Annotated in this window: 38 protein-coding genes and 1 other RNA gene (2 of these 39 cut by a window edge); 12 read left to right on the top strand and 27 right to left on the bottom strand. The window is 35.9% G+C overall.

The window, feature by feature from the left end; all coding sequences use genetic code 11:
• Positions 1-560, top strand: the 3' end of a protein-coding gene (gene lpdA, locus C1A40_RS12335; RefSeq protein ID WP_102996150.1) for a dihydrolipoyl dehydrogenase. The gene continues 832 nt to the left of window position 1, outside the view; the window shows 560 of its 1,392 coding nt (coding positions 833-1,392); the start codon falls outside the window, past its left edge; it ends in the stop codon at positions 558-560.
• A gap of 142 nt (positions 561-702) precedes the next feature.
• On the opposite strand, the gene aroQ is transcribed toward lpdA, so the two are convergent.
• A complete protein-coding gene (gene aroQ / locus C1A40_RS12330; RefSeq protein WP_102996149.1) occupies positions 703-1,116 on the bottom strand; it encodes a type II 3-dehydroquinate dehydratase in 414 nt (137 codons plus the stop codon).
• Positions 1,117-1,751: 635 nt separating this feature from the next.
• On the opposite strand from aroQ, the gene C1A40_RS12325 reads away from it, so the two are divergent.
• A complete protein-coding gene (locus tag C1A40_RS12325) occupies positions 1,752-2,042 on the top strand; it encodes a DUF4372 domain-containing protein (RefSeq protein WP_102996148.1) in 291 nt (96 codons plus the stop codon).
• Positions 2,043-2,063: 21 nt separating this feature from the next.
• Here the strand turns inward: C1A40_RS12325 and C1A40_RS12320 are convergent.
• Positions 2,064-3,193, bottom strand: a protein-coding gene (locus tag C1A40_RS12320) for an IS3 family transposase (RefSeq protein ID WP_102997209.1) whose coding sequence is annotated in 2 segments (ribosomal slippage) — positions 2,064-2,989 and positions 2,989-3,193 — 1,131 coding nt in all. Because the reading frame shifts where the segments join, the coding sequence is not laid out codon by codon here.
• Between the two features lie 190 nt (positions 3,194-3,383).
• Between C1A40_RS12320 and C1A40_RS12315 the strand changes: the two genes are divergently transcribed.
• The 3 genes from C1A40_RS12315 (at position 3,384) to C1A40_RS12305 (ending at position 6,424) form a co-directional block, all read left to right on the top strand.
• A complete protein-coding gene (locus tag C1A40_RS12315) occupies positions 3,384-3,980 on the top strand; it encodes a transposase (protein ID WP_241910406.1) in 597 nt (198 codons plus the stop codon).
• Between the two features lie 91 nt (positions 3,981-4,071).
• Positions 4,072-5,244, top strand: coding sequence for an IS4 family transposase (locus C1A40_RS12310; RefSeq protein WP_199287778.1), 1,173 nt, complete (start codon positions 4,072-4,074; stop codon positions 5,242-5,244).
• A gap of 283 nt (positions 5,245-5,527) precedes the next feature.
• Positions 5,528-6,424 (top strand): site-specific tyrosine recombinase, encoded by an 897-nt coding sequence (locus C1A40_RS12305; RefSeq protein WP_102996147.1) that lies wholly within the window; start codon positions 5,528-5,530, stop codon positions 6,422-6,424.
• Positions 6,425-6,565: 141 nt separating this feature from the next.
• Here the strand turns inward: C1A40_RS12305 and rny are convergent, their stop codons facing one another.
• From rny to C1A40_RS12285, 4 genes are all read right to left on the bottom strand, one after another.
• Positions 6,566-8,140 carry a ribonuclease Y gene (gene rny / locus C1A40_RS12300; RefSeq protein ID WP_102996146.1) on the bottom strand — a complete coding sequence of 525 codons (1,575 nt, stop codon included), beginning with the start codon at positions 8,138-8,140 and terminating at the stop codon, positions 6,566-6,568.
• A 58-nt stretch (positions 8,141-8,198) separates the two neighbouring features.
• Positions 8,199-8,307: non-coding RNA, 6S RNA (gene ssrS, locus C1A40_RS12295), on the bottom strand.
• Positions 8,308-8,369: 62 nt separating this feature from the next.
• Positions 8,370-8,657, bottom strand: a complete 288-nt coding sequence (locus C1A40_RS12290; RefSeq protein ID WP_102996145.1) for a cell division protein ZapA — start codon at positions 8,655-8,657, stop codon at positions 8,370-8,372.
• Positions 8,658-8,672: 15 nt separating this feature from the next.
• Complete coding sequence (locus C1A40_RS12285; RefSeq protein ID WP_102996144.1) at positions 8,673-8,963, bottom strand: hypothetical protein; 291 nt, start codon at positions 8,961-8,963, stop codon at positions 8,673-8,675.
• A 179-nt stretch (positions 8,964-9,142) separates the two neighbouring features.
• Here C1A40_RS12285 and C1A40_RS12280 point away from each other — a divergent pair, with 179 nt between their 5' ends.
• Positions 9,143-10,828, top strand: coding sequence for a M23 family metallopeptidase (locus C1A40_RS12280; RefSeq protein ID WP_102996143.1), 1,686 nt, complete (start codon positions 9,143-9,145; stop codon positions 10,826-10,828).
• Between the two features lie 14 nt (positions 10,829-10,842).
• Positions 10,843-13,302: a TonB-dependent receptor gene (locus C1A40_RS12275; RefSeq protein WP_102996142.1), complete on the top strand. Its 2,460-nt coding sequence runs from the start codon at positions 10,843-10,845 to the stop codon at positions 13,300-13,302.
• On the opposite strand, the gene C1A40_RS12270 is transcribed toward C1A40_RS12275, so the two are convergent.
• Positions 13,299-14,444 (bottom strand): cysteine desulfurase family protein, encoded by a 1,146-nt coding sequence (locus C1A40_RS12270; RefSeq protein ID WP_102996141.1) that lies wholly within the window; start codon positions 14,442-14,444, stop codon positions 13,299-13,301. The genes C1A40_RS12275 and C1A40_RS12270 overlap by 4 nt on opposite strands.
• A gap of 108 nt (positions 14,445-14,552) precedes the next feature.
• On the opposite strand from C1A40_RS12270, the gene C1A40_RS12265 reads away from it, so the two are divergent.
• The gene (locus C1A40_RS12265; protein ID WP_102996140.1) at positions 14,553-15,467 is read left to right on the top strand and encodes a hypothetical protein; all 915 of its coding nucleotides are present in this window, start codon (positions 14,553-14,555) and stop codon (positions 15,465-15,467) included.
• On the opposite strand, the gene C1A40_RS12260 is transcribed toward C1A40_RS12265, so the two are convergent.
• Positions 15,464-16,024 (bottom strand): Smr/MutS family protein, encoded by a 561-nt coding sequence (locus C1A40_RS12260; protein WP_102996139.1) that lies wholly within the window; start codon positions 16,022-16,024, stop codon positions 15,464-15,466. The two genes, C1A40_RS12265 and C1A40_RS12260, sit on opposite strands and share 4 nt — an antisense overlap.
• Complete coding sequence (locus C1A40_RS12255; RefSeq protein WP_102996138.1) at positions 16,021-16,218, bottom strand: hypothetical protein; 198 nt, start codon at positions 16,216-16,218, stop codon at positions 16,021-16,023. Before C1A40_RS12255 ends, C1A40_RS12260 begins: the two co-directional genes overlap by 4 nt.
• A 169-nt stretch (positions 16,219-16,387) precedes the next feature.
• On the opposite strand from C1A40_RS12255, the gene C1A40_RS12250 reads away from it, so the two are divergent.
• Together C1A40_RS12250 and C1A40_RS12245 are read left to right on the top strand one after the other, a co-directional pair.
• The gene (locus tag C1A40_RS12250; protein WP_102996137.1) at positions 16,388-16,669 is read left to right on the top strand and encodes a DUF2752 domain-containing protein; all 282 of its coding nucleotides are present in this window, start codon (positions 16,388-16,390) and stop codon (positions 16,667-16,669) included.
• 9 nt (positions 16,670-16,678) lie between these two features.
• Positions 16,679-17,011, top strand: a complete 333-nt coding sequence (locus C1A40_RS12245; RefSeq protein WP_102996136.1) for a CCC motif membrane protein — start codon at positions 16,679-16,681, stop codon at positions 17,009-17,011.
• Between the two features lie 242 nt (positions 17,012-17,253).
• Here the strand turns inward: C1A40_RS12245 and C1A40_RS12240 are convergent, their stop codons facing one another.
• The 18 genes from C1A40_RS12240 to tssD all read right to left on the bottom strand — a co-directional run bounded on the left by C1A40_RS12240 (position 17,254) and on the right by tssD (position 54,562).
• The gene (locus tag C1A40_RS12240; protein WP_102996135.1) at positions 17,254-18,234 is read right to left on the bottom strand and encodes a PorP/SprF family type IX secretion system membrane protein; all 981 of its coding nucleotides are present in this window, start codon (positions 18,232-18,234) and stop codon (positions 17,254-17,256) included.
• A gap of 35 nt (positions 18,235-18,269) precedes the next feature.
• On the bottom strand, positions 18,270-32,273 hold the full coding sequence (locus tag C1A40_RS12235) for a T9SS type B sorting domain-containing protein (protein ID WP_158651354.1): 14,004 nt from the start codon (positions 32,271-32,273) through the stop codon (positions 18,270-18,272).
• Between the two features lie 613 nt (positions 32,274-32,886).
• Positions 32,887-35,760: a PorP/SprF family type IX secretion system membrane protein gene (locus tag C1A40_RS12230; protein ID WP_102996133.1), complete on the bottom strand. Its 2,874-nt coding sequence runs from the start codon at positions 35,758-35,760 to the stop codon at positions 32,887-32,889.
• A 1-nt stretch (position 35,761) separates the two neighbouring features.
• Positions 35,762-37,231 carry a T9SS type B sorting domain-containing protein gene (locus tag C1A40_RS12225; RefSeq protein WP_102997207.1) on the bottom strand — a complete coding sequence of 490 codons (1,470 nt, stop codon included), beginning with the start codon at positions 37,229-37,231 and terminating at the stop codon, positions 35,762-35,764.
• A 220-nt stretch (positions 37,232-37,451) separates the two neighbouring features.
• Positions 37,452-38,768 (bottom strand): hypothetical protein, encoded by a 1,317-nt coding sequence (locus tag C1A40_RS12220; RefSeq protein ID WP_102996132.1) that lies wholly within the window; start codon positions 38,766-38,768, stop codon positions 37,452-37,454.
• A 360-nt stretch (positions 38,769-39,128) separates the two neighbouring features.
• Positions 39,129-39,575, bottom strand: coding sequence for a hypothetical protein (locus C1A40_RS12215; RefSeq protein ID WP_102996131.1), 447 nt, complete (start codon positions 39,573-39,575; stop codon positions 39,129-39,131).
• A gap of 148 nt (positions 39,576-39,723) precedes the next feature.
• Complete coding sequence (locus tag C1A40_RS12210) at positions 39,724-42,873, bottom strand: cytochrome c biogenesis protein (RefSeq protein WP_241910405.1); 3,150 nt, start codon at positions 42,871-42,873, stop codon at positions 39,724-39,726.
• A 93-nt stretch (positions 42,874-42,966) separates the two neighbouring features.
• The gene (gene nrfA / locus C1A40_RS12205) at positions 42,967-44,463 is read right to left on the bottom strand and encodes an ammonia-forming cytochrome c nitrite reductase (RefSeq protein ID WP_102996130.1); all 1,497 of its coding nucleotides are present in this window, start codon (positions 44,461-44,463) and stop codon (positions 42,967-42,969) included.
• Between the two features lie 14 nt (positions 44,464-44,477).
• A complete protein-coding gene (gene nrfH, locus C1A40_RS12200) occupies positions 44,478-45,074 on the bottom strand; it encodes a cytochrome c nitrite reductase small subunit (RefSeq protein WP_241910404.1) in 597 nt (198 codons plus the stop codon).
• Between the two features lie 255 nt (positions 45,075-45,329).
• Positions 45,330-47,156, bottom strand: coding sequence for a type VI secretion system Vgr family protein (locus tag C1A40_RS12195; RefSeq protein WP_102996128.1), 1,827 nt, complete (start codon positions 47,154-47,156; stop codon positions 45,330-45,332).
• 36 nt (positions 47,157-47,192) lie between these two features.
• Entirely contained in the window at positions 47,193-47,702 is a 510-nt protein-coding gene (gene tssO / locus C1A40_RS12190; protein WP_158651353.1) for a type VI secretion system TssO, read from the bottom strand.
• 37 nt (positions 47,703-47,739) lie between these two features.
• Positions 47,740-48,888, bottom strand: a complete 1,149-nt coding sequence (locus tag C1A40_RS12185) for a hypothetical protein (protein ID WP_102996126.1) — start codon at positions 48,886-48,888, stop codon at positions 47,740-47,742.
• Positions 48,889-49,878 carry a PKD domain-containing protein gene (locus tag C1A40_RS12180; RefSeq protein ID WP_102996125.1) on the bottom strand — a complete coding sequence of 330 codons (990 nt, stop codon included), beginning with the start codon at positions 49,876-49,878 and terminating at the stop codon, positions 48,889-48,891.
• 12 nt (positions 49,879-49,890) lie between these two features.
• A complete protein-coding gene (locus C1A40_RS12175; RefSeq protein WP_102996124.1) occupies positions 49,891-51,720 on the bottom strand; it encodes a type VI secretion system baseplate subunit TssF in 1,830 nt (609 codons plus the stop codon).
• A gap of 9 nt (positions 51,721-51,729) precedes the next feature.
• The gene (locus tag C1A40_RS12170; RefSeq protein ID WP_102996123.1) at positions 51,730-52,161 is read right to left on the bottom strand and encodes a GPW/gp25 family protein; all 432 of its coding nucleotides are present in this window, start codon (positions 52,159-52,161) and stop codon (positions 51,730-51,732) included.
• Between the two features lie 50 nt (positions 52,162-52,211).
• Positions 52,212-53,564, bottom strand: coding sequence for a DUF5458 family protein (locus C1A40_RS12165; protein ID WP_102996122.1), 1,353 nt, complete (start codon positions 53,562-53,564; stop codon positions 52,212-52,214).
• A 10-nt stretch (positions 53,565-53,574) separates the two neighbouring features.
• The gene (locus C1A40_RS12160) at positions 53,575-54,027 is read right to left on the bottom strand and encodes a hypothetical protein (RefSeq protein WP_102996121.1); all 453 of its coding nucleotides are present in this window, start codon (positions 54,025-54,027) and stop codon (positions 53,575-53,577) included.
• A 145-nt stretch (positions 54,028-54,172) separates the two neighbouring features.
• Positions 54,173-54,562 (bottom strand): type VI secretion system tube protein TssD, encoded by a 390-nt coding sequence (tssD, locus tag C1A40_RS12155; protein WP_067146305.1) that lies wholly within the window; start codon positions 54,560-54,562, stop codon positions 54,173-54,175.
• A 279-nt stretch (positions 54,563-54,841) separates the two neighbouring features.
• Here tssD and C1A40_RS12150 point away from each other — a divergent pair, with 279 nt between their 5' ends.
• Together C1A40_RS12150 and C1A40_RS12145 are read left to right on the top strand one after the other, a co-directional pair.
• The gene (locus C1A40_RS12150; RefSeq protein ID WP_102996120.1) at positions 54,842-57,316 is read left to right on the top strand and encodes an AAA family ATPase; all 2,475 of its coding nucleotides are present in this window, start codon (positions 54,842-54,844) and stop codon (positions 57,314-57,316) included.
• 64 nt (positions 57,317-57,380) lie between these two features.
• Positions 57,381-57,671: the beginning of a carboxypeptidase regulatory-like domain-containing protein gene (locus tag C1A40_RS12145; RefSeq protein ID WP_102996119.1), read on the top strand. It continues 2,820 nt past the right edge of the window; 291 of the gene's 3,111 nt are visible here — the first part of the coding sequence; the start codon lies at positions 57,381-57,383; its stop codon lies off the right edge, out of view.

Below are 57,671 nucleotides of genomic sequence, written 5' to 3'. Positions count from 1 at the left end.
GTTTAGAAGATGTTGGCATTGTTGTAGATAGAGATAAAATTTTAGTTAACGATTTCTACCAAACTAATATTCCAGGATATTACGCTATTGGTGATGTGGTTCCAGGACAAGCTTTAGCACACGTTGCTTCTGCAGAAGGCATTACTTGTGTTGAAAAATTAGCTGGTTTACATACCGAGCCTATCGACTACGGAAATATTCCAGGTTGTACTTACGCCTCTCCTGAGATTGCATCAGTAGGTTTAACTGAAGCTAAAGCCATTGAAGAAGGTTATGATATTAAAGTTGGAAAATTCCCTTTCTCTGCTTCTGGAAAAGCTAGTGCTTCTGGAAATAAAGAAGGTTTTGTTAAAGTAATTTTCGATGCTAAATACGGCGAATGGTTAGGATGCCATATGATTGGTGCTGGTGTTACCGACATGATTGCTGAAGCGGTATTAGGTAGAAAACTAGAAACTACAGGTCATGAAGTATTAAAAACAGTTCACCCTCACCCAACAATGAGTGAAGCGGTAATGGAAGCTGTTGCTGATGCTTACGATGAAGTTATACATTTATAAGAAGAGCCCCTCCTAGCCTCCCCAAAAGGGAGGAACTTTTACTCGGAAGGGATTAAAAATATAAAATGCGATTCAAAATTTGAATCGCATTTTTTTATGTTTTAATTTTAATTACTCCAGATTGGCTGGTTAAGAGAAGCTTTTAAAAACTTTGTATAGCTAACTCATAACTTTGCATACCAAAGCCAAGAATAACACCTTTTGCATTGGGAGAGATATACGATTGATGCCTAAATTCTTCTCGACTAAAAGTATTAGAGATATGAACTTCTACCACAGGCGTTTCAATACCTTTAATAGCGTCACCAATACCTATAGATGTGTGGGTGTACGCACCTGCATTCAACACAACACCATCAAAACTAAAACCAACTTCATGCAATTTGTTAATCAGTTCGCCTTCTACATTTGACTGATAATAACTTAATTCAATACTTGGATATTTACTCTTTAGCGTTTCAAAATAGTCCTGAAAAGTTAAACTTCCATATATCTCAGGCTCTCTTTTTCCTAAAAGATTGAGGTTTGGCCCGTTGATGATCATTATTTTTTTCATTGATTTACTTTATATTGAAGGTAAAAATACAAAAGTTATACTTGACATTCGTTTACCATTTAAAAACGAAAAAAATAAAATGCTTTTCTCTAATTAAAAAAATTCAAAGTTTAAAGCGTATATAATTAAGATTCTTGATAAACACTTAAGTAATATCTTTTTAGATTTTACAACAATGGAGCTCCTATTTAAATCTTAGATAAATATGACTTCAACAATTATTTTGTTTTGCTCTCGACCTATTTAACTGTATATTTAACGCATAATCTTATAAACTGATCTTCTAATCACGATTTTGAATTCATAAGGTTACAATCTAATACAAAAGTATTTTAGAATAGGTGCAATACAACATCGTGAAATTCTCATTTTTTATCTTTGTTCTAACTTTAGCCATCTTACTTATGGTCAAATATTTAATATCCAAAACTTTATCATAGAAAAAGATACGGTTGCCTTTTCTGGAGGTATTGAATTGAATGGTAGTTTAATAAAAAAACACTAAGAACATTTTCACATTACATAGTTATTCCTATTTGGAATCATTAGTGTCCGATAAAAGATTTTAAAAGCGGGATTTCCAAGATAGGATTTCCCGCTTATTTTGTATCTTGAAGTTATCACACATCCAAGATATGAATAAAAGTAAAAACTTTAGCGGACAACCCATAATCAAACAGGTATTAAATTTCATTTTGCCCAAAGATGTTCATCGGACAGCCAAAAAGCACAACAGCGATCGCTATACCAAAAAGTTTACCACCTATGAGCATTTGGCCACTATGGTATTTACCGTGATCAGTGGCTGTAGCTCACTTCGTGAGGTTTCCAGTATTATGCTTGCCTGCGAGGGAAAGATCAACCATCTAGGACTCACGGACTTTCCAAAACGCAGTACCTTGTCAGATGCTAACTGGACTACCTAATAAATTTGGTACTATTTTATACTAAGCAGCTTTGTTAATAAATCCTTTTAATTGTAATTCTTTTTCAAGAGGCGTCATGTATCCTAAACTAGAATGTAATCTTTGAGTGTTATACCAGTTTAAATATTGATCAATAGATTTGTATAATTGATTATAAGACGTATACTTAAATCTGTTAATCCACTCATATTTAATGGTTTTAAAAAAACTTTCAGCTACAGCATTATCCCAGCAATTTCCCTTTCTACTCATGCTTTGTATCACTTTTTGATTAAAAAAGAACATATTTGTGATTCTGTTGGATGCATATTGCACACCCCTGTCCGAATGAAAAATACACTGCTGGTTTATCACTCTGTTTCTTCTAGCATCAACCCAGGCCTTTAAAACCGTATTCTCAGTAGTCATATCTTCACTTAAAGACCAGCCTATTATTTTTCTATCAGCCAAATCCATTATCGTGGTTAAATAGTTCCATTGTTGATTAACTCTTATATACGTAATGTCAGAGACTAATTTGTAGCCTAAAGAAAAACTGGTAAAATCCCTGTCTAATTCATTTTTAGCTGTTTTTAGAGAATGATTTGAATCCGTAGTTACCACAAATTTCTTATTCAATACACTTCTTAGTCCCATTTCTTTCATAAGTAACCCCACATATGAACGGGAATAAAAAAGCTTTTCTCGTTCAAGTTGTTTTTGAATTCGATAGCTACCATAAATCTGTTTACTATTGTCAAATATAGCTTCGATTCTGTCTTTTAAAAATGATTTAGAGGAATTAACCTTTAAGGTGTCTTTGGTTTTAAGCCAATGGTAATAAGCATTTTTACTAACCTTCATGCATTTGCACTTCTTTTCGACAGGATAAGTATTTTTGTTTGATAAAATGAAGTTATACCTTATCTGTCGCTCTTGGAAAAGATGCTCACCGCCTTTTTTAAGATGTCACGTTCCATTTTAACATCTCTTAATTCCTTTTTTAATGCTATAAGTTCTTGATGTTCTTTGGATTTAGGTTCATTTTTAGAAAAATCTCCTCCTTTTAAATCATACTCTTGTTTCCATCTATTAATAACACTTGTATGAACTCCATATTCTTCACTCAGTTGTTTTGTTGGTATACCAGATTTGGATAAATCTAATATCATCGATTTAAACTCGTTGTCATATTTTTTCCCATAATTCAAATATAGTTTATACTCTATATAAAACCGTCACAACAAAGGTAGACACTTCACTAACAGGAGAAGAAGCTCTGAAGTATTTGCCGATATTTATCATTTACTCTACAAACGTTACCATCGCTTTTTATCGGACAGCAGACCCTTAGAACCTGCAGTGAAGAACCTTAAAATCGTTGATTCCTCGACCATCCCCCTATTTAGTGACATTCTTAAAGGTGTAGGAAGGAACCCGCTCAACGGCAAAAAGAAAGGAGGTATCAAGATGCATACTATGATAAACGCCATGGAAGACGTTCCTTGTCTGATTAAGTTTTCAAGCGCGGCCACGCACGACCACGCTTTTTCCCTGAGGAGAATCGCTTTTTGGCACGAAAAGCACCAAAAAGTCTATGAGTTCATCACCAATAATTATGATCTTGACGCAGACAAAATAGCCGACATCTATAAAAATAGGTGGCAGATTGAGACGATGTTCAAGCGGCTTAAACAGAACTTTCCGCTAAAGTATTTTTTGGGAGACAATCAAAATGCCATCGAAATACAAATCTGGGTCAGTTTGATAATCCAGCTCATTATGCTTGTGATCCAAAGAAAAGCCCAAAGAAACTGGGCTTATTCCAATATGATGTCCGTCATACGATACCATTTGATGACATATATCGATTTGTTCAAATTCCTGAAAAACCCAGAAGCTAATTGGGAAGAGATTACAACCAAAAACATTGGGCAATTAAGCCTTTTTGACCCATAAGGAGGTTCTGTTTTCAAAATAAAGAGTGCGATCAATAAAAAAGGCCAACACCAAAGCTTTTTTAGCTAATTCTGTTTTTTATCGGACAACAATAATGACAAATATAACATTGTTCTCTCAGATAATCTCCAAATTAGACCGTTCTAGTTTTTCTAAACTTTTAAAAGCCAAGGGAATAGATAAACATCAAAAAGGATTTAATAGTTGGACACATTTAGTCTCCATGTTGTTTTGTCAATTTGCAAAAAGTCAATCCGTCCGAGATATAAGTAATGGACTTCGCTCTGCCACAGGAAACCTTAATCATTTAGGCATACAGAAAGCACCTTCTAAATCAACGATAAGCTATCAAAACAAACATCGAGACTGGACGCTTTATCGAGATTACTACTATGTTCTTTTAAAAAGTTTTGGACAGCACCCTCACTTAAAACGTGTTAAATTCAAAATTAAATCCAAGATATTTCTATTAGATTCTACAACGATAAGTCTATGTTTAAGTCTCTTTGATTGGGCAAAATACAAAACCCACAAAGGAGCTGTAAAAATGCACACCTTGCTTGATTATGATGGTAATTTACCGCACTATGTAAATATTAGCGATGGTAAAACAGCAGATAATAAAGGAGCTTACGATATTCCTTTGATTAGCCGTTCGGTTATTGTCGCAGATCGATTTTATAATGATTTTTCGTTACTTAACGTTTGGGACAGCAACCAAGTGTTTTTTGTAATTAGGCACAAAGAAAACATCCAATTTAAGAGTATTAAAGAAAAAGAATTGCCAGAAAATAGACATCATCATGTTTTAAAAGATGAAATCATTGAGCTAACAGGGGCTAAATCAAAAACAAAATACCCAAAGAAGCTACGTAGAATAGCTGTATGGGACGATAAAAATAACCAGGAAATAGAACTTATTACCAACCAAATGTCTTGGACAGCAAACACAATTAGCCAACTCTACAAAGCTAGATGGGATATTGAGATATTCTTTAGAGACATCAAACAACAGCTACATATTAAATCGTTTATAGGAACTTCTGAAAATGCCGTAATGATACAAATATGGACGGCTCTTATTACTATACTCATCCTAAAAGCCTTAAAAGCAAATCCAAAATATAATTGGTACTTGTCCAATTTAGTAGCTTTTATAAGACTTAACCTTTTTGTCAAAGTGGATTTGCAAAAATGGATTGATAGCCCTTTTAACGAGCAGCCTCCCCCCAAACAAAATTATACACAAGGGGTTCTTTTTTGAAAAAGATAAAAAACATGGCTAATTACCAGTAAAATCGTTGACTTTTGATTAGATCAAAAATGTTTAGGACAGGATTGGTTGTAGATAAGTAAATTAGCCATAAATAAAGTTGTTTTTTCTTGTTAAAAAAACATTTTTTTATGATTTTTTTTGCATTACAACCCTAAAATTTTCATTTTATGGAGATTAACCATCTATTATTTTTTTAATATTAAGCTTTCGCTGTTTCGTCCAAAACTACATTATAACAAATTCACCTAACTTTTAACTATTTTTACCAACTATGACGTGGCAACAAGCACTTAAAGATTATCAGTTATATCTCACCATCGAGCGCGGGTTATCGAAAAACTCTATAGACAACTACGCCTTAGATGTAAAGAAACTCATGACTTATTTAGATGCAAATGCACTGTCTATATCTCCAATCACGATAAATTCTGATACCATACAACAATTTATATACGAATCAGCAAAACACATTAATGAGCGTTCACAATCACGATTAATTTCAGGTTTACGCAGCTTTTTCAGTTATTTAATTTTTGAAGATTATATCAAAATCAATCCCTTAGAGCTTATTGAAAGTCCGAAAATAGGGAGAAAACTTCCAGATACCTTATCCGAAGATGAAATTGACGCTATTATAAAAGCCATTGATTTAAGTAAACCTGAAGGGGAACGCAATCGCGCTATGCTAGAAACTTTATACGGTTGTGGTTTAAGGGTAAGTGAATTAATCAACTTAAAACTATCCGATTTGTTTTTTGAAGAAGGTTTCATCAAGGTGACAGGTAAAGGCGACAAACAACGGTTTGTTCCAATTGTTGCTATCACTCAAAAGTATATAAATATATATAGAAAAGAAATTAGAACCCACTTAAACATTCAGGCAGGCTTTGAAGACACTCTGTTTTTAAACCGCCGAGGCAAGCAATTAACACGAGCCATGGTTTTTACCATTATAAAGCAATTGGTTGAAAAAATTGGACTAAAAAAAACGGTTTCACCGCATACCTTTAGACATTCATTTGCCACCCATCTATTGCAAAACAACGCCAATTTAAGATCGATTCAATTGATGTTGGGACATGAGAGCATTACCACTACCGAAATTTATGTGCATTTAGACAGAAGTCATTTAACCGAAGTGGTTGAAAAATACCATCCCAGGAAATAGTTAATTGTTAATTGTTAATTGTTAATTGTTAATTGTTAATTGTTAATTGTTAATTGTTAATTGTTAATTGTTAATTTAAAAACAAAAAAACCAGCACATGCTGGTTTTTTTGTTTTTAAGTGAGGCTTTATCACCTAAAGCTTACTTGGCAATATTAACTGCTCTGGTTTCTCTAATAACAGTTACTTTTACTTGTCCTGGGTAAGTCATATCGGTTTGAACTTTTTGCGAAATACTAAATGACAATTCAGAAGCCTTTTGATCGTCTACTTTTTCACTTTCAACAATAACACGTAGTTCTCTACCCGCTTGAATCGCGTATGCTTTTTTAACGCCTGAGAATCCGAATGCAATATCTTCTAAATCTTTTAAACGTTGAATATAACTGTCTAAAACCTGGCGTCTTGCTCCTGGTCTTGCTCCTGAAATGGCATCACAAACTTGAATAATTGGTGCCAATAATGATTTCATTTCAATTTCATCGTGGTGTGCCCCAATAGCGTTACACACTTCATCTTTCTCATTAAACTTCTCAGCCCATTGCATACCTAAAATAGCGTGAGGTGTTTCCATATCTGCTTCTGCATCTGGCACTTTTCCGATATCGTGGAGTAATCCAGCGCGTTTCGCTAATTTCGGATTTAAACCAAGTTCGGCAGCCATTACACCACAAAGTTTGGCAACTTCACGGGAGTGTTGTAATAAATTTTGTCCGTAAGAAGAACGGTATTTCATTCTACCTACCATTTTAATAAGTTCGGGATGCAGGTTGTGAATTCCTAAATCTATTACGGTACGTTTACCAACTTCAATAATTTCTTGTTCAATTTGTTTCTGTGTTTTCTTAACCACTTCTTCAATACGTGCTGGGTGGATTCTGCCATCGGTCACAAGCTTATGAAGAGACAAACGAGCTACTTCTCGTCTTACAGAATCAAAACAAGATAAAATAATTGCTTCAGGTGTATCATCTACAATAATTTCTACCCCCGTAGCAGCTTCAATGGCTCTAATATTACGCCCTTCACGACCAATAATACGTCCTTTTACATCGTCTGATTCTATATTAAATACAGACACACAGTTATCTACAGCTTCCTCGGTACCAATACGCTGAATGGTATTGATTATTATTTTCTTAGCATCTTGTTCGGCCGTTAATTTTGCTTCTTCTAAAGCATTTTGAACGAAAGCCATGGCATCATTTTTAGCTTCACCTTTTAAAGATTCTACCAACTGTGCTTTAGCTTCTTCCGCAGAAAGACTAGAAATCACCTCTAGTTGTTGTACTTGACTTTTATGTAAACGATCGACTTCTTCCTGCTTTTTCTCAACAACATCTAGCCTGTGGTGGTAATCTTTTATTTTATTTTCAAGACTTTCGTTAAGTTTCTTAGATTTGGAAAGTTCACTAGACACTTGAGATTCCTTATCTCTAGTACGTTTTTCGGCTTCAGCCATTTTCTTATCACGTGATAAGATTACTTTCTCATGCTCTGACTTGAGCTCTATAAATTTTTCTTTCGCCTGAAGTATTTTATCTTTTTTAAGGTTTTCACCTTCACTTTTCGCTTCTTTAAGTATTAAAGCGGCATTTTTTTTCGCTTCTTTTACTAGTTTAGAAGCATTTTTTTTCTCTAGTGTCTTTGCTATTATAAAGCCTATTGCAAGCCCTAAAACGACACCTCCTACTACAAATATAATTGAGTTATACATCGTTGATTAGTTAATTTTAATATATAAAAAAAGCCTACACCAGCATAAGATTTTGTATAAACTCCTTAAAAACAAGTTTAGGGCTAACAAGCTGATCAAGGGTCTGCAATAAATGCAGCATGCTTTTACAACTTAAACTCACCCTTTTTAAAGAATTAACGTTGAGTTTATCAAAAAAAATAACCAATGTAGGCAGTAACTTTTGTTTATTTTAAAGAACGTTTAGAGTCTATACATAAGATTCTAACAAGCTGTCTAAAGCTTTTAGCTTCTCTTCAACATGTTCAGACACATTTGCTTTATCCATAGATTTCTGTTCCACTTGATTTGCAAATTGCAAAGCACACATGGCTAAAACATCTTGCTTATCTCGAACAGAATAACTTTGCTCAAATTGTTTTATCATGTTTTCAATGCTTTTAGCGGCTTTTCGTAAACCTTCCTCTTGACTTGCATCAATCGTTAAAGGATATACTCGATTTGCTATAGACAGCTTTATTTTAAGCTTTTCAGACATTGAATTTAACTAGCTTTAATCAGATAATTGAGCAATACAATGATCTATATCTCGAATTAAGGCATTTATTTTAAGCTTGGTTTCTCTTTTATTATCGTCACTACCAAGTATTGAATTTGCCATTTTTAAAGCTTCATATTTTTCTTCCCAATTTGAATTTTTTCCTTTTTGGATTAAAATTTCTTGCTTTGAAGCTTCCAATTCTTCCAATAATTTCAAATTATCAAGCTTTAAAAGCTCCAGTTTATGTAGTAATTTATCAATTTTGCCTTCTAACGAATTTACAATATCTTCAATATTACTCATTTACAATTTTCAATACTTACATTACAAAGTTAACATACCTGAGGTTAAATAACAATTGTTTTCTCATAAAATTTTAAAAAGCCAATTTTACGATAGCCTAGATAAACATTGACTTGATTTTTGTTTTATTCTTTGCTTTTTAATGGCATGATTGATATTTTAGCCGGAATACTTTATCTATGCGAATCATACTATTTTTAGTTTTTTTTATTTCATTTCTCTCTCAAGGCCAATCGAATTATCCTCAGGATTATTTTAGTGCCCCTTTAGATATCCCTATTGTCCTTTCTGGAACTTTTGCCGAATTACGTTCAAACCATTTCCATTCTGGTATGGACATCAAGACTCAAAACCGCACAGGATTACATGTTCTGGCTTCCGCCAATGGCTACGTAAGTCGGATTAAAGTATCGCATTGGGGTTACGGAAAAGCTTTATACATTACCCACCCAAATGGTTATACCACGGTTTATGGTCATCTTTCAAAATTTGCTCCCGAAATAGAGGCTTATATCAAAAAACGTCAATATGAACAGGAGTCATATGAAATTGAAGATTTTCCTAAGGCCGGTGTTTTAAATGTAACACAAGGCAGCCTAATAGCTTACAGTGGGAATACCGGGGGCTCAGGAGGTCCACATTTGCATTTTGAAATTCGCGATAAAGAAGAACGCCCCATGAACCCCATGCTTTTTGGAATTGATTCACCAGATTCCAAAAACCCAGTGATCAAGTCCATTTATGTTTTCCCATTAGACGATACATCTTTTATTAATGGTAAAAATAGCAAACAAAAATTATTATTAGCACCCCTAAAAGGTGGCGATTATACCACCGAAAACATTGACGCTATAGGGCATATTGGTTTTGGAATTGAAACCATAGACCGTTTGGATCTGGCCCCTAACTCAAATGGCGTTTACAACATCCAATCGTTTGTAAATGGCACACAAAACTATGAACTTGATTTTAAACGTTTTTCATTTAGTGAAACCAAATACATCAATCAGCTCATCGATTACGAAACCTATACCACGTCTAAAAAACGCATTCAAAAATTATTTAAGATTAATAATCCGCTTAGTATTATTAAGCCTCTTGTTAACGATGGTATCGTAAAAGTTCAGGACCAAATGAGCATGGTTTATAAAATTCGCGTTTCCGATTTTAAAAGCAATTCATCTTGGGTAACCATACATATTAACGGTAAAACGGACAGTCTTGCTCAAGCAGAAGCGCCTATAGTAACGCCTTATTTTATAAATGCGAATCAAACAACCAATTTAAAAGAAGGACGGGTTTCAGTCGATTTTTATAAAGACACGTTTTACGAAGACTTTTATATGGATTTTGAAGTTAAAAATGATACCGTTAAACTTCATGAAGACACTAAAGCCACCAAAAAGAATTTTAAAATCACATTTGATGTTAGTCATTATAAAGAAGCAGACAGAAGTAAGTTATACATCGCTCAACTTATTGGACACAACCAGAAACCCAGCTATACCTCAACAAAACATGAAGGTAACTTTTTAGTTGGAAACGCTAAAAACCTAGGTATTTATACTATTGCATCAGATACTGTTGCCCCTACTATAAAGCCTGTTAATTTTAAAAATGAGCAATGGATTAGCAACCATAGTGAATTAAAAATTAAAATTTCGGATGATGCTTCTGGCATTTCAAAATACCGAGCTACCATTAATGGCAAATGGATTTTAATGGAATATGAATATAAAAACAACACGTTAACTTACCATTTTAGTGATGATATCATTTCTGAAACTAAAAACAATTTAAAGCTTATTGTAACCGATAATGTGGGAAATAATTCTACTTTTGAAGCGTTATTTTACAGAAAATAAACCAACACATACCTTTGAAAGCTAAAACTTTACTAACCTCCATCCTATTTTTCGTCTTAATCTATGTTAGTGCTGCCCAAACAGCTACTATTAAAGGTGTTATTCTAGATGATCAAAATTTACCTGTGGAAAAGGTGAATATCAAATATCTTAACCAAGGAACCGTAAGCAATGAAAACGGATTTTACACACTTACTATTCCTGCTAATCGGGACATCAAAGTTGTATTTACGCATGTTGCCTTTAAAAATATTGAAAGTGTTTTCAATTTGAAAAATGGTGAAACTTACGAGTTTAATCCGATTATGAATGCTTCCGTAGAGCAAATTGCAACGGTTATCATTAATAGCGGAGAAAGAAAGGCCGTTGAAGGGATTACCACTTTAGATCCTGAAGCCATTAGAAAAATTCCTGGAGCTAATGCCGGTGTAGAAAACTTATTGCTAACCCTACCAGGTGTTAGTAACAATAATGAGTTAAGTACGCAATACTCGGTTCGTGGTGGTAATTTTGATGAAAATTTAGTGTATGTTAATGATATTGAAGTCTATCGTCCTTTTTTAATCCGTTCGGGACAACAAGAAGGCTTAAGCTTTGTAAACACCAATATGGTAAAGAATGTTGATTTCTCTGCTGGTGGTTTTCAGGCCAAGTATGGCGACAAATTATCATCGGTTCTTGACATTACCTATAAAACACCTTATCAATTTGAAGCAAATGCCGATGTGAGTTTGCTAGGCGCTAGTGTTTCTGTTGAAAACATGAGTAAGGACTCCAAGTTTTCTGCCATTGTAGGCGCTAGGTACCGCGATAATAGTTTATTGGTAAATGCTAAAGAAACCGAAACTAATTTCAGACCTGCTTTTGGTGATATTCAAGGGTTTTTTACCTATAAATTTTCAGATAAATTTCATTTGAGTTTTCTTGGAAACGCTTCCTTAAACAAATATAGTTACGAACCACAAACACGACAAACCAACTTTGGTACCTTAGCCGACCCCATGGCTTTATTAGTCTTTTATGAAGGGCAGGAAAAAGATCAATACCAAACCTTATTTGGCGCTTTTAAGGGCAGTTATCTTGCAAACGACGATTTAACTTTACATCTTATCGCCTCCATGTATAATACCCAGGAGCAGGAACACTTTGATATTTTAGCGCAGTACCGATTGGGTGTCGTTAATGCCAATATAGGTGATGAAAACTTAGGTGAAGTAGAGTATAGTGAAGGCATTGGCGGACAATTAACCCATGGAAGAAACGATTTGGACGCGCTTATAACCAATATTGAACATAAAGGAAACTTTAAGCTTGAAGACCATCGTTTCGATTGGTCGTTGAAATACACCAATGAAGATATTCGCGACCGCTTGGTTGAGTGGGAAGTTATTGATTCTACAGGATTTTCAATTCGCCCACCTAAAACACCCTCTAACCAGCAACCTTACGAACCATATACAGGGCCGTTAGAACCTTTTCAAAACGTTAGAGCCTTTAATCACACTCAAATTAACAGAATTCAAGCCTATGCCCAATGGAGTAAGCGTGATAATATAGGATCTAGCGACGTGTGGTACAATGCTGGTGTTCGTATGCACAATTGGACGGTTAGCGGCGATGGCATTGCCTCATCCAATCAAACAGTTTTTAGTCCGAGGGGCCAGTTTTCCATAAAACCAGATTGGAAAAAAGACATGCTTTTTAGAGTAGCCACAGGTTTGTATTATCAACCTCCCTTCTACCGAGAGCTTCGTGATATGAATGGAGAGGTACAACCCGATGTAAAAGCTCAAAAATCAATTCATTTGGTTATAGGAAATGATTACAGTTTTAAAATGTGGAATCGCCCTTTTAAACTGACTTCCGAAGTTTATTATAAAAAACTTACCGATGTCAACCCGTATACCCTTGAAAATGTCCGCATCAGATACCGCGCAAACAACAGTGCTGAAGCTTATGCCTATGGTTTGGATATGCGCTTAAACGGGGAGTTTGTTCCTGGAACGGAGTCTTGGTTCAGCTTCGGATTTTTAAAAACAGAAGAAAATATTAACAACCGTGGCTACATTGCTAGACCTACCGATCAGCGTTTAAAATTTGCTGCCTTATTTCAAGACTATGTACCTAATGTACCAAGCTTGAAAATGTATTTAAATTTGGTATATAACACTGGACTTCCTGGTGGTTCACCAAGTTACGCCGATCCTTACGAATACCAATTACGCTTACCTGATTATAAACGAGCAGATTTAGGGGTACAATACGTCCTTGTAGACCGTAATAAACAATTTGAAAAAGGATGGCGAAAAGCTTTCAAAGAATTGTCTTTTGGTATAGAAATCTTTAACATTTTCGATGTACAGAACTCCATAACCAATACCTGGGTTAGAGATGTTAACAGTAAACGACAAATTGCCATCCCTAATTATTTAACACCACGCGTGTTTAATGTTAGAACAACCATGAAATTTTAAACGTTCACTAAGTCCTTTAAAACATTCACGACGTAATCTACTTCTTCTTTAGTATTAAATACACTTAAAGAAAAGCGTAGTGATGGTTTTTGCAGGTCTTCATCATTTAATATTGCTTCTAAGACATGGGATTTTTTAGAGCTTCCACTTTGGCAAGCACTACCTCGAGAACAGGCTACACCTTTTAAATCCAGTTGAAACAAAATCATAGCCGCTTTATCTTCTGGCATTGGCAAACGCACACTCAATAAGGTAGGACTACTTTTTTCTAAATCCTTGGAATGTCCATTAAAGGCGATATTTGGAATTTCGCTGGTTAGTTTTTCTATGAAATACCCCTTCAAAGCTTTTAGAAATTGAAATTCTGTTTCAAAATTATCATGAGCCAGAATTAACGCGGTTTCTAAACCTACGATACTGGGTACATTTTCTGTTCCCGCTCGAAGGCCACGCTCCTGCTCTCCGCCTACAATAAGAGGTTGTATTCCTGAGTTTTTCCTAATAAAAGCGAATCCTAAACCTTTAGGGCCATGAAATTTATGAGCAGAAGCTGTTAGAAAATCTATGGCAATAGCCTCTAAGTCCAATTTATAATGCCCAATAGATTGAACCGCATCGGTATGTAATAAAGCTTGGTGCGCTTTACACAGTTCTGAAACACGTTTTAAATCTAGAATATTTCCAATTTCATTATTAATATGCATCAAACTCACTAAGGATTTAGCGTCCGTTTGGAGTAAGGCCTCTAAATGATTAAAATCAACTTCACCGTTGGCATCCAAATTCACATAGCTCACTTTAATAGCCTTATCTAATTCAAGTTGTTGAACGGTATTTAAAACGGCATGATGCTCTATACGAGACGTAATTATATGATTTACGCCCAAATCCTTAACGGCGCTTTTTAAAATAAAGTTGTTGGCTTCGGTACCACCGGAAGTAAAAATAATTTCACCAGCCGATACATTTAGGCATTTGGCTACGGTTTTTCTCGATTTTTCCACTAAAGATTTTGATAAGCGGCCAAAGCTGTGTGATGAAGATGGATTACCAAATTGACTTTTCATAACTTCAGCTATTCGCTTAATAACATCATCTCTAAGAGGCGTTGTTGCTGCATTATCAAAATAAACCTGTACCATCTCGCTTGTAAAATTATGTTCTAAGTTCAAAAGTAATTCAAATAAAATTATTATCAATATGATGCGTTATAATTTACAATTCCATTATTTTTGCCTAAAATAATTCCCATGCGTAAACTGTATTTTGTCTTAATTTTGTTGAGTTTAGTGTTTAATTTATCTTGTGATGATGGTGATATTATTACTATTGAATTGGATTTTGAAGACACATTTAGCAGTTGTGGAATAAACAATCTCGTATTTTTTAAAACTAAAAATGATCCTTCAGAATCCTTGTCTCTAAAACTAACCGGAGTTACTTTAGATGATATACTCAGCGTTGAAGCCGATGGTGTTTTTGAAAAGTCGTATACCATCAGTTCTACAAATCCTTTTAATTATAGAACGTATAGCAACACCACCTTACCAAGTGATTTGTTTTGTAGTGATGTACCAAATTCTGAAATAAATATTACAAAAGACATTCAAAGTACCAGTGGCATAGCCGATGTTAAAACCGTTTTAACGGAAGCTGATGATGATGGTATCTCTTCTATATTTGAAGACCTAGATGGAGATGATGATTTTACCAATGACGATACTGATAATGATGGAATTCCAAATTATCTAGATGCTGACGATGATGGTGATAATATTTTAACCAAAGATGAAAACCCAGATCCTAATGGTGATGGCGATCCGAGTGATGCGCAAGATACCGACGGCGATGGCATTCCTGATTATTTAGATGATGATGATGATGGTGATGGTGTAAAAACACGTGACGAAGAAAACCACACCACAGATAATAACCCTGCTAACGACAAAACTATGGATGACCTAGCCGATTACCTAAACCCACTGGTTGCCACAGTCGTTCCTGCTACAGGTTATAGAGGTCATGTTTACTTGCAATATTACAAGGTAACGGTCATTCTTAGAAATATTGATATTGATATTTTATCAGCTGATGAACTTGATTTTGGTGAATTAGAAGACAGCGCTTTAACCAAAACCATCATAGGGGAACCCGTGTTTAACTAATCGGCTGAAACATTTTGGTAAATATAAACTTCGGTGGCTCCTAGACCGTATTTCTGGTAATTAGCATCGTAAAATTTAACATTGTTGTAGCGTCCGAACAAATACTCCAATTCTGTTTTAAGCACCCCCTCACCCACGCCGTGGATAAACACTATTTTTTGAATACGTTTTGAAATAGCGAAATCTAGTTTATGTCTGGCGGTATCTAATTGCAAGGTCAGCATATCATGATTAGTCATCCCTCGGCTAGATTTTATCAATTGATGAATGTGTAAATCAACCTCCATAGTTGGCTCGTACCGGTCTTTTGCACGCTTTTTAGCCTGATGCTTGCGCTTAGGTTGTTCCTTTTCCGAAATGACTGAATGGATAGTCGTTTTGGAAAATAAACCCGTTAAAGCGGCTTCTTTTTGGCTTTTAACCAGTTCATTACTCTGGAATTCTAACAAAAAGCCATCTTCGGTTTCTATAGTGATGGTTTGTGCTTTAATTTGTGTTATAGTTCCAGAAATATCCTCATCCAAAACCAAAACATGGTCACCTATTTTAAAACTCATAAGGCATTGTGATCTTGGTTATCCAAATCTTCATTTTCACTTTTACTTGGTACCGTTTTAGCTACTCTATAAATACCAAGCATAAGCACCACAATACCTCCAATTAATACATATTGGTTTTGATTGGCGTTGGCCTTTGCGTAAATCGCTATAAAAGCGCCTATAACAATGAGTATATAATTTAGGTATTTCATGATCTTTAAGATGATTCCTTCCTATGCAAATTACGGCAAAATTTAGAACTCCTTTTAAAATTATTCAAAATAAAATCCATTAAGTAGAAATAGTTGTAGGTAATTATCAAGCTATATTTGGTATGTTTTATTATTTTCGTTTCATCAAAATCAGATTGTTTTACCTTCTATGGAAGAATACATGCTACCTTGTTTAAATAAAAAGTATTTAGGATTTGAATGCTTGGGTTGTGGTATTCAAAGGGCGCTTGCACTGCTTTTACAAGGTGAATTTATAGCAGCTTTTAAAATGTACCCCGCTATATACACTTTGTTGCTTCTTTTTGGGCTTATTGCCATTCATGCCGTAAAAAACATCAAATTTGGAAATAAAATCATTACGGTTTTAGCCATCATTAATGGTTTGATAATCGTTACCAGTTTTATTATAAAAACCTTTTTAACCAATTAATAATTATTTATGGAACAACAAAAACTCCCCAATTCAACCCTTATTTTAGTATTTGGAATACTATCGATCCCTTTTTGCTGCTGTTACGGCATTATTAGTATAACCCTTGGCATTGTAGCCATCGTATTAGCTAGCAAAGCATCAAAATTATATGCCGAAAACCCTGAGCTTTACACTGGATATCAAAATGTTAAAGTTGGAAAGATATTAGCAATCATTGGTATTGTACTAGGGGTGTTATATATCGCTTTTATTGTAACGTTGATATCTATGTTTGGATGGGAAACTTTACAAGACCAAGAATTGCTACAAGAAAGAATTCAAGATCTTGTGCAACCATAAGTTTTTATTTCATCCTCATAAAAAAGTTGGTGACTCAACATTCATTTAAAATGAAATAGAGTCACCAACTTTTATTTTTTATCTATTTAAAAATGGCTTGCTCCTCTTGAGTAAAGCTCTTTATAATAAATAACACCTTGATTTACCCCTCAAATGCTCTGTAATCAAAATTAATACTGAATAAGATAATGAGTCGTAAATATCTGCTTTTTTGTTTTTAGTGCCACATAGAAGCTTTAGAATTAATAATGAATCGGGCTTTGTGTACACGGACAGTTACTAATACCTTGCAAGAAGTTTAAACCTATAGTTACTAAGTGCGTTCCGGAGTTGTATGCGCCAATATCATTTGTAGTTACTTGATAGGCATATCCAAAGTAAAACATCCCTTTTTGAAAACCTGCCATGGGTCCGATACTAAGCGGATTTAAAAACTGATCGTTTAAGAAGCGGTACGACACACCACCCCAAATGTAATCTTCTTTTCTGTTATAGGCTCTAACTTTAAAGTTCACATCGGTACTAGATCGTTTATCCGAGCTAAACATTTGGTAAAACACAGAAGGTTCATATTCTATCCTCCCGTATTTTCTTCCTAAAGTAATCCCTGAATAGATCTGATAATTAAGTAATAAGTTAGGCTCTAAAGTACGGATGGCTTCATCGATATCTTTGGGTAAAATGTTGTTAGCATTAAAACTTAAAAAATACCCTTTATTTCTATAAAGCAATCCTACATCGAAGTTATGATTAGTAGTTCGGCGATCGTCGGAAACAAAGGCATCCAATATCGGATTTTCATAACCGCCATCAAAATTATTCACATTTAGCTTAAAACTATTCATATTATACGATAAACCAAAGGACAAATATTGCTTTGAATAATAATCCAATATAATATGGTGTGCAAAAGAAATTTTTAAACCCGACTGGAGTGTATTTCCATTTCTATCGTTATACAAAGTTAACCCTACTCCCGTTCTATCGGCAATTCTAATATCCCCATAAAACGCCTGGTTATCTGGCGCATTTTCAATTCCTACCCACTGGGTTAAACCATTAAATCTAAGCTTAACATTATCACCAATACCGGCATAGGTTGGAGATATCACGAAATTATTATCTGCTAAATACTGTGTAAATACAGGTAAATTTAACTCTTGGCCATAGCTTTTAACTACGACCATGAGTACTAGATATATAATAAATTTTCTTATTTGCATAATTTTAATTTCAGCGGTTATTGCTTCTAAATATTCTACCTATAAAGCGTAAAGTGTCCTACAAAATCTCTATCGTAAATAGGGTCATTAAGGTTAATAACATACCAGTAATCTCCAGTAGGTAACTCTTTACCTTCATAATTACCATCCCATTTCTCATTTACTTTTAATTCGGCTAGTTTACGACCGTAACGATCGAAAACTTGCACGGTTAGATCTTTGTATTGTGTTGCACAACCTGGACCCCATCCGTCTAAATTACCATCGTTGTTAGGTGTGAAGTAATTAGGTATACATACATCAATAAATTCGAAATAGCGTGTTGCTGAAGCCTCACAACCGTATACATCACGTACAGTAACCGTATAGTCACCAGACTCGTAGATTAAGAATTTATCGGTACTACTAAAAGGACCACCGTTTAATGAGTACTCATAAGGTTCAACACCTCCTGTTGCCGTAACAACAATTTGATTTAAATCACCATCATCTAGGAGCACTTCCAACTGTGTTATATGATCGACATCGAATAATCTGGTTTGCTTAATACAACCATTTGCATGTCTAACATCAACAAATTGATCGAAACCACCAGGAACATCGATAAAAATATTACTAGCTTGGAAAGGACCTCCATTAAGTGAGTATTCAACTAAACTTAAATCTTGAACACTATCATCTACGGTAACAATCACGCGGTTGGTAGACGTATTATTTAAACAATCGTATTCAACAATCACTGTTGGATCTAAGTGAACAGACTCTGGGAAATCAATCTCCCATTCCGAATCACAGCCTTGAGCATCCACCACATAAACTGTATGATTTCCTCCGGTAAGTCCTGTGAAATCAAATTGTGTTTGTGTTAAAGTTCCTGTTACATAGTTTCCATTAATATCATCTAAGGTTACGCTATATGGCGCTGTACCTCCAGTTATATTAACACTAAACGCACCACTTAAATCTCCCGAACAAATTTCAGGAATAATAGAGGTTGGAATTTCAGTAAGAATAACCGGTGTAGGCTCGCCAATACTAAAGTCGATTACCTCGAAACAACCTGCTTCATCTTGAACAACCACTTGGTAGTTTCCTTTAGATAGGTTTTCAAATAGTCCAGTTTCAAAGAATTGATTTAACTGTGGTGAAATCGCATATTTAATCACACCAGTACCACCAGTTCCCACAATTTCGATACTACCATCGTTACCGCCAGCACATCCAACATCTGAAATCGCATAAGGCGCTGTTAACGGAGCACTTGGCTCACTAATAGTAACTGGTACCGATGTTACCTCACAGTCTACACCGCTAGTAACATAAACTTGGTAATCGCCCGCAACAAGTTCGGTAAATACACCAGGACTATCTTGTACAACAGGTGTGATATCGTTTCCAGAGGTATCTTGTAATGTATAGGTGTAGTTTCCTAAACCACCTTGAGCTTTAGCAACAATAACTCCTGTATTATCACCATAACAATTAATGTCGGCATTAGTCGCATCAATAGCTACAGTTAATGGTACTAACGGATCAATTTTCACTTCATTTGAAAGTCCAGTAGCACAACCATTAGCATCTCTAATATAGTACTGGTATGTTCCTGGATCTACTTGGATATCTACTGTTGAAGTAAAAGGAACTACCGTTGCAAAAGTATCATCAACACTATAAACATAAGGCGCTGTACCGCCAGTGGCAGATAACCTTAGCGTTGTTGAATTAGGCGCACATGTTTGAGTATTGGTAATCACTAAATTACTTTGAATGGTTGTTGGCTGAATAATCGTAATATCTGCTGAAGTCGCCGTACAGTTCCAACCATCTTTAACCGTTACATTATATATACCTGCAGTTAAGCCTGTAAAGCTTGTTCCGGTTTGCGGACCCGTTTGACTTGCTGTAGGACCAACTCTATTCAATACGTAAGTATAATTTGAACCTTGTCCGCCAGTAGTACTTGTAACGTTTATAATTCCTGTAGCATCACCATAACATAGTAAAGCTGAAGCAAGATCTAGTTCTGCCGTTATGGCTATTGGCGTAGGATCAACAAGCGTTACTAGAGTTGTAGCAACACAACCACTAGAATCTCTAACATTTACATTATAATCACCTGCATCTAAGCCAGTAAAATTAAATGTAGAACCAAAGGCCGTTGCCGTACCTCCTACTTTTTCTAATTGATATTCGTAACCACCTGGCCAACCACCAGTCGCACTTGCATAAATGGCACCATTAGCTAAATCACATGTAATTTCTGTATGTGTTTCTAATGCTGTCAATGCTGCTGTTGGACCTGTAATCGTGAAGGCTTTACTGACTTCACATTCTGGTCGGTTAGTTAAAGTAGCTGTAATCGTATAAGTTCCAGCTTCCAATCCTGAAAGTGTTTCAGGACCAGCGCTCGCCACGTTACCCGTAGATACAGGGTTTCCTAAAGCATCAACAATACTGTAAGTAAATGCTCCCGCCTCATCGGTTGGTGTAGGTACACGATCAATAAAAGTAACATTTACAGCTCCATCGCTTCCACCGAAACAAGTCAAATCAACTACATTATCAATAGTTAAATCGAATGTATTTGGATCACTTACATAGTGGAACTTTCTCAAGAAACAATTAGTGTCTAAATTTTGAACCGTCACTAAGTAGTTTGCTATATCTAAGCCGATAAACAGTCCCGTAGTATTAGTAGCTGAATAACCACCTGGAGTTGGTGTACCATCACCTTCAACCTGTTCTACTGTATATTCTAAGTTAGGTGTTCCACCAGTTGCCGTAACAGCCACTTGAATTTCTTCTAGTGAGGTACACGTAATGGCATCATTCACCGTAATGGTTAAATCTTCTATAGAAATAAAAGGATTGATTGTGGTTGAAACAGTCCCTAAACATCCTTTGTCATCGTAAACATTGATGTCATAAGCACCTCCTAATAAATCCGTTTCGGTATAAACATTTCTAGGAGAACGTTGCACTACCATGCTGTTTCTAACAAACTCATAAATTGCATAGTTTCCAGAACCACCTGTAATTGCTGCTTCATCAATTGTTATGGTAGCATATTCTGATGTATTAGTATCAGAAATACATGTATACCCTACAACGTTAACTGTTGGAACATTAATTTCATCTGGCTGAGTAACAGTAACACTTTGTGTTGCAACACAGTTTCTTCCTGAAGTTACAGTAACGGTATAAGTTCCTGCTTCTAATTCTGAGAATATATTTGAAGACTGTGCAGCTACTAGCATTGGACCTACAGTGATTTCATACATGTAAATAGGGTTATCATTCCCTGCAGCTAAATTTACAGTTATCGTACCATCTTTACCGCCGTTACAACTTGTAGGTGTTACTACTGGAGCATCTAAAGTTACAGCTGTTGGTGCCTCTAAAGTAATAGTAGCATCATTTGTACAATTTGTTACAGTATCAATTATTCTAACGGTATACAATGTTGAAGCCGATAAACCTGTAAATACACTTGATGCTTGCGGTGTACCACCATTTAAGCTATACATATAATTTCCTGAACCACCAGATCCTGTAACTGCAATTGCACCATCGTTATTAGCACAAGATGGTAATACTGTCACTTCTGGTAATACGTCTAAAGCAGGATGTACTGTAATTGATGTAGGACTTGTAGCCTCGCAACCATTGCCATCTTTAATCGTTACAAAATAATTGCCAGGTATTAACCCTGTGAATGTTGGGTTATTTTGATAGGAAGCACCTCCATTAATACTGTACTCTAAAGTACCAACGCCAGTGCCTGTAGCTGTAAACTCAAAACCTGAAGTTGTTCCTGTACAAACTGCATCGGATGGCACTGATACTGTAGGTAATGGATCTGTAGCTATTTGTACATCAATTTGAGTCGTACAACCGTTTAGGTCTTTTGCCCAAACATCCCAATCTGTATTTATAGCTGGGTCTAAAACAGCACTAGCTCTAGTATTATAATCAGTATCCACTGGCATAACACCGTCCTCTACAAAGGCATAATTATAATTTGGTGTTCCTGCTGTAGCTTTTACAGTTACTTGTGCTCCAAAATTACAATTTGCATTAATATTTGATATTTCAGCTAATACTAAAGCAGTTGGTTCCGCAATAGTAACATTGGCAGTAGCCGTACAGCCTGTATTTGTATCTACTACTTCTAAAGTATATGAACCTGCTGCTAAACCTGAAACAGTTACTTGGTCGGTAGTTGGAGTCATGCTTGATACCGTTCCAGTGCCTAATGTTAAGGTTGCCGTGTAAGCACCCGAATGGTTCCCAACTGTAAATACCGCTTCACCATTAGTTCCATTGAAACACGATACATCGTTAGAGCCAGAAAGTGCTAGGTTAATATTAACCGCAGGGTCAACTGTAAAGGTTTCGATGTAGTTACAGCCATTGGCATCAACTACTTCAAATGTGTAGGTATCTGGAGCTAAACCTGTAAATGTATAATCCGCTGGCACATCCACCCCACCAGCAACAGCTGTTGGGTAAATAATATTATAATCGAATGGCGCAATAGCACTTGCATTTGGTGTTAATGTCACATCTGAAGTTAATTCTCCTGTGTTACAGGTTACGGTTGTTGCCACGAAATCTAAATCTGTTGGTGGAGTTATTGCTGGTACTACAACATCAATTTGGGTAAGCATATCACAACCATTAGCATCTCTTACCCAAGCCGTAACTGTTCCAGGGATATTTGTTTCAAAAATATTGTCTGATGAATAATTAACTCCACCATCAAAACTAAAAGTATATGGTGCTGTTCCTCCCGAGCCAGTAAAAGTAACTGTGGCACCTTGGGTTACATTACCAACACCACAAGAAAGTGCTTGTGTTAATACGCCTGAGCCACCTACTGGTGTTGGCTCTGTAATAGTAACAGTTTCTGATAAAGAAACACAGTTTTTACTATCGCGTACATATACATTATAAGTTCCTTCTTTCAATCCTGGAAACTGGTTATTATTTCCTTGATAAACAATGCCTCCACCAGAACCATCGTCTATACCAAATTCAAACGGTGCTACGCCTGCGGTTGCTGTAACAACAATACTACCATCCGAACCTCCATGACAACTTACATGGGTGTGGGTTTCCTCTAGTGTTGGCTCTACTGCATCAACGACAACAACTGTTTGCGATGTCGCTTGACACGCATTTGGTGGTGCTTGCGCATCGGTTACTCTAAATATGTAAGAGCCTACTCCTGCCGAGTATGGGTTGCTTGCAGGCATATAACTTAAACCGCCGTTCGTACTTACTTCATATACATAAGTACTAGAAGTGTCACCACCAGTTGCTGTTAATGTAATTTCAGCATTTGGTGTTCCTGTACAATCTATCTCTTTAGTAATAGTTGCATCTAATAATAATGGTGGGTTTACCACATAAGTCGTTGTTGCGACACAACCATTCCCATCTTTAATGAAGAAATCATAAGTTCCTGCTGCAGAAATAGAGAAACTAGAAGTTGTTGTATAAGCACCTGCTACCCCACCTGTTCCCATACTGAATGTTAAAGGTGTGATGGTACCAGTAGTATACATTGATAAATCTACTACTATAGGTGTTGATCCGTCAAAACATTGTAATGGAATCGTTGAATCAAAAGTTGGTTCAGGATCTTTAACTACAGTAACATCGGCTTCCTTAATACAACCATAAGCATCTTTTACATAAACCGTATAATCTCCTGCTGCACGCTCGTAAGTAGTTGCAGCATCCCATCCTGTAGTAGAAGCCACTGGAGCAGGATCTGATTCTGGTAAAACCATATATTCATAAGGCCCAGTACCATCTTTAGCTATGCCCGAAATTAAACCTAGCTCATTACAGTTTTCGTTTCTTGTTGAAGACGCTGTAATATTAAGTAAGATAGCAGATTCGGTGATATTAAACGGCACGGTCACTACGCTACATCCTGCATTAGGTGCACCTGCAGCCTCCTCTACAACAACAATATAGTTCCCAACATCTAAAGGTCCAGCATTTGTAACTGATAATGAAGCACCTGCAGGGACAACATCTGATACTAAAGGACCTATATCATCTAAAGATAAAGCATCTTTAATTTGATAGGTCACCGGTGTATCTATACCATATGCACTTGTAATTTCGAAACTCACACTTCCATCTGCATTACCTGTACAAGTGATGTTGTTTGGAGCTAGGTTATCAATTGCCAACGTTGAATCTGTAGGTGTAGGAGCATCAGCAGACTCATAATAGTAACAACCAGTCAGAGAATCATAAACTACGAAAGTATAAGTTATCCCTGAAATTAAGCCTGTGAACTGAGCTGAAGCAGGAATACCTGTTCCTTGTATCCAATCAGCTGACCCTCCGACAACACCATCCCAAGTCATTCCTGGTCCTGTGTAAATTGCAAAATAGAAAGGTCCTGTACCTGTGATTGTTGTAGCGGTTCCAATACCAACATCTATAGTCGCACCGGCAGCACAACTACTCGCTACGGCATCAATAGTTATATCTAAATCGTCTGGCGGAGAAGCCACTAGAACGTCTTGAGTTAAAATTGAACAACCATTATCATCTGTAATTATAATTTCATATAATCCAAAATCAACAACTTCGAAAACTTGAGTTGATCCATCTTGACCTGGAATAGAATTATCGTAACCGTTACCCCTTACATGATAGGTATATAGACCTGTACCCCCGGTTACCGCATCAATAATTACCTCGCCCAAAGAAACCGTTGTTCCTGTTCCGTCAACCGTACATCTAACAGGCGTGGTATCATGAGTTAATACGAGTGGATCTGGTTGATTTATCGTAATAGTTTCTGTATCGGTACATCCTTTAGCATCAGTAATAGTAACAACATAATCACCTGCTGCTAAACCTGAAGTTTGGGTACCATAACCTGTTCCTGTTGTTGTATTTTCAACATTAAAAACAAATGGTGCTTCACCTAACGATGGATCATGAACGATATCGATAGCTGCAGTTTCTTCACCATTACAATTTATAAATTGTGTTTGAGTGACACTTGTAATATCCGGATTAATCGCTGGATTAACCGTAATCTCAGCAGTTTCAACTTCACAGCCATTAGCATCTATAAACTTAAATTGGTAGGTCCCATCCACACTTATTGAATATGGTGACGTCGCAGTAATATTATTATACGTTCCACCGTTAAATGCCACTTGATATGCATAAGCCGTACTAGTATTTCCTCCAGATACTGATAATTCAATTGTAGCTTCTTGTGGTGTACTACACGTTAAATCTTTGGTTAAAATGGCAGAACCAGTAAGTGGTTCGTAAATATTTATATCGCCACTATCTGCTGTACATCCGTTAGCATCTTTTACTCTAACGCTATATGTTCCAGGGGTATTTATAGTAAACGTAGGGCTTGATTGATAACTTATACCACCATCTATACTATACGTTAATGGAGCAACCCCTGTTCCTGTTGCATCAAAGGTAAATCCACTTGTTGCCGTACATTGATTTGGTGCTAAACCAGGAATAATCACCGTTGGTAATGGATCGGCAGTTAAGGTTACTTTAGTAAATACGGTACAACCATTGTTATCCTCAACATATACATCCCAAACTAATTCGGTTCCCGAATTGGTATCAACAATCACTACGTCACTCGAACCAAAGGTTGTTGGCGCCGTAGATCCACTAATTACTGCTGCATAACCGTAATTTGGTGTTCCTCCAGATGCTACTACAGTTATTTGTGAAGAATCTTCATTACAAAATACATTGGTTCCTGTAGCCGAATCTAAACTTAATGCTGTTGGTTCTACAATAGTAACCGTATCGTTACTTAAACATCCTGTTATTTCATCTTCCACTTCAATATTATAAGTACCTGCGACTAAACCATTAAGAGGGATGCTAGATGCCGATTGTCCGGTTATAGCAGGACCACTATTCACTGTATAACTATATGTTCCTGAAAAACCAGAAACCTCTAATTCTATAGCTCCAGTGGCATCTCCTTGGCATAATACATCACTTTGTTTTCTTGCAATAAGAGCAATAGGAGTTACTGCACCTATCGTATAAGATTCTATATATGAACAACCATTAGCATCAGTTACTTTAAAAACATAAGTTCCTGCCGCTAATCCTGTAAAGTTCCCATCGGTATTAGAAGTCACTGCTGAAGTTGGGTCGGTAATCTCATACGTTAATGTGCCTACACCTCCTGTAGAAGTCACGGTAACATCAGTCGCTGGTGCGTTACAAGTTACGGCGCTTGAAGCAAAATCTAAATCGGTTGGAGAATCTAAGGGGTCGATAGTTAGTGAACCAGTAGCTGTACAACCATTAGCATCTTGAACAGAATAGTTTATACTTTGTACCGAACCGTTATCATAAACATTTAATGTGCGCGTGCTACTAAAATTCGTGCCATCAAAACTATATTGATAAGGTGAAGTACCCGTAGTTGGTTCATCTATAGTAACCACTGCGGCTTGCTCGACATTTGAAGCATCACAACTTAAATTTGTTGCATTCGCAGAAACTACTAAAGCTGATGGTTCGGTTAAAGTTTCGCTACCTGTAAACTCACAACCTAAAGCATCTCTTACAGTATAATTATAAGTACCATCTCCTAATCCTGTATAGGTTGTAGTAGATGTAAATATACTACTATTAAAACTATAGGTAAACGGCGCTTCTCCTCCAGAGACTTTAATTTCTACAGAACCATTAGTTTCTCCGTTACATGCTGGATTAATAGTATTGGTTGAAATTGTTGGAATTAGTTTATCATTTACAAGTATTTCGGTAGATAAAGCGGTACAACCGTTAGCGTCGGTAACTTGGAATTGGTAAGTTCCTGCTGTAGTTGTAGTATAATTATAAGTTGTTCCCGAAGTTGCAATAGTTCCTAAATCAGCATAAGCGGCACCATCAATAGAAACGGCATAAGTATAAGGTGCATATCCGTTAGAAATGGTTCCTGAAATTTGAGCTTCAGGCAATGCAGAACAATCTAAACCTTTATCCAATTGTGCTGTAATTTGTACTTGAGGTGCTATGGTTTCAGCTGGTAAAGTAAACTCACAACCGTTGGCATCTCTTACGGTTATAACATAAGAACCTGGAGTTAGGTTATTAAAAATATGGTTTCCATCGAAAGGAGTTGGCGTTCCTGAATTTCTTTGAATACTGAATTGGTATGGTGCTAAACCAGTAGAAGCATCAACTTGAACTTCTAAAGTTGCCCCAGTTGTTGTGGCATCGTAGCAATAATCTACATTAATAAGACTTGCCTTTGGTGCGGTTGCTCCTGTTAAAGTAAGCGGTTCACCAGTACCATTGGTACAGCCGTTTGCATCGGTTACACGTACAAGATAATTACCTTCTGGAACATCGGTTAAAACACCACTTATTGGGAAAGTATTAATTAGAGTTGTTCCTGTAGCATCATATAACTCATATGTAAACGGTGCTGTTCCTCCTGTAGTTGTAGCTGTTACTGTTGAATTTTGAACACAGGTAATAGGTGTTGCGTCTAAATTAAGAGCTATTGCTGCTGGTTCTGTAATGGCTTGTGTAAAAGAAAATTCGCAGCCTGTTGAAGTCGCATCGTAACGAATTTGAACATCGTAGGTGTTTGGTCCTAAACCTGTAATGCTATAAGGAGATGTGGTTACGGTATTCCAAGTAGTCCCCCCATTAATAGAATATTGATAGCCATTAGTCGCATCGAAATTACTAGCTGTAATTTGTATTTCACCATTGTTTGCACCAAAACAATCTACATCGCTGGCACTTACAACATCGGCTGTAAAAGCTTTTTCTGCTTCTATAATAATAGGGAAGTCTACGCGATCAATACAGCTCTCTGGTAATTGATACACTCTAATATCATCTATGGCTACATCGTTACCACTAGTTTGTCGCACCGTAGAACGCACTAAGAATTCTAATGTCGTGTTATTCCCTGGGTTTAAGGTTATTGGTGTTTTAGGATAATTCTCCCACTGCTCAGATTTTGGAACGTTCCCAGTTGCAAAACTTGAAATCTCTTTCCCTGAAGCATCTACTAAAGCTACCGTTAAATTTGGATCAAATTTGGTAGTGTGACTTTGCATTAAATTATATACAAAAAGTTCAAAATTAATAGGTTGATTTGGGATGATATCATTAATCGTTTTACGATAAAGCACATCTTCTTCGGGTAATTGATCACCAACATTTACAACCAAGGCACGGCCTTTAGGATCTGCATTATTTGAGGTATGATCGCCCGGTTGACTCCAATCTCTATATGGTCGAACAATATGGGCAGTTACCGTATAATCACCATCATTAATTCTAATACTACCACGACACCAAATGCTGCTATCGTTAATTTGACGTTCAAAACAATAGAAAGCTGTATTAATCCCTGGAGAAGTGGTGTCATCACCAGAACCAAAAGTTTCTAAAAGTAAATTACTATAGGTTGGAGCATCAACTAATTTATAGGTAACACTAACTGTATGCGAACCTTGTGGTACATTAAGGAAGGTTGTAGGATCGGCAGTGTTTGTATTTTCAACACCATTTAATAAGTAGGTGTATTCGAAATTAGCCCCTCCTGTATTGGTTACATTTACCGTTGCGTTTGCAGTACCATCACAATTATACACGGAATCTACATTATCATCAATGGTTGGTGGCGTTGGTTCTGGATCTAAAACAACACCGGGCATAGAAAAAACACACCCACTACTATCTCTAATGTACAAGGTATACGTACCCGGGAATACTTCGGCTTGATTAGAAGTCACCCAAGTCGCCTGATTGTCAAAACTATACTCATAAGGCGGCACACCACCTTGAGGGTTCGTAATTCGAACAGTGCCTTCTCCATTAACGCCACATCCTGCTAATTTTGACACTCCTGCAGAAGCTGTTAACGCATCACCAGGACCATCAATAATAATATCTTGAGGCGTACTAAAACATTCAACACCATTTAAGGTATACCTAATCATGGTTGTATAGGTACCTGTATCTAAATTAGAAAAGGTTGGATTAGACGAATAGGTTGTGCCATTGTCTATACTATATTCAATAGTATAACCATTGGCATTAGTGACATTAAAATCAATTTGTCCAGAAACAGCACCATAACAATTTACATCTGTTCCAGAAACCGTAAATACTGGTTCGTCCAATTGATCTACGAGAACAGTTATATCAACACTACAGTTATTAATATCTAAAACTGTAATATCATATACTCCAGGGGTATCTACGATAACCGTGCCTGTTGTTTGAAAATCTGTTGTACTATTAATATAATAGTAATACGGCGCGGTTCCTCCAGCGGGAATAACTTCAATTTCTCCATCTACACAAGTTATATTAGTAACATTAGCTGTGGCTGTTAGTGGCGTTGGATTAATTAATTCTACAGTTTCTGAAAGTACACAACCATCATCTGTGGAGGCCTGAACATCATAAACACCTGTATTAAGGTTATCAAATAAATACGTTCTTTCTGTAATTGGACCTACCGTACTTACAACGGTTCCTCCTTGTGAAATTGTATATGTATATTGAGCTTCAGCATCGTTTACTGAAAGTCTAATACTTCCTTGTTCATTATGACACAACGGTTGATTATCTGTAATAACCAATTGCGGATCTAACTCACTTATTTGAATGTTAGGAATAGTGAAAACACATGGGTTAGGAGAAACATCTTTCTGACGGATGTATACAGTATAAAGTCCGGCAGTAGGAATAGTGAAGTCATTTTCGTCTTGCCAAGAACTATTATCTAAACTATACTCATACCCGGAAGGCACATCATTTACTGTTATTTGTCCTTGTGTGTTACAAATAATATTTTGTATAGTATGAGAAGGGTTTAAAAGATTGGTATAAACATTAAAATAGAAACGGTTAAAACAACCTCCGGGATAGTTAATTGTCAGTCTGTATTCACCTGCCGTATCAGCCATAAAATTAGGACCTGTCCCTGCTTCAATCCAATTACAACTAGGGTCTTCATTTGCACAAGCTTCATTTATTACGGCAGAGCAACTATTAGGATCCAAAGTTTCCCAAACTATGGAGGTCGTATCTGAAAGACTAGTTTCTATAAATTTCCCACCATTTCCTCCACATAAGAAAATATAGGGTAACTGTTTTCCATCATTAGGACACTGAACAATTTGATCGGCATAAGGAATTACTGGATTTGGTACATTTGCACCAAAGGTTACAACTTTAAATTCTTTTTGAGTGGATTGACATGGCGCTAATGCGGTGTTATTAACATAATAAGTTCCTACTTGATCAACCGTAATTGTCTGTCCTGTACCAATTACTGGTGTTCCAGTAGAGCTCGTAGACCAAGAATAGGCATCATAGCCTCCTGGAGCTGTTAAAGTTGTGTTTTCTCCACATAATATAACTTCTTCTGTAAAGGTACATCCAGAAATATCTGCTAAAAAGTTGGTTGATTGAGGCGTTAATAAACATCCATTTATAGCATCGTAACTTGGATCATCAGATATGGTAAGCCCACTAATCTCTCCTGTATAAGTTGCATAGGCTTGATTTTGTACTAAATTAGAGCAAGCATCACTCAGTTCATCACATGAGTTCACAACTTGTACACTAAATTCAATTTCACTTAGTAGACCACTATTTTTTTCTACTAAACGATCTTCTACAGCAAAAATAATTTCACGTGTTGCAGGATTGTAACTTACAACTGAAATACCATCTGATAGGGATATAATATCTGAAGCGCTATCAAAATTAACATTTATAGGTAAGATATCTCGGATTGTTAAATTTATCGCATCATCGTTACCAATATTTTCAATACCTATAACATAATTTAATTGTTCTCCAAGATTAACCACTTCTCCTCCAATATCATTTCCTTTATCGTCTTGAACGACTTTTGTTAAACGAATGTTAGGCTCAATAATATCAACGGCAAAGGTTGCTAAAAATGCCGCATACCCATCACCCTCGGTTGTTAACCTAAAAGTTCCTGAAGTTTCGTCATTTGGCAAAATCGAATTGTTTGGATTTGGGATATTAACCGATTTAACTTCAAAACCCATTGTGTTTTCACTATTCGGGTTTCTATTAGTCATATAAGCCCCTTCTTCGGTAATTCTAGAATTAAAAAAATTACTGGCATCATTTAACCCATCACTAATATCCGTATAGCTATTATTTTTTCCTGCTTGAAATTCAAAGGAATCACCAAATAAACTGTAATCTCCTTCTAGTGCAGCCACGCCTACTTTTGCGTATACAGGTAAATTATTAGGTAATGTTTGGAAACCACTTACATCGAACTCCGCTACTGAAGCCCCCCCATTTCTTACCCCAGCAAAACCATCAAAAACAGAGATAAATTTACTTGGTAAAGAAGGACTTTCATAAATAACAACTAGCGTCCAACCAGCAGAACATCCACCACGTTTATGTCCTCTAGTAGCATGCTGATTCGCAATAGTATAAGTACCATCAGCATCTGCTAAACCTTGTATGAGCCCCGTTACATCTTTAAAGCAGGTATAAGGAGCGTCAGGAAAAGAACCATCTACGGGATCATTGGGATCAAAACCATCAAAAATAGTTTCGTCTGCTGTTATATCTAAAAAATTAGTAAAATTTGGCAACTTAAATTTTACTTGTGTAAAATTATGCGCCCTTAAATTATCATCATCTACATATTCACTTCTATCATTTGCATATTCGTTACCATAAGCTGCCGACCAATATAAACCAGCCCAAACTATTTGCTTACAATCGTTATTAATAGCTAAATTAGCAGAACTTGAACTGAAAATTGAAGGATCGCCACCACTAGCTTCATTTACATATACACCTTCATAATTATTGTTTATCGCGGTACCATTATAAGGTAATGGTAAGACATCGCTAGAATTATTATGGCGTTCTCCACCAGTAATAATATTATTACCTATAAGTTTTATATCTCCTTTAACTTTTATACTACCTCCATCAAGCCTTGGTGTAAAAGGTATCATTACCTGAGAGAATGCACTATTCCCAAATAATGTTAAGAAAAACAGCAAAAAAAAAGTGATTTTTTTATCTTTTATGCTACGAGTTACAAAACTAGCCTTCGTAAAAATATCACATAGGAAAGACCTAAATGTCAAGCAAGTAGTTTTTTTCATGTTGGTTATAGTTTGAGGTTGTTTATATTACAATTTCACAAGAAATCACAATAAAAACTAAGCTTACCTACACGTTCTTTTAGTATTTACTATACTTAAAAACGCGCAGTTCAACTATCTTTTTGGTTTTTTAACGTTATAAATATCGGAAAATATTTCGGAACAAAACATAGAGTTTCTAAAAATAATGCGTTTTATCGATGAAATAACACCTTTTATACGGATTTCTAAAGACCGTGTAAGTAAATAATTATATAAAATGGAATGGTTTATTAAAAATATAAAACCTCTAGCCTTGTAAGATTAATTAGAAAAAGTGCCTTTATGAAAAACTAATTAAATCCGATTTAGAAGAAAATTTAGCTTGTCGAAATAGTTAACTATTGCATTTTGTATTTCGACAAGCTTATATAACAAGTATGATTCTTTCTACTCTTAAAAGTTTTTTACACTATAAAAATTACTTTTCAATTTTAACCAGCGACATTTTACCATTAAAAGGCTTAGTACCCTTTTTGGACAACGCTTTTTGAGCACTATTAAGCCCATCATAATTTTCATAGTAAATGTAATATTTACTCGTATTCAAATCGAAGAAGAAGTTAATATCCTTTTGCCCTGACGCAACAGCTTTTCTAAGGAATTCATCTCGCTTATCTACATCGGAATGCACAGCCACAACAAGGTAATACCCCTCTTCCACATTATTAATACCTTTAAGAATTTGAATGTTACTCAACTCTTCACCATAATCAAAATCTTCGGCAGTTAAAGGAACTGAACTTACTGGCGTATTTTGCCTAATGACATTAAGCGCAGCTCTATCTTTTTCATATCGTTCTTGATCATTATCGTAAAGGGCACGTTTAATACGGCGTTTACGCTCTTCTTTAATTTCTTCTTTTAATTCTTCAATTTTAAAGATAGAACCTTCTCTAATTTGGAACACTTCAACTTGTTCCGCCTTCAATTCTGCAATACGTTTTCTATAGAATTTATTTGTTGCATCATTAAGATCTGGAACTTCTTCAAGACGTTCTTTATAAATTCGATCTAGTCGTCTAATTTTATTGTTTTGAGCAGCAACAACATTATCTATTTCATTTTTCAATGCTTCTAATTCTCTATTTTCGGCCGATATACTTCTAAAAGCTTTCGGGGCCATAACAATACCTTGCTCACTTAAGTTGTTTTCTTCAATTAAATCGTCAAGATCTTTTTGCTTAAGCGCTACTTTTTCTTTTAATTTTTCAATAAGTGCTTTTTGCTCCTTACTAGACTCCATGACCGATCTTGCTACATCATTCATTAATTTTGTAGCTTCATCAGTAGGTACGATAGCTTTCAATTCTTCCTCTTTTTGAGCTTTCAATCTGGCTTCTTCTGCTAAACGAGCTTCTTCTTCTTGTCTTAAGCGCTCTGCCTCGGTTAAAGCCAAAGCATCTTGCTCTTCTTGTAATCGTTTTGCTTCAGCTATTCTAGCCTCTTCCTCTTTTCTCAAACGTTCAGCTTCAGCTAAAGCAGCAGCTTCCTGCTCTGCTTTTATTCGCGCTGCTTCGGCTAAACGGGCTGCTTCCTCTTCTTGTCTTAAACGCTCTGCTTCGGCTAAGGCTAAAGCGGCTTGTTCTTCTTGCAGTCGTTTTGCTTCGGCTATTCTAGCTTGTTCCTCTTTTCTCAAACGTTCGGCTTCAGCTAAAGCGGCAGCTTCCTGCTCTGCTTTTATTCGCGCTGCTTCTGCTAAACGCGCCTCTTCTTCCTGTCTTAAACGCTCTGCTTCGGCTAAGGCTAAAGCGGCTTGTTCTTCTTGTAATCGTTTTGCCTCGGCTATTCTAGCTTGTTCCTCTTTTCTCAAACGTTCAGCTTCAGCTAAAGCGGCAGCTTCCTGCTCTGCTTTTATTCGCGCTGCTTCGGCTAAACGGGCTGCTTCCTCTTCTTGTCTTAAACGCTCTGCTTCGGCTAAGGCTAAAGCGGCTTGTTCTTCTTGCAGTCGTTTTGCTTCGGCTATTCTAGCTTGTTCCTCTTTTCTCAAACGTTCGGCTTCAGCTAAAGCGGCAGCTTCCTGCTCTGCTTTTATTCGCGCTGCTTCTGCTAAACGCCCCTCTTCTTCTTGTCTTAAGCGTGCTTCCTCTGCTAAAATAGCTTCTTCTTTCAAGCGTTTCTCTTCAGCAATGCGTTCTGCCTCCGCCTTTTCAGCCAATCGATCTGCTTCCACTTTTCCATTCAATGCTGCCGCGGCGGCTGCCCTCTGTTCTTCAGCAAAAGCTGCCGCTGCTGCTGCTTCAGCTGCACGTTGCTTTTCTAAGGCATCAGATTTTCTTGGTAAATTTTTAGGCGTTGCACTTTGAGTGACCTTTCTCTTGTTTCTATTTTTAGTTTCGGAAATAAACAATCCATCTTCCTCTTCATCGCCAAAATAATCATAACGATCTTTGGCCTTGAATCTATAGGCTAATGATATATCATGTGAATTTCCTAAAGCAGAAATATCACCAAGACCACTTTCATAATTGTATTCTATGGCAATTTGTGATGTAATATTTAAACCAACACCAGCCGAAAACCCATAAAAACTATTGTAGCCCGCTTGCCCCCAAAATCCTTTAGGTACCATGAGCATGACAATTCCAGAAAATACAGTTTGATCGGTTTTGAATTCAGATCGTAATAAAGCTGAAAACCTACTATCTCTAAAATAACCTCGAGTATTCACATACCCGGTATACATGCCATGAACTTGAATTCCTTGTTCAGGATTTTCTTCTATCATGGACGAAGAAGTTAAATTGTAAGCCACGATATTGTTTAATGACACACCAAAATCGAAAAACTCTGTACCATAATTGATTCCTGGGTTTATAGTAACAATTGAATTTGATGGTATGTTATTCAACGACGGATCTGGAGTATTTGAAATGATGGATCCATTTTTAATGCTGCTTCTATAAAACCCTAGGTTCATTCCAAAAGTTAAATTCCCAGAACGATTTACAACAATATTATAGGCAAAATTGGCCATGCCTCCAAAGGTGGTTAATACACCATAATTTTGTTGAAATAAACTTAAACCAGCTCCTATACTTTCTTTAAATCTTCCTGAATAGCCAAAAACAAAAGTTTCTGGAGCATTGTCGAATTGCGCCCACTCCTTTTTATTGTTAATTGAAATATATCGATGACTTTCTCTTACAAAACTAAAAGTAGGATGGATAAAAGTTCTATTAAATTTTAAAGAATTTCTAACAGGAATATTTAAAGCCACAACACCATCGTCTTGTGCAGAAAATTGTTGTACGAAGAAGAAAAACAACAGAATATAGAGCAGGTACTTTTTCATGTTATTTTATTACTGTTAAAGATCCTTTTCTTGTACTTCCGTTTGAAGTCGTTATGATATAATAATACACTGGATTAACACTTTTAAAATCGATAGCATCCTCGGGCCAATTATTCAAATAATCATTAGTTTGAAGTACCGTTTTGCCCTGTGGACTTATAATGGTGACTTCTGTATTAGTCCCAGAAACATATTCCTTAGGAATTACCCAAGTATCGTTTATACCATCGCCGTTAGGGCTAACAATATTAGGTATTTCAGGCACATCTGGAAAATAGTTTTCTCCGCCTGAAACGGTAAACAAATATTCAGTAGAAGCCACACAACTACCTGTAGACGACGGTTGCGAAACCACTACTTTATAGCTTCCAAATTGATCGACCACAAAACTATTGCTTGTTTCTCCTGAAATTTGAGCATCGTTGCGATACCATGTAAAAGTAGGATTAGAAGCATCTGTAGTAATGGTAACAAGAATAGACTCATCATCCTCCAGAACATTATCCTCCTCTAGAAGAACACCGCCAATACTACTAGAAAAACCAGAATTATCCAATATTATGTTTGCGGTAGCTGTACAGCTTCCTAAATCTACATTTACAGCATAATCTCCTGAGTTATTGGTAATATAAGTTTGGTCGGTTGCGCCATCAATAGGCAAACCGTCCTTACTCCATTGATAACTATCGCCAGCAGTTGCGGTTAAAGTCGTTGGCCCATCACTCATACAGAATGGATTACCTAAACTTGAATTGATAGATACCGTAACGCCTGTGGATATTTCGTTAACCGTAACACGGTTAGAATACGAATTAGAAGTACAGGTTCCATAATTAGTTTCAACAAAATATTTCCCTGAGGTTGTTACATTTAAACTACTACCATGAGCAACAAACTCTTTAGTAGTTGCACTCGTTTCTCGATACCAGTTATATGTTAATGAAGGGTATTGCAGTGGGGAATCGTTATTTTCATCCCCAGGATTATCAATGGTTAAAAGATAACTTCCGCCCGAACAAAAATTAGCTGTCGCTACTAAATTATTAATTGTAAACGGACTGTCCTGCAATTTATAATACGCAGGAAATGCATTAGAACCAGAGCTAGTTGCCGCAGGTTCCGTACTCTTTACACGAACTTTATAGGATTCGCCAGAGACCGTTTTAGGGACAGCAAAAGTTATGGTTGCTGGAGATGAAACTATAGCTCCGGCTGCAGATGTAAAAATAACCTCACTGTTTGCAAAACTTCCTTCGGCATCGGAAAGCTCTAAAATAAATTGATTAGATGTACCAAGTGCGGTTTCTGGTGAAAAAGAAAAAGAAATACTATATTCATTAAATCCATCACTAGCACAAGCCTGATTAAAACCAATTAAATTAGGCTTCGTTATAACAACTTGTCCTTGTACTACATTAGAAAAAATTAAAAGGAAAAAAGTAACAATATGTACTAGCGTGAAATTTTTCATTTGAGGTTTTCCCATAAAAAGACATAAAACTCACTCATCACTGCAACGAATAAAACGTTGTTATGACTTATACATCATATAGTTTGTTTAAACAAACTATATGATGTAAGCTATAAGTTTTAGATAAAATGTGTAGAACGATTTGGGTTAGTCAGGTTTGTTTTATCTACTCTAATTATCTTAAATAGTTTCCATTTATTATTAATAATAAAAAGGATTTTTAGTTTGAATCAGAATCGTTTGATGCAATAATTTTATTAATACGCAACCTATAATCTGGTCTTCTAAGATTGTTTATTTCAATAAAAGTTTCGGCATCATGACCTTTTGAATACACATTAAAAAACGCGTGGTTACCATACCAATTTTCTAAATCTTCATTATTTGCATTATTTTCAACAAAAATGTTTCCATTACAATTATTGAAATACATATTTGTAAATTTTATTTTATCCAAGCTTTCTTGGTTAATTTGAATTTTATTTTCAAAAATTACAGCTGGATTAAATCCGGATATTACACTTTTATTCATATCCAGCGATGCGTGTTCTCCAACATACACACCTTCTTTCACTAAACCCATTCTAATATCCTCTCTTAAATCTTTAGAAGAATTTAAAACGGTAATATTTTGAGCTTTAACTACTGTTGATGGTTTAGAGAAATCTACTTCCTGTCTTTCACTATAAGCGACCACTTCTAAACTTTTAGCACCACTGCTACTTGAAACGTATGGAGACCTAACAGCTAAAGAATTAATTAGCTCACCTTGAACACCATAATTAAATTTATAATCAGTTTGAGTAGATTTGTAAGACACAAATTTATTTAAGACCACATTGCCTCCCCAAATTTCTACCGAGTTTCCTCCAGAATTACTAACCATAACGTTTTCCAAAACAGTCTCCCTTCCTACTCCAGCCAACATCAAACCGTTAAAGTTCAAACCCGATTTAACACGGCTGCCTGCGTACTCAATTCTTACATATTTAAGCAGTCCTGAGTTAGAATTTGGATTTTCACCACCAAAATTAGTATGCGCATAATTTGCTGGATCAAGTCTGGTGTAAAATGAAGCCACAGAACCGTTACCAAATTTATTAGTTGCCGCATCACCAAGAATAATTACACCGCCCCAATCACCAGATTTTTTAACACGACGATTGGACGTAAAAATAATTGGATCTGTCTCCAATCCACTAGCAACGATGCTTGCACCTTTAGCAATTGTTAAAGAAGCTTTACTAGCATAATCCCCAATAATCACAGTTCCTGGCTCAATTGTTAGCACAGCATTATTAGTAACGAATATACTCCCAACTAATAAATAAACATGCCTTTTAACTAACCGTTTATCCTCTGTAATGTTTCCTGTTAAAATCTGAGTGGGCTCCACATGGTCATCTTGACCATTAGACTGAAAGTCTGTCCAATTATTAAGCCAGTTGTCTTTTCCTATAATTCCTTTCTCTTGTTGAGCCACAACATTTGCAAATACAAAAAGGAACATGAAAACGGTAAGGGTAATTTTTTTCATAGTTAAAAGATTTATGATTAAAACCAAAGTATGATTTTTAGATCAATAATTAATCAAATTTAATAAAAAACCCACGAAATACCAATTATTTCGACTAAATACACAAAATAAGTTTGTTTTCAAGGAAATACTATCGACGAAATACACACTTATACCTTAAAATTTGTCATTTTTTCTTTTAAACACAATTTTATAAAAAATCGCAGTTATTAACTAATACCAACTTTTTATTTTATAATTAATAATTAACAAGTTGTAAAACTATAGTCTAACACCTTTTCTAAACTAGAAATGCTACCTAAGTTTAAAACTTAGGTAGCATTAATAAATAATGTTTATATAATTTAATGAAATAATAAATTAACGATACTCATTAAAAGTATGTAATGACTTCATAATTTCTTCATAAAACAAAATACCTGAAATTAAATTTCTAGTATCCGCATATGGTAAGTATTCATTCAAAAAGAAGGTTGTACTATTAACGTACTCATCTGCCGCTTCTAATTGATTATCCAAAGCCTTAACGTTAGCACTATTTGTAGGAATCCCCAAAGTAACCATAGTAACCCCAGGTTTTGTCGCAAATGCAATATAAGGTAATATTCTGGTTAGAACAGTGTTACGCTCTCTATACAGTGCTAATACTTCACCTTTCGCCATTCGCTCTAACTCTTCAATATTATGATATTTTTTTATCTTAACTTTGTCACTAATGATGCTTTTTGGACCATCAGACTTTTGAGCAAAAGAAATGCTCGATACTAGGAATAGGCCAAAACCTAGTAAGATTAATTTAATTCTCATGTTAAAGATTTTAGGGTTAGTGCAACAAATTTATGTAATTAACCGAAATTACCAAGCGTTTTATCGGCTTTTTTTATTTTTTTTTACGTATTCTAACCAAAAAAAGCTAAAAATTCGATGAAATCACAATAATTAGGGCTGAACAGCGTTAAAGTGGATTGGATTTGCTTTTTCGAAATTTTTGTTTTCTAAAAAAGGCTACAAAAGCAACCACTACCACTAAGATTATTATAACATAAATAAATTTGGGAATAGGTAAAGGATCACCTGCTGCATAACTATGTAATCCTGACAAATAATAATTAACCCCAAAAGAGGTCATAATAATAGATCCAAAAGCAAACACACTAGAAGTGTTCAGCACATACATGCTTTTTAAACCAGGAATTAACCTTAAGTGTAATACTACAGCATATACAATTATACTAATTAAAGCCCAAGTTTCTTTGGGATCCCAGGCCCAGTAGCGTCCCCATGATTCATTAGCCCAAACACCACCAAGAAAAGTTCCAACCGACAATACAAACAACCCAATAGTCATAGAAATTTCATTAATATAACTCAACTCTTTGATACGTATATCAATTTCCTTCTGTGTTTTTTCAGTTTTAAAAATCATTAATAAAAGCGCCATAAAACCTAAAATTGCTGAAAGTGCTAGAGGCGCATAACTACTAACAATGGTTGCAACATGAATTTTTAACCAATACGATTTTAATACAGGCATTAAATTGGTAATTTCCGGACTTAACCAATCTAAATAACTCACAAACAATAAGGCTCCTGAAAACAATGTCGCTAATGGCAATGCAAAATCTGACTTTCTAAAAGTCATCAAACCACATAGTAACAATACCCAAGACACAAAAACAAGCATTTCGTAACCATTACTCCAAGGGGCGTGCTGTGCCACATACCATCTTAATATAATATTTCCTGTAAAAGCAATAAAACTTACGAGTGTTAATATTATCATTAGGTTCCATGCAAAATCTATAATCTTTCCTTTAGTGAACACTTTTAATACAGCTAAAAATAATAGAAGAACTCCTAAAGTAAAGAAAACCTGAAACAGCCAAAAATTTAAGTTAAGCTCATTATACCACAACTCGGCTTCTATTCTTTTTCGGGATGGAATAATGTCTTTACCCAAAACATCTTGGAATGTTTTGATATACTCCAATTTTTCGCTGGCCGCAACCCAATCTTTTTTATTAACATCATTAAAATAACTTGGAATAATTTTTTGTGCAAATTGTGCGTCCTCCTCTGGGAAATCTAAAAAATCATACGTTTGACTATGCCATTTATTGTTTTCATCATTACTATTAGGAAACACCTTTAAATAATTTCCAGAAAACACATTATACAGGATATTAAAGCGTTCATCAACTTTTATAACTTCTTTATCAAATTCACTTCGTTCGGCAGGTTTCTTTTTATTAGCTACCTCAACAACCTCGCCCAATCTATATTTACCTTTTTCATCTAAGAGCCCTACAAAGGAAACCAAACCGCCCTCACTAACTTCTAACGCTTTAAACACATCGCCTCCTTTTTCAACATCAACCTTTATTAAAGGAATATATTGCCAAATATTAGAAGCCGATTGCATGGCAAGAAAAGCTTGATTGGCACTTAAAGAAATGCTTTCCCCGTGTTGAGAAAATTTAAAATATGGCTTTCTGGTTAGTTTTCTTAAGAATTCTGAAGCTAAAGTGTTCATTGGTTTTATTCGCCCATCCAAATCCTGAACCATTAAACGACCAAACATTTCGGCATGCTGCTCATCAACCTCCAACTGTTTTATCGTTTGAATGTTTATTTCCGGAGTTTTATTTTGGGCAAAACTTCCTAAAGAACAACATAAAAAGATTAATACTAAGGTTACGCTTTTCATTTTAAGTTTTTTCAACTTATTATTAATCATCCAAAAACGTGAGTTTTTATTAAAAAGCGTAAAAAACATCCCTATCATCATTAAAAAATACCCTAAATAAGTTATGTTGGTACCCAGGGCGTCATGGTTTACAGCTAAAACAGTTCCGAGTTCATCGGTATCATAACTCGCTTGAAAGAAACGAAACCCTTCGTAATCTAACACATGATTCATGTATATACGATACGGCATAACCTTATCTCCATCAATAACACTTATTTCACTAGCATAAGCCGACGGACTCGTAGAACCCGGGTAACGCTCTAGTTGAAAGTCATTTAATTTAATTGAAAATGGGGTGATAATGGGTTCTGCCCCATAGGACAACGATACTTGAATGTTATTAACATCAAGTTCGTGTTTGGTTGGTAAAAAACCTTCCCTATATAATAAAGTACCAGTTTTTGTTTTATCCCCTACGGTAACATCTACAAGTAAAGCATCGTCTTTTTGTTCATCATTATCTTTTGGTTTTTCAGAAACAGATATTAGACCAATTTTAGCCTTAGGATGATAAGATAGAGGCACAAAAGAGGCATCACCATCCCGATATAAGGTTCTAAGCGCTATGTTATGAAGGCTATCTTTAACAATGGTTCCAGCCGTTTCGGTTGCCATCACAAAAGTGCTTAAATTTCTAGGGGACCGTATTTTAAACATTCCGTCCTTTTCGGTGATATTAATCACATCGGCTCGATCCACCTCAAAACCAATTTTATGTTGATGTTCACCGATACTCTCTATTTCTCCTTTTTCCAAATACACGGTTTCTCTTCCACTTCCAGCAGACACTACCATTTGAATTAACGGTTTACCATCATCTACATCATCTATAATTTCTGGAACAGCATCCGCTATAAATTCATTATAAGATATGGTAATTGGGAGATTTTGAAAATCCGTTTTTATTTCAAAATCATTATTACTTATTGGTGAAAAGTTGATTTTTTTACGAAGTGTTTTCGTTTTTTCTCCATTAGAAAGATGAACGTGTAAATAATTATTCGTGGAAATTATCATATTTGAAGAAGCACCTTCACGAATTCGCATAACACCACCATAAGAAGCGTAACGGGTAATACCTGCACCTATTAAAATAATAATAAAAGCTAAATGAAAAGTCAATACCGACCATTTTTCTAGGCGCCATAATCTGTACTTATAAATGTTCATTACAAAACAAAGTCCTAAGCCCAGCATAACAACTTCAAACCACCAAGAATCATAAATTATTTTCCATGCTGTTGCTGTTCCGAAATCATTTTCAATAAAAGTGGCGGTAGCCATAGACACCGCAAAAATTAATAAAAGTAAAACAGCTAATATAGGAGAGGCAAATACGCGGTAGATTTTATTCATATATAAATAGGTGACCTTATTTTAAATTGAAAGATACCTTATTATATAAAACAAGGTATCTTTCGTATAAATAATTTTAAGAAGTGTTAATTTTTAGTTCGTTGCAGAAACCGCATTGATAGGCATATTGTCTTCTCGTTTTTTGGCAGCCTCAAGCCATTTTGGCAATAAATTCTTTTTGAATGCTTCTTTTTCTGCTCTTAATTTTTCCATATCTAACCCAATATATTCCTGAGCTTTTTCTTTAGTAGAAATATCAGGCATTTCTACAGGCGCGTTATGACCTAAATCTGCTAAAAGTCGTGCTAATTTTACGCGTGCCTCTTGAGCAATCACTAAACCACCAGCAATAACTCGAGCCGTTTCAACTGGGGAATGGAAAGAAGCACCGTGTGCAGCCGCAGAATAATCCCAACGCCATTGTCCATGACGAATATCGGTTAATATAGGTTTCATCTGTGCCTCGGTAGCACCAAGATCCCAACATTTTTTAGCTTCAACATGAGCTTTTACTAATAACCCTTCTAACTTTACACGATTTTCAGTCGCTTTTCTTTGGCGCTCATAGACGTTCTCAATCAGCTTACTTGATTCTTCTCTATGGCACACTTGACACGCATTAGACGTGTTATTTAAAGGCGATTGAATGTGGTGATCTGTAAATTTTTGTCCGCCCTCACTCTTATAAGGCATATGGCAGTCGGCACAAGACACACCACGATCGGCATGCACACCCGTTGTAAATGTTTCATAACCGGGATGTTGCGCTTTCAACATTGGCGTTTTACTAAGTTTATGAGTCCAATCTGAAAATTCTAAGTTATCATAATATTTCTCCATATCTTCCACGGTCATACCATCTTTCCAAGGAAAAACGAGATATGGTACACCTTCTTTACCCGGTAAATTTTTATTAAAATAATATTCAACATGGCATTGTGCACAAACCAAAGAGCGCATTTCATTATGGGTCGCTTGATTGATATCTTTACCCATAGCATCGAAAGCCTCAACCAGAGCAGGTCTGGTAATACGCAACTTCATAGTTTTAGGGTTATGGCAATCGGCACAACCAATAGGATTTACAATTTCTTCCCCTTTATCGGCCCACTTTCCGCTATAAAACTCGGCAACACCAATTTCATTCATTAAGCGTGGCACATCTGGACTCTTACAGGTCCAACAAGTAGAAGGCATTGGTCCGTCTCCTTTTCCTTTAGGGCCTCCAGTACGTAAGGTATTATGAATATCTTCAACAGCATAGGCATGCCCTCTCCCCTGATTATAATCTTTAGAAAATCCATAACCTGCAAACAACACCACTAAATTCGGATCTTCTTCAAGTACATCTCGCATCGCAGATCCTCCTTGCATAGACGCAAAAGTGGTATCTAAAGTTTGCATATAGGATTGATATTCTAAGGGGAAATTTTCACCCCAAACTTCATTTCTAGGTTCATTTTCGGCAATATTAACCTGAGGAACATATTTATATTTAGCTTCAGATTTTCTATTGACAATACTTGAAGCCAAAAGCCCCAAAAGAAATACGACAATAATGGTTACGATAAATAAGACTTTGTTTTTCATCTGTTGTACTTTTATTATTCTTTAATCTGCTCTTGCATCCACTCAGGAATAACAAGTTCGTCCTCGCGATCTGTAGGTATCGGTGCTATATTAAATTTTATGGTTGATAATCCGTGTACTTTTCCATGAGGCACTTGTTTGTGACAACTCCAACATTGGCGTCCTAACCTATTTTCTTGATGCCCTTCAATCCATCCATCATATTTCACTTGAGTGACCTGTTGCACATGGCAACGAATACAATTGCTTTGAACCACTTCTTGTGAGGCTTCCTTCATTTCGATAACATCTGGCTCGGCCCGCATCGTAAAAACAGAAGCGTGATAAAGTCCGTCTTTAGCTTTAAAATAATATTTATTGAAAACGTTATCATGAGGTACATGACAGTCATTACATTTCGCCCATTCGCGATGAGAACTGTGCATCCAACTGTTGTAAACAGGAGTCATTACATGGCAATTCACGCAAGCTTGGGGATCATCAGACATATAAGAAACGATTTTAGATTCTCTAGCCATAAAAAGGCCTAAACCAATAATAACAGCAATAAAAAACACTGCTGTAGTTCGCCACTTAGATTCTTTTGGTGGTAATATTTTCTTGTTTCGCATCAAATTGATTTGATCTTAGAAATAATTAAAAAACACAATGCACTGCTTTTTTCTACCAAGATTCTTTCAATGAATGAATATCTTGAAAAACCAGACCATTTTGAAATGTTAAATTTAGTTAATTTCTAATTCCACTCAAACAATTTTCAGCTAAAATTTACACATTTATCTGTTATCAAGAATGAATATAAATAACAACAACAATTCAATCCGAATTTAAATGAAATTCAATTGCCTATTTTAATGTACAACCTATTATATAATTTCAATTTTTCCACTAGCACCTTCTAAGGCTGTAATTTGACCTTGAATTTTAGTTTGCTGCCCCTTTATTTCTGTAGAAACCTGCCCTTCAGCACGAATACTTTGTGCCTGAACTTCTATGCTAGCCTCAGATTTAACCTTAATATTGGCAGCACTGTTTAAAGTTAAATCATTTTCAGATTGCAAATTTAATAGACCCTGACTAGCGATTTGGGTATCGCCTTCAGCAGCCAGTGACAAATTATTTTTAGCTTCACATTGTATATTTTCTTCGGCGGTCATTTTAATATTTTTCGCCTGAAATTCTAAATTTTCCACTGTAGTGATGTATAAGGATTTTGCCTGGGTATCGAAGGTGATGATACTCCCAGCGTTATCATAAATATTTATTTTTTCTTCGCCATCTTCATCGTTGAGCTCTATGGTATGTCCGCTACGGGTTCGTATGGCTTTAATCGCATTCGAATCCGATTGCCAGGCTTCAACTTTCTGTTTGCCATTATACAAGTTTCCCAATACATAAGGATGTTCTGCATTCGAATTTTCAAAACCACCCAAAACTTCTTCATCAATTTCTGGAATAAAATGAAATCCTTTTTCGTTCCCAGCATGCGGCGTTAACACGCGTATCCATGGTGTACTTTCATTATTCCTAATTTGCCATGAAAATTGCACTTTTACTCGTGACAAACCTTCTGGATCGGCATTTTCGATGACTACAGCGCTTTGCGAATGACTTTTAGCCGAGGCTTCTGGGTTATTAAATGGACACTTATCGATATCAGCACTTATGCCTTCAAAAATATTGTTGTATTGTCCATTTTCATAATTACTATGCGTTACTTTAATGATGCGGTAACGTCCTCGACTTCCTGCATCATCGGTAATTTCAATAATTTTCCCAAGGGACACTCCGGGATTATCGCTGTTTCCCTTCAAAAAAACTTGACTAGCTTCAACAACTTTTTTTTGCTGTTCCTCTTGGTCATTTAATCGCTGTTGGTGGGCGTCTCCAGAAAAACCATTTACCCAAACCTCAGCTTCTTCAGTATATAAATTTCGACTACAATCATTTACAAAACCATGATAGCCGGAAGCTTCTGTAGTATTTTCAGAACTTTGTGAAGCATAAACTTCATTATTTATATAGTCTTTACTTGCATAATGAAAACTATTAGGTAATGGCCTTAAATCAATAGAATACCCCTGTAAATCAAATCCATATTTTAAGACCACGTCGTCCCCGGCTTCTGGGGTTCCGAAAATTAATTTTTTACCATCATAAAACAGCCATTCACCATATTGCATAGCCAAGCGTTTCACGTAGTGCCAAGAACTTTCTTTTTGCTGAACGGAATACGTTATTGCATCGGTAAAATCCGGATTAAAACTTGTGCTTAATTTAGATGTATCAACATTTTGAAACACGTCCGATAAAATAGCATTCAAACTTTTATCTTGAAAAGAATTAAAATGCAATCCAGCATCACAAATCACTGTTGGGCTCTCTGCCTTTATAAACATGATATGCTCGCCATTTTTCCCTCTTTTATTCGAAACCGCCGTTACCACACCCTTAAAATCAAGACTTTTATAATTTTCGAATTGAGCTAGCGAAGTCACTTGAAGCGTTAAAATCTCGCCCAAATACTTTTTTGCGGTGTTTAAGAAGTCTTCATTTTGATGTTCTAAAACATCAATTCGGCATTCCAAATTTAAAACATGGTGTGCGCTAATATTTTGATTTAAAGTAAACGTTTTAAAAGCGTTTATTGGGTTGCTACCAATATAAATTGTTGTTACAGACTGTAATGCCATATCATTTTATAATCATTTAATTGAACTGAACCTCAATTAGTTTCTAGAAATTCTTAAAATATCAAGGTCTCTTTTTGTTTGCTCTAATTCAGTTCTAGTCTCATCTAAAACCTCTTTATACTCATCAATACGTTTTCTGGCATTTTCTAAACTAAGGAGATCATTTTTAGTACTTTGTAAGCCTACAAGCGCTTCAACAATATCAGTATACATATTATAAAGATAGGTTGAGTCTTTTTGCGGAATGGAACTTTGTAAATCGGCTAGCTTACCATGAATTAAAGTATTTGTAAACGCTATATTTTGTCCGGGAGCACCTAACGAATCAATCATGGCCTGTACATGATGCACTCTTAAAGCAAAACTTTTTTGAAAATCGATTTCTTGCTGTATATTTCTTGTGCGTTCCTTTAGTAGCGTATTTTCCTTTAAGGGCACACTATAATTAAAAAACACAGCCCCTACAATGGTAGTTACGGTTAGCATAAACAGTAATAAAAATTTAATAAAACTGGACCTTCGTGCTTTAATATTCTTTGGTTTCATATCTCTTTTGATTTTGATTATTGAATGACGTCACTAATTACTCCATAAAAAAACGACGTCGTTTTTTCTCTGGTTCTTTTATTATTACATCTTCTTTTACGAAAATGCTGGAGTCTGATTTCTTTCCGATATATTCTAATTCATTTAATTTTTTAAATAAACTATGCGTAAGTAAAGTGAATTCAGATACCTTTTCGATAGCCTGAGCACTATCGTAATGACAATACTCCAAATTCACCATATTATCAATCACATTTTCAAAAGTCACCTGGCTCACATCACACCAATCTGAAATATAATTTAATAAGTTTTCCTTTCCAGACCCAATACTCAAATCTATGCCACCTTTAATGATTCTTGCCAAACTCATCACCTTAGTAATCATGTCGATCGGGGGAGCGTATTTATCCATATTTCTAAAACTAGACATCGTGCTTCTTAAATAATATAGTACCTCCTTGGCTATACTGAGGACGATTTGGGATAACTCGTTAGTTTGATTTTTTTGCTGAATTTTCAAAATGATTTGAAGACCATACCATTCCATTTTATTCAGATACACATCAACATCTATGTACGTTTGTTTTAACTCGGAATGACCTTGTATGGAAGTACATGGCGGGATATAATCATCGACCAAGTTTACGGAATCGCCGTCTTGTAAAACTTTAGCTACTACGATATTATTTAGTCCGGTGTCGTTAGTATTCAAATCCTTTTCTGAAACCAATGTCATCTCATATCCTTGTAATACATATGGTCTTCGATAAGGCTCTTCGCCTGAATTAACCTCCCCAATAGCTACTCTTTGAAAAGGATTAGCCGCTAATAGGACATATCCTATTTGGCTTGTGTCATTCTTAATAAATTCACGTATGTTGATACGTTCTGAAATTTCCTGAGCATCTTGGATCCTATCATCTATTTCAATGTGAAGACCACCTAAAGTCACTGCAAAGCACTTATGGATAACAACACTTAAAGTATCCATACCGTCAATAGATATAGACAGTTTTACAGCATCTTCGTTAGATTTTGTATGCGGTAGCAATCCATAATTATTTTGATTCACAAACCGGCGGTTCATTTGCATCATTTGCTGCATCATAGCATCTTCAAAACCAATAAAATGATCTTTATTAATTTTCATGCCATCCACCCAATTAATTCTATGTTTATAGGCCATCTAAAGGATTTTTCTATTGTATTCTAGGTTAATATTTTCAATACAGTTGGTTGATTCATTTCTAAAAAGCGTTAACCTCTTAATTTTTATCTTCTTACCTCTTATCTTTTTGCAGAAGACTAAAAAAGTCATGTTTTTACCATCTACCACAATGTTTTTATTAATATTTCCGCAGAAATACGGTTCAAATGCTTTCTCTGTAATCTCTTCTTGAGACACTTTAATCAACGCTTTAGCAAAATCTTCTTCACTTATAAAAGGCACTTTTTCATCCTTTTTTTCAACCTCTTTAACCACAGGTTCATAAGGTATGTCCCAACCAATTTCTCGTTTCTTAGGTTTAATTGCTTTTATTGGAGCTTCGTCAAGCACCGTGTTTTCATACACTCGAATACGCTTTTTAGCCATATGCTTAATGTCCCCATTAACAATAAGGGTAATGGTTTTTAAACCAAAACTTTCGTAGCTATAGGATGCTGTTTGTGTCGTGGCATTGGCATGAGCCGTTTCTCCAAAACGCCATTCCCAGCTATGGGCTTCTGGGGTGCTATCGGTTAAAACTAGCGTTTGACCAACCGTGATACTGTCTGGAACCTTCAGATTGGGTATTTTATTCGGATCAATCAATACTTTTTTATCTTTAATAACAAGGGTAGTTTCCTTTATGCAACTGCCATTAACTCGCAATCGCACGAGGTATTTACCAGGCTTGGTATACACATGCAGCACTTCTCTTTTATCGCTAACCGCAGTGCTATCTCCAAAATACCATTGCCTATTTTTACTATGTTCTGTGAGGTCTGTAAACTTGATTAGCTCGCTAATACGATAGCTTCTAGCATTGATATCCATGACCAACTGCTCACATGGAAAACTGTTATAAAACCGGTAACCCAAAGCTGATCCTGATATCAGGAAAACACATATAAAAAAATAAATAACAGACTTATCTAGGTACTTTGCTGCCGTTTCATGACCATTTGTACGCATCAATACTTTTATTTAGGATTTATTAATTATTTGAAAGGGAAAAACATTAGTCGACTGTTTTTCTAAAATGGTTTTTAAACAATGATTTAGGTAATCCCATTCGTGGGGTTTCAGATTCGAATTTTCACTTGCTGATAAAGTAATTTCAATACACGGCGACATACCTTTGTTTACTAACAAATCGGTGGTCATTCCTTTTTTTATTTCAACCGATGCCATATGATTTGTATATAATTCATAGCAAACCGCCTTGATGTCCTCTTCGGTAACAATTTTATTTTGAGTTAAAACACCCCGTCTGTAGGCTTGCAAGCGTTGTTCTGAATTCAATTGGTGTCGACCACCAAAAACAGGAGTTACCAAATAACTGCTTTTCGTATTTAAATGTTTGCCTTTATAAACCTCTAAGGCCTTTCTAGCTTTGATATGATTCGCTTCTGCCCCATTTGTAGTCCAGTAAGTAACCTGAATCGTTTCATTGCTTTCATACGGATTTAAATAAATATAATGGGCATGAGCACCTTCTTTAATAACCTCATCTAACTTTTTTTCGATGACAGCAACCGTTTGGTTTAAAACATTTAAATCGTTCTGTAAAAACTCATGATTATAAAACTGAAAAGCAGCACTTTCATCTTTAATCAGCCCAATTAAATGACTTAGATATTCCTTAGCATTTCGGGAATCGAGTTTACCAACATGAGCATTTTTTAAAATATAACCTCCTTTATCGGCTTCGGAAACCTGAGTGCCTTGGTTTTTATATGTTTGACCAGAAGTATTTTCAATGGATTTAATATCAAAAAAAGGCGATTCAGAAATAACAGGTATGATATCAATGATGTTTTTCATTTGATAACTAAACTGATGCATTTTTCTATTCACTACAGGAAATGCATTTATGCCACAAAACAATTGCTCTAATGTTTTTGAATTCACAATGCTTGAAAATTCAACCTCAATCCACAAAGTATTAGGGAAATCAAAGTATTCAGCATCATGGCTGTTTAAACTTTTAAACGCTTCATAACTTGGGAATTCTTCTATACTATTTGCTCCTTTTAGGGTGACAAAGTGCTTTTTATAATACTGATTAATCTCTTCACAAACTGCAGTTGCTCTATTGGCTTGTCCGTTAATAATAGCGTCCAAATCCATAGCATCTAAACCCTCAGAGTTAGCATAACCTGATACGGTAACGATTTTTTGTTGTCCTAATCGCCAGGTGGCATGTTTTAAATGATGATAAAACTGATCGGAATCGTTGACCCCTAAATATTCAAAATAAAAAGACACATTTTCCAAATCCAACGCAGCATTACTACTTTCTATACCCAAATACAGTGTTGTTCGGTCTGTATCACTTCGGTGGTCTATGATGTGCGTGAGTTCTTTTGATTTACGTCCTGAAAACGTAAACAATTTATTGCCCGTAAACATATATTTTATGCGAGCATCCAATAACGTGGTCTCTTGTGTTGGCGTAAAAAACACATCATTTTGATGATGATTAGAATTAGAATCTGCCTGCTTATCCTTATAAAAAAACTGATCGTTTGGCGTTATAATGGTCTTTGGAACCGTCGATTCGCAATAAGCAACCGCATGTGCTGGCCTTATCTCACAAGCAGATAAAGGAGCCATAAGCTGAACAAGTCGTTCTGTGGTGTTTATTTGTGTGTCATTAATAGCTACAGAAATCTTTTCCAATTCGGATGCACACGCCGAAAACAATAAAGAGACCAAAGGATCTATGGTTTCATTGATTTCGTTTACAGGAATATTCCATAAACGGGCTGCTTTTTTCATCATGCGATTTGTAATCGCTTCTTTAGCATTCATTCTCATAACTTAATACGATAAGGGCGCGATATAAAAATGAGCCTTGTAAGTAAAATTTTCATTGGTTTTATTGATTACGCCTATCACATGCACTAGCACCATTTTTTTCACGCGGCTCACTGTAGCTCTGCCATCCATTTCATCTTGTTCGATATTGACATTTATTTCGATTTGGGACAGCCTTTTTTCGTAGCGTTTTAATGATTTGGTTAAAGAATCTGCGATCACAGCACGGAGTTTATGATTAGACCCCATGTTGTTAAAATCAACGTCCCATAAGGCACATCCAAAAGATGCATCTGACTGACATTCGCCAAAACGGGTTGTCATAATCAAATGCAAATAGTTTATAATAGATTCTTCTAAACTCACCATTTTGGAGCTCGCATTGGTCATTAAATCCCTTGCCTGTATAGGAAGTTTATAATAATTAACAGCCATTAAAAAAAGGACGTAGGTTAAGCATCATTTAAAAGATATGAGGTCGTAGTTTATTGCTCGGAGTAATCGGTGTCCCATTCTGTGCCTTCATCACCTTTTTGTCCGTCCATAGAAATCAAGAAGTTCTTGGCTGGGAAATAAGGTTTTAAACGAATATCAACATGAATTTTATCCTTCTGATTTTGATCTTGCTCGAAACGTTTGATATCAAAATTCTCTATCAGTTTATCCGGTCCCGTCACGCTATCTAAAAACTTAACGATTTGTTTTAAAATCTCGTTTCTCGTTTTGGTATTGAAATTTTCAAATGCCCGACGGTTTAAAAAATCCATTAAAACTTTCGAGATATAATCAAAAACACGCACCACGGAGTAGGTTTGCAATCCAATATTATCACCGTTAAATAAGGTTTTGGCTGAAAAAGCCATGACTTTACCGTATTCGTTCACCATAGGAACTAAGCCTAGGTTTTCTAAAACAGCGATTTCACTCTTTTTTAAATCGAAACTAACTGCCTCAACTTCACTTAAACCACCGTGTTTTTTACCAGCTGTAACTTGAGACATTAAGGTTTTGTAAATCGTGCCTGCCAATGCCGTAGACGGCGGAATGAACAGATGGTCTTCCTCACCCAGTTCAGCTACTTTGTCACGTCCTACGAGCCAGTTGCAAGTCATAATCACATTGGACAAATACGCATCGCCACTAGCTAAATTAGCACTTTCAAAAAGCTCAATAACATCATCAGGCTCATCCAGATGCACAAAATCGGTTATTAAAGTGACTTTATTTTCATGAGCCATTTTAGCCCATTTATCTACAACAGACTTACTTCCCAAATACCCTGGAAGCACCAGTAAAGCATAATTATCCCTCAAGTCTAAACGGTCGTAGTTAGACACGATTTCCTCTCGGATATAATCAAAAAATCTTGGGTTATCAAGATCCGCCAATTGCTCTAATTCGGCGTTTACAATACTTAAGTTTTTTATAGCCGCTTCATCGGTGTTTTTATAGAACAATGCCACCGAACGGTATGACGACTCCAATACTCGGGTTTCATCAAGAGCCAACTTTAAATTTCTTTGCAACACATTTTTGGTACGTGCTGCATTTTCGGTAGTTTTTTCAATGATATCAATAATATCACCTTCAGAATTTAAAGTTTCCACCCAGATATTCAACACTTTAAGCAGATCCTCTCGCTCTTGTTTTTTACTGTTCTCAGATAGAAAAATTTTCTTTCTAGCCTTACGTTCTGGATTCAGGTTTTGAACATTATCGATAGCCGACTCAATTAAATCAAATCCGCCAAACTGTGCCAAGGCATTCGAATTTTCTAATACTTGTTCTGCATAAGATTTTTCTAATACCTGATCTGCACTATTTTCTATTTGCGCCATAATTATCTATTTATTTAGCAGCATTTAACTCTTCAATAAGCAGTTCTAAAGTCGCAATCAGTCCTTTTTTAGAGGATTCATTTTGCAAAGCCTGTTTCAGAACTTTATTGGTTTTTAGCTGTTTTATTATTTTATTGTATTGCTCACTTTCAACCTCCAAACCTTTCAAAAACCTGCTGTTTTTCGTTAATCCTTGAGCTCCAAAGTCCCCCAAATTATTGAACTGGATGGTTTCATTTACAGTACCACCTTCTTTATCTTCGTAAGCCAAATTTAACTCTGGAGAAAAATGTTGGAAGACAGCCTCTACAGTTTTTAGCCCTTCAACGGCTTCTGGTTTTATGGGTGTATTCGGACTCAATTTCCCTGCGATAAGGGTTCGATTTTGAGGAATTTCATTTAATGCTTCTCCTGCATCGGTTTGGACCACCTGCCCTCCTAATCCTACGCTATTTGATGCCATAACTTATATATTTAAAAATTTGATTTTCAACTTGATTACATGCTTGTTTTTAATTAAAAGAACAAAAAGAGCATGCTTAAAAATGATAAGCACCCCTTTTTGTTTTGTCCTTCATCAGAATGTTTAAAACATCTATTTAGAACAATTACACGGGCCATTCATTTTCATGAATACCACCTCCGCTAGAAAGTACTTTGGCAGAAATTGTAAAGGTTTGAGTTAACGGGTTTGTTCCCGTAGCATCGAAATCTTCTCGGTAATAGGTTAAGTAACCCTCTTCGAATTTAATTTCTTTAAGTTTCGCATCCGTGTCTCTTTTGGTAAATTCAATAGAGCCGTCTTTGCGTTCAAAACTGCTACATTGCCATTCGAATAACTCGGTTCCTCCAGTAGATTCGATAACAACTTTTACTTCACCTCCTCTGGTTACAGAAGAAGGTCTTCCAGTTGCATCTGTTTCTTGCTTAAGAGCGTAGCTACAACTTAATACGTTGTACTCGTTTCCGCCTACTTTCAACTTTGTTTTAAAAGCCATAATAACTTGTTTTTTTGGTAAATACTACCTGATTAAATATATGTAACGGCATAAAAGCCAACGACAAAGCTATAAAATCACATTACATTTGCAAGAATTTTATTTCAAAATTTGTAAATATTTTCTTAACTATCACGTTTTCAGAATGAAAGAAAAAATCTACAAATTTACAGATGGAATTATGATAATTCCTACAAATTTATATTACATTTGGCGCATTTTAGGCTTAGATTTTACTATCAAATCGGCTTATTTCAATTTGTAATCACAACATTCTATATGTCAGATGTAAATAAAATAACCCATATCGCCATACAAATTGCGAAAGACCATCAGCATGAAAGCTATGGTCCAGCACATCTTATCAAAGCTGTTTTAACTAAAGAATTTGGTCTGCTTAGAACCCTTTTTAATAAGGATGTTGATGTCTATTTTATAGATGAATGGGCTACGGTGCATTTAGAAAATTTTCCAAAAAGAAATCGAAGCAATTGGCTTCCTTCTGGAAATGAACAGGTTTCAAAAGTTTTAGAAGAAGCCGAACGATTAAAGTCTATTGACGATAACAAGATTTCGGACTTACTTTCCATCTTTATCGCCTGTCTTACACCAGATATCGGATTTAGCTACGACCAACTTAAAGCCTTACCAGTTACACATTTACAACTTATAAGTTTATTCGAGCAGACCTCTTCTCTACCTCATCAAAAACATGCCAAACTAGAAACGGTACTTTCGGATCCCACTATTAAAAAGTATACCACCGACCTAGTTTTAGAAGCTTCCAAAGGAACCTTTGATGATTTTACTGGTCGTGACCGCGAAATAAAACAGATTGCTGAAATTTTAAACAGAAAATCAAAGCCACACGTCACCATTATAGGGGAATCTGGTGTTGGTAAAACCACCTTAATACAAGGTTTTGCGGCTTCCATAAGTGATAAATCTACAATAACTAGCCTACAAAACGCTACCGTTTTAGAAATTAACACTGCTAAATTATTAACCACGTCCTCATACAAGGGAGAAGTTGAAGATCGTTTATTCGATATATTTAAGGCCGCAAAAAGTTATGAGAAGCCTATCATTTTTATCGATGATTTTCATATGCTTTTGGAAGATAAAACCACGGGGAAAAGTCTTGGACATGTTATTAAATCGGAATTAAATTCTGGAGTAATGACACTGATCACTTCCACAACTCCAGAAAACTATCGAAAATTAATTGCCACTGATGAAGCTCTAGAACGTCGAATGGTCACGCTTAATATTGAAGCCCCAGACGATGCTTCAGCATTTGATATGCTAAAAAACCATGCTGAAACTTATGGTAAGCATCATGAACTCACTATTTCTGAGAATGGTATAAAGACAGTCATTCAGTTAGCAAAACGGTATTTAAAAGAAAAAAGTCTTCCGGATACGGCCATCGATTTAATCGACCGCACCATGTCGGCCGTAAAAGTGAGCAACCAGTCGCTTGGTATAGATATCGAAGCGTTACAATCAGATTTCATCAGCTTACAAAAGAACACTATAAACCAATCTAATCGAGAAGTTTTAGAAGCACTCGATGCGTTTTATCATACCATTTGCTATAAAGTTCATGACATGGTATTGAACCCATATCTCGATCAGAATTATAATAAAACTAAAACTGGCGCAAACAAGCAAACGTATATCAAGGCTTTACTAGAAAAACTAGAGCAACATACTCAAAAGGATGTAAATAGTATTTCCGAAAAGGACATAGCCACGATGACTTCCATACTTACAGGGATTCCCATAGGTAAAGTGCAAACGCAAGAAAAAGCACGACTTATGAATATGGAAGCTATTTTAAAGCAACGGGTTATTGGTCAAGATCACGCTATAAAAACCATATCGGATGCTATTATAGAATCACGGTCTGGCTTATCGAAGGCTGGGCAACCTATAGGGTCCTTTTTCTTTTCAGGTCCTACAGGTACCGGAAAAACCGAGCTCGCTAAAACATTAGCTGAGTTTTTGTTTCAAGATGAAAACGCCATCATTCGTTTTGATATGTCGGAATTTAAAGAAGAACACGCGGCAGCTTTACTCTACGGGGCGCCACCAGGCTACGTTGGTTATGAAGAAGGCGGCGTGTTAGTCAATAAAATTAGAGAAAAGCCCTATGCTATTGTATTGTTTGATGAAATTGAAAAAGCACACCCATCGGTATTTGATGTTTTTTTACAGATTTTAGACGAAGGCAAACTTCATGACCGCTTGGGTAAAACTGGAGATTTTTCAAATGCCGTGATTTTATTCACCTCGAACATTGGATCAGATTATATTGTTAAATCCATGGAAAAAGGACAATTACCAAACCCTACGCAACTCACAGAAATCATGAGTCCATATTTCCGACCTGAATTTTTAGGGCGCATTACCGAAATAGTTCCCTTTGCTCCCATTTCTGAGAAAATTGCTGTTTCCATATTCAAATTACACTTAAAAAAGGAATTGCTCAATTTGGCTGAAGACCAAGGTTTTTCATTACATGTTTCCGATGACACCTGCAAATACTTAGCCCTAAATGGCTTTTCTTCTGTTTATGGCGTGCGACAATTAAAAGCGGTGATAAGAAATCGATTAAAACGCCCATTATCTAGGCTCATTATTTCGGAAACTTTTAAAGCCCCACAAGAAATTGAAGTCGTTTTAAACCAAGGCAATATTGAATTCAACCCTAAAGTGCCTAGCGAAATGTTAACTGAATCAACACTTTAATACAACCCTTTAATTAATAAAAAAACTGACGTTGCTTACACAAAGTCCCGTGACAAACCTATTTATGAGAAGAATTAATATGGTCCTTTTATCCCTGTTATTAAGCTATTTTGGCTGGTCTCAGGAAGCATCAATAAAAGGTAACATTATAGATTACAACACCAAAAAACCTATCAGCGAAGCCTTAGTCACCATAGTAAACACCAAGGTGAATCTAGAAACCAATGCTCTCGGTGAATTTGAATTTACAAGTGATATACCACAGGAAACCATCACACTATCTATCGAAAAGCCAGGCTATCGCTCCAGAAAATTCGATATAGAAATTAAAGAAGGCCAGCATGCCCATATTGAA

It is taken from the genome of Tamlana carrageenivorans, from assembly GCF_002893765.1.
GTDB lineage: Bacteria > Bacteroidota > Bacteroidia > Flavobacteriales > Flavobacteriaceae > Pseudotamlana > Pseudotamlana carrageenivorans.
The sequence above is the reverse complement of the archived record's forward strand: the minus strand, read 5'-3'. Positions and strand labels throughout refer to the sequence as shown.

Bases quoted from the DNA above. Each gene is read 5' to 3' on its own strand.
- aroQ (WP_102996149.1), bottom strand. From the start codon at position 1,116: ATGAAAAAAATAATGATCATCAACGGGCCAAACCTCAATCTTTTAGGA.
- C1A40_RS12325 (WP_102996148.1), top strand. From the start codon at position 1,752: ATGAATAAAAGTAAAAACTTTAGCGGACAACCCATAATCAAACAGGTA.
- C1A40_RS12305 (WP_102996147.1), top strand. From the start codon at position 5,528: ATGACGTGGCAACAAGCACTTAAAGATTATCAGTTATATCTCACCATC.
- rny (WP_102996146.1), bottom strand. From the start codon at position 8,140: ATGTATAACTCAATTATATTTGTAGTAGGAGGTGTCGTTTTAGGGCTT.
- C1A40_RS12290 (WP_102996145.1), bottom strand. From the start codon at position 8,657: ATGTCTGAAAAGCTTAAAATAAAGCTGTCTATAGCAAATCGAGTATAT.
- C1A40_RS12285 (WP_102996144.1), bottom strand. From the start codon at position 8,963: ATGAGTAATATTGAAGATATTGTAAATTCGTTAGAAGGCAAAATTGAT.
- C1A40_RS12280 (WP_102996143.1), top strand. From the start codon at position 9,143: ATGCGAATCATACTATTTTTAGTTTTTTTTATTTCATTTCTCTCTCAA.
- C1A40_RS12270 (WP_102996141.1), bottom strand. From the start codon at position 14,444: ATGGTACAGGTTTATTTTGATAATGCAGCAACAACGCCTCTTAGAGAT.
- C1A40_RS12265 (WP_102996140.1), top strand. From the start codon at position 14,553: ATGCGTAAACTGTATTTTGTCTTAATTTTGTTGAGTTTAGTGTTTAAT.
- C1A40_RS12260 (WP_102996139.1), bottom strand. From the start codon at position 16,024: ATGAGTTTTAAAATAGGTGACCATGTTTTGGTTTTGGATGAGGATATT.
- C1A40_RS12255 (WP_102996138.1), bottom strand. From the start codon at position 16,218: ATGAAATACCTAAATTATATACTCATTGTTATAGGCGCTTTTATAGCG.
- C1A40_RS12250 (WP_102996137.1), top strand. From the start codon at position 16,388: ATGGAAGAATACATGCTACCTTGTTTAAATAAAAAGTATTTAGGATTT.
- C1A40_RS12245 (WP_102996136.1), top strand. From the start codon at position 16,679: ATGGAACAACAAAAACTCCCCAATTCAACCCTTATTTTAGTATTTGGA.
- C1A40_RS12240 (WP_102996135.1), bottom strand. From the start codon at position 18,234: ATGCAAATAAGAAAATTTATTATATATCTAGTACTCATGGTCGTAGTT.
- C1A40_RS12235 (WP_158651354.1), bottom strand. From the start codon at position 32,273: ATGATACCTTTTACACCAAGGCTTGATGGAGGTAGTATAAAAGTTAAA.
- C1A40_RS12230 (WP_102996133.1), bottom strand. From the start codon at position 35,760: ATGAAAAAGTACCTGCTCTATATTCTGTTGTTTTTCTTCTTCGTACAA.
- C1A40_RS12225 (WP_102997207.1), bottom strand. From the start codon at position 37,231: ATGAAAAATTTCACGCTAGTACATATTGTTACTTTTTTCCTTTTAATT.
- C1A40_RS12220 (WP_102996132.1), bottom strand. From the start codon at position 38,768: ATGAAAAAAATTACCCTTACCGTTTTCATGTTCCTTTTTGTATTTGCA.
- C1A40_RS12215 (WP_102996131.1), bottom strand. From the start codon at position 39,575: ATGAGAATTAAATTAATCTTACTAGGTTTTGGCCTATTCCTAGTATCG.
- C1A40_RS12210 (WP_241910405.1), bottom strand. From the start codon at position 42,873: ATGAATAAAATCTACCGCGTATTTGCCTCTCCTATATTAGCTGTTTTA.
- nrfA (WP_102996130.1), bottom strand. From the start codon at position 44,463: ATGAAAAACAAAGTCTTATTTATCGTAACCATTATTGTCGTATTTCTT.
- nrfH (WP_241910404.1), bottom strand. From the start codon at position 45,074: ATGCGAAACAAGAAAATATTACCACCAAAAGAATCTAAGTGGCGAACT.
- C1A40_RS12195 (WP_102996128.1), bottom strand. From the start codon at position 47,156: ATGGCATTACAGTCTGTAACAACAATTTATATTGGTAGCAACCCAATA.
- tssO (WP_158651353.1), bottom strand. From the start codon at position 47,702: ATGAAACCAAAGAATATTAAAGCACGAAGGTCCAGTTTTATTAAATTT.
- C1A40_RS12185 (WP_102996126.1), bottom strand. From the start codon at position 48,888: ATGGCCTATAAACATAGAATTAATTGGGTGGATGGCATGAAAATTAAT.
- C1A40_RS12180 (WP_102996125.1), bottom strand. From the start codon at position 49,878: ATGCGTACAAATGGTCATGAAACGGCAGCAAAGTACCTAGATAAGTCT.
- C1A40_RS12175 (WP_102996124.1), bottom strand. From the start codon at position 51,720: ATGAATGCTAAAGAAGCGATTACAAATCGCATGATGAAAAAAGCAGCC.
- C1A40_RS12170 (WP_102996123.1), bottom strand. From the start codon at position 52,161: ATGGCTGTTAATTATTATAAACTTCCTATACAGGCAAGGGATTTAATG.
- C1A40_RS12165 (WP_102996122.1), bottom strand. From the start codon at position 53,564: ATGGCGCAAATAGAAAATAGTGCAGATCAGGTATTAGAAAAATCTTAT.
- C1A40_RS12160 (WP_102996121.1), bottom strand. From the start codon at position 54,027: ATGGCATCAAATAGCGTAGGATTAGGAGGGCAGGTGGTCCAAACCGAT.
- tssD (WP_067146305.1), bottom strand. From the start codon at position 54,562: ATGGCTTTTAAAACAAAGTTGAAAGTAGGCGGAAACGAGTACAACGTA.
- C1A40_RS12150 (WP_102996120.1), top strand. From the start codon at position 54,842: ATGTCAGATGTAAATAAAATAACCCATATCGCCATACAAATTGCGAAA.